This is a genomic window from Streptomyces sp. NRRL F-4489 (assembly GCF_001509485.1).
Lineage (GTDB): Bacteria > Actinomycetota > Actinomycetes > Streptomycetales > Streptomycetaceae > Streptomyces.
Genome location: NZ_LLZI01000068.1, coordinates 54,093 through 95,774 on the forward strand (window position 1 = coordinate 54,093; position 41,682 = coordinate 95,774).

At 74.3% G+C, this 41,682-nt stretch carries 36 protein-coding genes (1 of these 36 cut by a window edge); 18 read left to right on the forward strand and 18 right to left on the reverse strand.

The window, feature by feature from the left end:
• Positions 1–242 carry the 5' portion of a DMT family transporter gene (locus ADL22_RS08150; RefSeq protein ID WP_079063939.1) on the reverse strand. The gene continues 811 nt to the left of window position 1, outside the view, so 242 of the gene's 1,053 nt are visible here — the first part of the coding sequence; it begins with the start codon at positions 240–242; its stop codon lies off the left edge, out of view.
• A 195-nt stretch (positions 243–437) separates the two neighbouring features.
• Here ADL22_RS08150 and ADL22_RS08155 point away from each other — a divergent pair, with 195 nt between their 5' ends.
• The 5 genes from ADL22_RS08155 to ADL22_RS08175 all read left to right on the forward strand — a co-directional run bounded on the left by ADL22_RS08155 (position 438) and on the right by ADL22_RS08175 (position 7,797).
• On the forward strand, positions 438–1,958 hold the full coding sequence (locus ADL22_RS08155; protein WP_066975223.1) for a PLP-dependent aminotransferase family protein: 1,521 nt from the start codon (positions 438–440) through the stop codon (positions 1,956–1,958).
• Between the two features lie 179 nt (positions 1,959–2,137).
• Positions 2,138–3,724, forward strand: a complete 1,587-nt coding sequence (locus ADL22_RS08160; RefSeq protein WP_066975225.1) for an alkaline phosphatase D family protein — start codon at positions 2,138–2,140, stop codon at positions 3,722–3,724.
• Positions 3,725–3,817: 93 nt separating this feature from the next.
• Positions 3,818–5,224, forward strand: coding sequence for a GNAT family N-acetyltransferase (locus ADL22_RS08165; protein WP_066975227.1), 1,407 nt, complete (start codon positions 3,818–3,820; stop codon positions 5,222–5,224).
• Between the two features lie 156 nt (positions 5,225–5,380).
• Positions 5,381–7,075: a DUF885 domain-containing protein gene (locus ADL22_RS08170; RefSeq protein ID WP_066975228.1), complete on the forward strand. Its 1,695-nt coding sequence runs from the start codon at positions 5,381–5,383 to the stop codon at positions 7,073–7,075.
• Between the two features lie 275 nt (positions 7,076–7,350).
• On the forward strand, positions 7,351–7,797 hold the full coding sequence (locus tag ADL22_RS08175) for an Lrp/AsnC family transcriptional regulator (protein ID WP_066975230.1): 447 nt from the start codon (positions 7,351–7,353) through the stop codon (positions 7,795–7,797).
• A gap of 12 nt (positions 7,798–7,809) precedes the next feature.
• Here the strand turns inward: ADL22_RS08175 and ADL22_RS08180 are convergent, their stop codons facing one another.
• Positions 7,810–10,950 carry an AAA family ATPase gene (locus ADL22_RS08180; RefSeq protein WP_066975232.1) on the reverse strand — a complete coding sequence of 1,047 codons (3,141 nt, stop codon included), beginning with the start codon at positions 10,948–10,950 and terminating at the stop codon, positions 7,810–7,812.
• Complete coding sequence (locus tag ADL22_RS08185; protein WP_066975234.1) at positions 10,947–12,113, reverse strand: exonuclease SbcCD subunit D; 1,167 nt, start codon at positions 12,111–12,113, stop codon at positions 10,947–10,949. Before ADL22_RS08185 ends, ADL22_RS08180 begins: the two co-directional genes overlap by 4 nt.
• A 263-nt stretch (positions 12,114–12,376) precedes the next feature.
• On the opposite strand from ADL22_RS08185, the gene ADL22_RS08190 reads away from it, so the two are divergent.
• From ADL22_RS08190 to ADL22_RS08210, 5 genes are all read left to right on the forward strand, one after another.
• A complete protein-coding gene (locus tag ADL22_RS08190) occupies positions 12,377–13,078 on the forward strand; it encodes an SMI1/KNR4 family protein (protein ID WP_066975237.1) in 702 nt (233 codons plus the stop codon).
• Between the two features lie 245 nt (positions 13,079–13,323).
• Complete coding sequence (locus ADL22_RS08195) at positions 13,324–14,490, forward strand: oxygenase MpaB family protein (RefSeq protein ID WP_234430590.1); 1,167 nt, start codon at positions 13,324–13,326, stop codon at positions 14,488–14,490.
• 681 nt (positions 14,491–15,171) lie between these two features.
• On the forward strand, positions 15,172–16,038 hold the full coding sequence (locus tag ADL22_RS08200; RefSeq protein WP_066975239.1) for a universal stress protein: 867 nt from the start codon (positions 15,172–15,174) through the stop codon (positions 16,036–16,038).
• A 143-nt stretch (positions 16,039–16,181) separates the two neighbouring features.
• On the forward strand, positions 16,182–16,481 hold the full coding sequence (locus tag ADL22_RS08205; RefSeq protein WP_066975241.1) for a DUF1876 domain-containing protein: 300 nt from the start codon (positions 16,182–16,184) through the stop codon (positions 16,479–16,481).
• 37 nt (positions 16,482–16,518) lie between these two features.
• The gene (locus ADL22_RS08210) at positions 16,519–17,889 is read left to right on the forward strand and encodes a nicotinate phosphoribosyltransferase (protein WP_066975243.1); all 1,371 of its coding nucleotides are present in this window, start codon (positions 16,519–16,521) and stop codon (positions 17,887–17,889) included.
• 79 nt (positions 17,890–17,968) lie between these two features.
• Here ADL22_RS08210 and ADL22_RS08215 read toward each other — a convergent pair whose 3' ends face one another.
• Positions 17,969–18,847 (reverse strand): universal stress protein, encoded by an 879-nt coding sequence (locus ADL22_RS08215; protein ID WP_066975245.1) that lies wholly within the window; start codon positions 18,845–18,847, stop codon positions 17,969–17,971.
• 246 nt (positions 18,848–19,093) lie between these two features.
• Here ADL22_RS08215 and ADL22_RS08220 point away from each other — a divergent pair, with 246 nt between their 5' ends.
• Entirely contained in the window at positions 19,094–19,858 is a 765-nt protein-coding gene (locus ADL22_RS08220) for an HAD family hydrolase (RefSeq protein ID WP_066975247.1), read from the forward strand.
• Positions 19,855–22,260 carry a glycoside hydrolase family 65 protein gene (locus ADL22_RS08225; RefSeq protein ID WP_066975249.1) on the forward strand — a complete coding sequence of 802 codons (2,406 nt, stop codon included), beginning with the start codon at positions 19,855–19,857 and terminating at the stop codon, positions 22,258–22,260. Before ADL22_RS08220 ends, ADL22_RS08225 begins: the two co-directional genes overlap by 4 nt.
• Positions 22,261–22,275: 15 nt before the next feature.
• On the opposite strand, the gene ADL22_RS08230 is transcribed toward ADL22_RS08225, so the two are convergent.
• On the reverse strand, positions 22,276–23,757 hold the full coding sequence (locus ADL22_RS08230; RefSeq protein WP_066975251.1) for an APC family permease: 1,482 nt from the start codon (positions 23,755–23,757) through the stop codon (positions 22,276–22,278).
• 127 nt (positions 23,758–23,884) lie between these two features.
• Positions 23,885–24,511, reverse strand: coding sequence for a YigZ family protein (locus ADL22_RS08235; protein WP_066975253.1), 627 nt, complete (start codon positions 24,509–24,511; stop codon positions 23,885–23,887).
• A 239-nt stretch (positions 24,512–24,750) separates the two neighbouring features.
• On the opposite strand from ADL22_RS08235, the gene ADL22_RS08240 reads away from it, so the two are divergent.
• From ADL22_RS08240 to ADL22_RS08250, 3 genes are all read left to right on the forward strand, one after another.
• Complete coding sequence (locus ADL22_RS08240) at positions 24,751–25,569, forward strand: type VII secretion system-associated protein (RefSeq protein WP_066975255.1); 819 nt, start codon at positions 24,751–24,753, stop codon at positions 25,567–25,569.
• Between the two features lie 280 nt (positions 25,570–25,849).
• Positions 25,850–26,257, forward strand: a complete 408-nt coding sequence (locus ADL22_RS08245; RefSeq protein WP_066975257.1) for a CoA-binding protein — start codon at positions 25,850–25,852, stop codon at positions 26,255–26,257.
• Between the two features lie 93 nt (positions 26,258–26,350).
• Complete coding sequence (locus tag ADL22_RS08250; protein WP_066975259.1) at positions 26,351–26,923, forward strand: GNAT family N-acetyltransferase; 573 nt, start codon at positions 26,351–26,353, stop codon at positions 26,921–26,923.
• A gap of 83 nt (positions 26,924–27,006) precedes the next feature.
• Here the strand turns inward: ADL22_RS08250 and ADL22_RS08255 are convergent, their stop codons facing one another.
• Together ADL22_RS08255 and ADL22_RS36625 are read right to left on the reverse strand one after the other, a co-directional pair.
• On the reverse strand, positions 27,007–27,567 hold the full coding sequence (locus ADL22_RS08255; protein ID WP_066975261.1) for a YbaK/EbsC family protein: 561 nt from the start codon (positions 27,565–27,567) through the stop codon (positions 27,007–27,009).
• Between the two features lie 147 nt (positions 27,568–27,714).
• A complete protein-coding gene (locus ADL22_RS36625; protein ID WP_066975264.1) occupies positions 27,715–28,464 on the reverse strand; it encodes an acyltransferase in 750 nt (249 codons plus the stop codon).
• A gap of 144 nt (positions 28,465–28,608) precedes the next feature.
• Between ADL22_RS36625 and ADL22_RS08265 the strand changes: the two genes are divergently transcribed.
• A complete protein-coding gene (locus ADL22_RS08265) occupies positions 28,609–29,175 on the forward strand; it encodes a gamma carbonic anhydrase family protein (RefSeq protein WP_066975266.1) in 567 nt (188 codons plus the stop codon).
• A gap of 176 nt (positions 29,176–29,351) precedes the next feature.
• On the opposite strand, the gene ADL22_RS08270 is transcribed toward ADL22_RS08265, so the two are convergent.
• From ADL22_RS08270 to ADL22_RS08305, 8 genes are all read right to left on the reverse strand, one after another.
• Positions 29,352–30,116 carry an enoyl-CoA hydratase/isomerase family protein gene (locus ADL22_RS08270; RefSeq protein ID WP_066975268.1) on the reverse strand — a complete coding sequence of 255 codons (765 nt, stop codon included), beginning with the start codon at positions 30,114–30,116 and terminating at the stop codon, positions 29,352–29,354.
• Positions 30,117–30,165: 49 nt separating this feature from the next.
• Positions 30,166–31,305: a cytochrome P450 gene (locus ADL22_RS08275; protein ID WP_234430591.1), complete on the reverse strand. Its 1,140-nt coding sequence runs from the start codon at positions 31,303–31,305 to the stop codon at positions 30,166–30,168.
• A gap of 222 nt (positions 31,306–31,527) precedes the next feature.
• The gene (locus ADL22_RS08280) at positions 31,528–32,889 is read right to left on the reverse strand and encodes a cytochrome P450 (RefSeq protein WP_066975272.1); all 1,362 of its coding nucleotides are present in this window, start codon (positions 32,887–32,889) and stop codon (positions 31,528–31,530) included.
• Positions 32,890–32,899: 10 nt separating this feature from the next.
• Positions 32,900–33,490 (reverse strand): GTP-binding protein, encoded by a 591-nt coding sequence (locus tag ADL22_RS08285; RefSeq protein ID WP_026248117.1) that lies wholly within the window; start codon positions 33,488–33,490, stop codon positions 32,900–32,902.
• A complete protein-coding gene (locus tag ADL22_RS08290; RefSeq protein WP_066975274.1) occupies positions 33,465–33,845 on the reverse strand; it encodes a DUF742 domain-containing protein in 381 nt (126 codons plus the stop codon). The genes ADL22_RS08285 and ADL22_RS08290 overlap by 26 nt, the downstream gene beginning before the upstream one ends.
• On the reverse strand, positions 33,842–34,255 hold the full coding sequence (locus tag ADL22_RS08295; protein WP_066975276.1) for a roadblock/LC7 domain-containing protein: 414 nt from the start codon (positions 34,253–34,255) through the stop codon (positions 33,842–33,844). Before ADL22_RS08295 ends, ADL22_RS08290 begins: the two co-directional genes overlap by 4 nt.
• Positions 34,252–35,463 carry a sensor histidine kinase gene (locus ADL22_RS08300; RefSeq protein ID WP_066975278.1) on the reverse strand — a complete coding sequence of 404 codons (1,212 nt, stop codon included), beginning with the start codon at positions 35,461–35,463 and terminating at the stop codon, positions 34,252–34,254. Before ADL22_RS08300 ends, ADL22_RS08295 begins: the two co-directional genes overlap by 4 nt.
• 545 nt (positions 35,464–36,008) lie before the next feature.
• Positions 36,009–37,022, reverse strand: a complete 1,014-nt coding sequence (locus tag ADL22_RS08305; protein ID WP_066975280.1) for an alpha/beta hydrolase — start codon at positions 37,020–37,022, stop codon at positions 36,009–36,011.
• Positions 37,023–37,339: 317 nt separating this feature from the next.
• On the opposite strand from ADL22_RS08305, the gene ADL22_RS08310 reads away from it, so the two are divergent.
• Both ADL22_RS08310 and ADL22_RS08315 read left to right on the forward strand, forming a co-directional pair.
• A complete protein-coding gene (locus ADL22_RS08310) occupies positions 37,340–39,265 on the forward strand; it encodes an ATP-binding protein (protein WP_066975282.1) in 1,926 nt (641 codons plus the stop codon).
• Positions 39,266–39,498: 233 nt separating this feature from the next.
• Positions 39,499–39,708 carry a hypothetical protein gene (locus ADL22_RS08315; protein WP_066975302.1) on the forward strand — a complete coding sequence of 70 codons (210 nt, stop codon included), beginning with the start codon at positions 39,499–39,501 and terminating at the stop codon, positions 39,706–39,708.
• Positions 39,709–39,901: 193 nt separating this feature from the next.
• Here ADL22_RS08315 and ADL22_RS08320 read toward each other — a convergent pair whose 3' ends face one another.
• Together ADL22_RS08320 and ADL22_RS08325 are read right to left on the reverse strand one after the other, a co-directional pair.
• Positions 39,902–40,582: a DedA family protein gene (locus ADL22_RS08320; protein ID WP_066975284.1), complete on the reverse strand. Its 681-nt coding sequence runs from the start codon at positions 40,580–40,582 to the stop codon at positions 39,902–39,904.
• Positions 40,583–40,858: 276 nt separating this feature from the next.
• Entirely contained in the window at positions 40,859–41,347 is a 489-nt protein-coding gene (locus ADL22_RS08325) for a DUF4442 domain-containing protein (protein ID WP_066975286.1), read from the reverse strand.
• Between the last annotated feature and the right edge of the window lie 335 nt (positions 41,348–41,682).

The following is a 41,682-nucleotide window of genomic DNA, read 5'->3' on the forward strand; positions in this document are numbered from 1 at the left end:
AGCATCCCGATGGCGGCGAGCAGCGTCAGCCGGGCCCACTGGCGGGCCGTCAGCACACGGAGCGGCGCGGTGCCGCGGCGGCCCAGGAGGGCGAACAGCAGGGCGGCCGCCAGTCCGTAGCGCAGGGCCTGGCCACCGGCGTACGGGTAGGCGCCGAGCAGGCTGTTGGCGGTGAACGAGCCGCCGACGAGGAGGCAGGCGAGGGCGGCGAGCAGCGCGCCGCGCAGGTGGTTCCGATCCATGAGACGGACGCTAGGCAACCGGGTGACCCGGCTTAAGGTCCACTTCGGTGGCACCATCGGGGGCCACTTGGCGAACGGAACGGGACAGCACGGGACTGGACAGCCCGGGACGGGACGGAACGCGGCACGGCGATCCGGGAGGATCCGGGCTTGACTACCTCGCCCTCCCGCCAACGGGGAGACGCGGAGGCGCAGTTGCAGTCAGCCGACAACGAGGACGACGGGGCCACCCGGCACCCCACCTGGTCCTCCGCCTGGGAGCTGCTGCTGCCGACCGCCTCCGCGCCGCCCCGGCAGCGGGGCAGGGTGCTCCAGGGGGCGCTGCGGGACGCGGTCCGCTCGGGGCGGCTGGCGGCCGGGACGCGGCTGCCGTCGGGGCGGGCGCTCGCCGCCGATCTGGGCGTCTCGCGGGGGCTGGTGACCGAGGCGTACGAGCAGTTGACGGCGGAGGGCTATCTGCGCAGCCGGCGCGGCGCGGGCACGTGGGTGAGCGGGGCGACCGGCTCGGGCAGCACGGGAGCGGCGAGCGGGCCGAGCGGTCCGGGGCGGGTCGGTGCGGTGCCGGCCGGCGAGGCCGAGCCCGTATGCCCGGACCGCTCCCCGGGGGCCGCGGTCGCGGACTTCACCCCGGGGACGCCGGACCTCTCGCTCTTCCCGAGGGCCGCGTGGTCGGCCGCGCACCGCAGGGCGGTGGCCCGGCTGCCGCACCGGGCGCTGGGCTACCCCGACCCGCGCGGCATCCCGGAACTCCGTGCCGAACTGGCCCGGTTGCTGGTCCGCCGCCGCGGCGTGGTGGCCGATCCGGCGCGGGTCGTGGTGTGTTCGGGGGTGGCGCAGGCCATGACGCTGCTGGGCGCGGCGGTGTACGGGACGGGGCAGCGGACGGTGGCCCTGGAGGAGCCGGGGAGCCCCGAGCACCGGGAACTGCTCGCGGCGGCCGGGCTCACGGCCGTCCCGGTGCCGCTGGACGACGACGGGCCCGATCCGGTGGCGCTGGCGGCCTCCGGGGCGCGCACCGCGGTGCTGACCCCGTCGCACCAGTTCCCCACCGGGACGGCGGTACCGGCCGCCCGCAGGGAGGAACTGCTGCGCTGGGCGCGGTCGGTGGACGGGCTGCTGGTCGAGGACGACTACGACGGCGATTTCCGGTACGACCGGGCGCCGGTCGGGGCGCTGCAAGGGCTGGACCCGGAGCGGGTGGCGTACACCGGGTCGGTGAGCAAGTCGCTGGCCCCGGGGCTGCGGCTGGGCTGGCTGGTCGTACCGGAGCGGCTGCTCGACGCGGTGGTGGCCCGCAAGCGGCTGCTGGACCTGGGCAATCCGGTGCTGGACCAGGCGCTGCTGGCGGACCTCATCGCGCGCGGGGAGTACGACCGGCAGCTGCGCCGCTGCCAGCGCGCCTACCGGGAGCGCCGGGACGCGCTGGCCGCGGCGCTGGCCGCGCACTGCCCGGGCGCCGCGGTCACCGGGATCGCCGCCGGACTGCACGCCATCGTGGCGCTGCCGGAACGCTACGGCCCGGAGGACGCGTTCCTGGCCCGGGCCCGGCGCGCCGGACTGGCGGTCCGCCCGCTGTCGGCGTACACCTGGGCCGGCGGCCGCGCGTCGGTCCGTACGCCGGACGGGCGGGTGCGGCTGGTGCTGGGGCACGCGCACCTGGCACCGGCGGAGATCGGCCGCGGGGTGGCGGTGCTGGGGCGGCTGGCCGGGGACTGAACGGCGCGCGCGAACCGCCCCCGGGAGCCGGGTGCTGCCCGGGAGCCCCGGTGCCGCCGTGTCCGCCGGCGCCCCGGACAGCCGCCATCCGCCCGGTGTTCACCGGGAGTTCGCCCACCGGGCACCGGGCGGCGATACCAACGGGACGTATGCGGTCGGACGCGGTACGGAGGTGGAAGATGGCGCGGGGTTCCGGTGGCGGCTTCGGGCGGCGCAGACTCCTTCAGGGCGCGGCGGCGGGGTCCGCGGCGCTGGCGCTGCCCGGGGTGGCCGGGGCGGGCCCGGCGGTGGCGGCCCCGGCGCTGGTGCGCGGCGGGCGGCCGCGGGCCGCCTGGGGCGTGCAGACGGGCGATGTGACCGCCTCGTCGGGGCTGGTGTGGGTGCGGTCCGACCGGCCGGCCCGGATAATGGTGCAGACCGCCGCCACGGAGTCGTTCCGGAACGCCCGGACCTGGCAGGGGCCGCTCCTCGGCCCCGGTACGGACTTCACCGGCGTGACCTCGCTGCACGGGCTGCCGTCCGGGGAGCAGATCCACTACCGGGTGCTGCTGGCCGACCCGGAGGACCATCGGCGTACCGGGGACCCGGTGGACGGCACGTTCCGCACCGCGCCCGGTGACCGCCGCGACGTCCGGTTCGTATGGTCCGGCGACCTGGCCGGGCAGGGCTGGGGCATCAGCCCCGAGCACGGCGGCTACCGGATCTACGAGGACATGCGGCGCCGGAACCCGGACTTCTTCCTGTGCAGCGGCGACAACATCTACGCCGACAGCCCGATCCCGGAGCGGGTCACCCTGCCCGACGGGCGGATCTGGCGGAACGTGACCACGGAGGAGAAGTCCAAGGTCGCGGAAACCCTGGCGGAGTTCCGGGGGGCGTTCCGCTACAACCTGCTGGACGCGCATCTGCGCCGGTTCAACGCCCAGGTGCCGACGGTCGTCCAGTGGGACGACCACGAGGTGCACAACAACTGGTATCCGGGGCAGCTGCTGGACGACGACCGGTACCGGGTCAAGGACGTGGACGTGCTCTCGGCCCGTGCGCTGCGGGCGTTCAGCGAGTACTTCCCGGTCCGTACGCTGCGGCCGGACGCCCGCGGCCGGGTGTACCGGGTGCTGCGGCACGGCCCGCTGCTGGACGTGTTCGTGCTGGACATGCGCCGGTACCGCAACGCCAACTCGCCTGACCGGCAGACCGACGACCCGCAGGGCATCCTCGGGGCGGAGCAGCTGCGCTGGCTCAAACGGGAGCTGGCGCGGTCGCGGGCGGTGTGGAAGGTGATCGCCGCGGACATGCCGCTGGGGCTGGTCGTCACGGACGGCCCGGCGAACTTCGAGGCGGTGTCCCAGGGCGACCCGGGGGCGCCGCTGGGGCGGGAGCTCCAGATCGCCGAGCTGCTGCGGTTCATCAAGCACCGGCGGATCACCGGGACGCTCTGGCTGACCGCGGACGTGCACTACACCTCGGCGCAGCACTACGCGCCGGAGCGGGCGGCGTTCAAGGACTTCGAGCCGTTCTGGGAGTTCGTGTCCGGGCCGCTGCACGCGGGCGGTTTTCCGGCCGTGCAACTCGACGGAACATTCGGGCCCGAGCGGCCGTTCATCAAAGCACCGGACCGTGCGAACGTCTCCCCGGCGGAGAGTCCGCAGTACTTCGGCGAGGTCGGGATCGACGGGGGAAGCGGGGAGCTGACGGTGCGGCTGTGCCAGGAGGGTGGAGAGGTCTTGTTCACCAAAACGCTGCAACCAGGACGAGTAGGGCAGTAGAGGCCAATGCGCCGATTGCTGTTCTTACCTGGTTTTACCCGTCGGACACAAGGTGTTGGCGACGAGGCAACACCTGTCCGCGAGGCTGTCCGCATGACTGACGCGACCTCCCGCCGTTCCGCCCGGCGCCACCACTGGCGCCGGGACGCCGTCGAACTCGCCGCCCTGTTCACCGCGGTCGCGGTGGCCCACGCCGCCGCCGGCACGCTCGTCCACGGCCCCTCCGGCCCGGTGCTGCTGTGCGCCGCCGCGGCGGCCCTGCTGGCCACGACCGGCTTCCACCTGTGGTGGGCGCGCCGCCACGATCACGCCCCGCCCCCGACACCCGCCCCGGATACCGGCACCGCCGCACCACCCACCGCACCGGCCCCCCAGGCCGGCGGCCGGGGGACGGCGCTGTGGCGGATGCGCACCACCGTCCGGGACGAGCCGGGCAGCCTCGCCGCCCTGTGCGCGGCGCTGGCCGCCCACCGGGTGGACATCCTCAGCCTCCAGACCCACCCGCTCTCGGACGGCACGGTCGACGAGTTCCTGCTGCGCGCCCCGGCCGGGATACCGCCCGCGGAGCTGACCCGCGCGGTCGCCGGCGCGGGCGGCCGGCACAGCTGGCTGGAGCGGGCCGACGCGCACGACCTGGTCGACGCGCCGACCCGGATGCTGGGCCTGGCCACCCGTACGGCCCTGGATTCCGCCGAACTCCCGCTGGCGCTGCGCCAGTTGCTGGGCCGGTGCACCATCCACTCGGTGCCCGCCCGGTCGCTGTCGGGCCGTCCGCTCGCCGAAGAGGTGCCCGCCGAGGGCGTGCTGGAGGAGCACACCATGACGTTCCGCGACCCGTCCGGGGGTTCGCTCACCATCGAAAGGCCGCAGGTGCCGTTCACGCCCACCGAGTTCGCCCGGGTCCGCGCCCTGGTCGAGCTGGACAGCCGGCTCGGCCAGCGGGTGCCGCCGCGGCGCGACGTGCTGACCCTCCCCGAGGGCAACGAGATCACCGTCCGCCGGGCCGGCCCCGGCGATCTGGCCGCCGCCCGCGCGATGCACCAGCGCTGCTCGACCGGCACCCTGGACCGGCGCTACCACGGCCCGGTGGCGGACGCCGACCGCTATCTGGGGCATCTGCTCAGCCCGCGGTTCGGCCGCACGCTGGCCGCCGAGACCGCCTCCGGGCGGCTGGTCGCGCTGGGCCACCTGCTGTGGGACGGCGACGAGACCGAGGTGGCGCTACTGGTGGAGGACGCCTGGCAGCACCGCGGCATCGGCACGGAACTGCTCCGGCGGCTGGTGGCGATGGCCGAGGAGGCCGGCAGCGAGAGCGTCTACGCCGTCACCCAGGCGTCCAACACCGGCATGGTGGCGGCGATGCGCGGCCTGGGGCTCCCGCTGGACTACCAGATCGAGGAAGGCACCCTCGTGATCACCGCGCGCCCGGGGGGCGTCCCGGCGCACCGGGAGGCCGCTGATGAGGCGCTGCGGGCGCGGGACGGTTCCCGGCGCGGCTGACGGCGGACCGGGCCGGCCGCCGGGGCGTCCGTCCGCGCCCCGGCGGCCCCGTCCGCCCGCGCGCCCGGAGCGGCCCGGCGGCGCCCCGCGGCGCGACAGGCACGTACCCCGGAATGATGGTGACGCGGCGGGCCCATCCGTACGAGGATGGCGGGCATGTCCCTTACCACTACTCCCGCGGGCGGTCCGCTGCCCCGCCAGGTCGCCGACGCCTACGTCGACGCCCTCGTCGAACTGGACCCGATCACCGGCACCTTCCTCGGGATCCCCGAGAGCTCCGGCAGGCTCCCCGACTTCTCGCCCGAGGGGCAGGAGGCGGTGGCGCGGCTCGCCCGCACCACGCTGGACCGGCTCGCGGAGGCCGAGACCCGGCCGGGCGCGGACAGCCCCGCCGAGAAGATCTGCGCCCGGCTGCTGCGCGAACGGCTCACCGCCGAACTCGCCGTGCACGACGCCGGCGAGGGGCTGCGGACGGTCAGCAACCTCAGCTCGCCGCTGCACCACGTCCGGGAAGCCTTCACCCTCACCCCTGCCGAGACCGAGGAGGACTGGGCGGCGATCGCCCAGCGGCTGCGCGCCGTACCGGCCGCCCTGGGCGGCTACCGCGCCGCCCTCCAGGCCGGGCTGGAGAAGGACCTGCCGGCCGGCCCGCTCCAGGTCAGCACCGTCATCGGCCAGCTCGGCGAGTGGATCGGCACCGGCCGGAGCTGGTTCGCCGAGTTCACCGCGCCGGGCCCGGAGGCGCTGCGCGCCGAGCTGGACGAGGCCGCCGAGGCCGCCACCGGCGCCCTGGTGGAGCTGCGCGACTGGTTCCGGGACGTCTACGCCCCGGCGATCGAGGGCGCCCCGGACGTGGTGGGCCGCGAGCGGTACGCCCGGCTCGCCCGCTACTACAACGGCACCGACATCGACCCCGAGGAGGCGTACGCCTACGGCTGGTCGGAGTTCCACCGGCTGCTGGCCGAGATGGAGGCCGAGGCGCAGAAGGTGCTGCCCGGCGCCGCGTCGCCCTGGGAGGCGCTGGCCTGGTGCGATGAGCACGGCGAGGCCGTCGAGGGCGTCGAGGAGACCCGGCAGTGGCTCCAGTCGCTGATGGACGAGGCGATCGACGCGCTGGACGGCACCCACTTCGACCTGGCCGAGCGGGTCCGCCGGGTGGAGTCCCGGATCGCCCCGCCGGGCAGCGCCGCCGCCCCGTACTACACCCAGCCGTCGCTGGACTTCTCCCGCCCGGGCCGCACCTGGCTGCCGACCATGGGCCAGACCCGCTTCCCCGCGTACGACCTGGTGTCCACCTGGTACCACGAGGGCGTGCCCGGCCACCACCTCCAGCTCGCGCAGTGGGCGCACGTCGCCGACCGGCTGTCGCGCTACCAGACCACCGTCGGGATGGTCAGCGCCAACGCCGAGGGCTGGGCCCTGTACGCCGAGCGGCTCATGGACGAGCTGGGCTTCCTGACGACGCCGGAGCGGCGCCTGGGCTATCTCGACGCGCAGATGATGCGCGCGGTCCGGGTCATCATCGACATCGGCATGCACCTGGAGCTGCGGATCCCGGCCGATTCGCCGTTCCACCCGGGTGAGCGCTGGACGCCGCGGCTGGCCCACGAGTTCTTCGCCCGGCACAGCAGCCGCCCCGCGGACTTCGTCGAGAGCGAGATCGTCCGCTACCAGGGCATGCCGGGCCAGGCGATCGGCTACAAGCTCGGCGAGCGGGTCTGGCTCCAGGGCCGGGAGGCCGCCCGGGCCCGGCACGGCGCGGACTTCGACCTGAAGGCGTGGCATATGGCGGCCCTGTCGCAGGGCTCCCTGGGCCTGGACGACCTGCTGACCGAGCTGTCGGCACTCTGACCCACCGGGATGCCACCCCCGGCCGGCCGCCGCGCACACCCCCCGCGCGGCGACCGGCCGCGGCCCCGCCCCGGAACGGCGTTCCTCCTACCTGCCACGCCGCGCGCTCCCCGCACCCCGCATCTCGCACGACGTTTCACGTGAAACATGCCGCCACCCGGCCACGACCGGAAGCGCCCGCACACACTCAGACCACCGCAGCCGCCCCCTCCCTCTCCCCACCAACCTCCCGTGAGCCCTTGCCCCTCCGCCGACACCCCTGCTAGACAGCGGGGATGACCGGATACTCCCCCGATGACGCCGACCGGCGCATCCTCGACGTCCTCCAGCGCGACGGGCGGGTGAACCACGCCCAGCTGGCGCGCGCGGTGAACATGTCGCCGGGCGCGGTTGCCGCGCGGGTGCGGCGGCTGGAGGAGTCCGGTGTGATCTCCGGCTACGCGGCGGTGATCGATCCGGAGCGCCTCGGACTGCCGGTACTGGCGTTCGTACGGCTGCGCCACTCCGGCGGGGACGGCGGACCGTTCCGGGACCTGCTGGCGCACACCCCGGAGATCCTGGAGGCGCACCACGTCACCGGCGAGAACAGCCTGTTCCTGAAGGTCGCGGCCCGCTCGATGAAGCACCTCGAGGAGGTCTCGGGCCGGATCGGCGCCCTCGGCGAGGTCGCCACGAGCGTGGTGTACTCCTCCCCCCTGCCCGGCCGCCCCGCCCGCGCCTGATCCCGCCCCCGCTCACCGCCCGCCCGGCACCCGGTGGCGGACGCGCGAGCCGGTGCGGTCCTTGAGGACCTCCAGCTGGGCGGGGATGCGGGCCTTGAGGTCGGGGACGTGGCTGACGATGCCGACGCTGCGGTCGCGTTCGCGGAGGCCGTCGAGGACGTCGAGGACCTCGTCGAGGGTCTGCTCGTCGAGGCTGCCGAAGCCCTCGTCGATGAAGAGGGTGTCCAGCCGGGTGCCGCCGGCCTCGTCGGTGACGACGTCGGCGAGGCCGAGGGCCAGGGCCAGCGAGGCGAAGAAGGTCTCCCCGCCGGAGAGGCTGGCGGTGTCCCGTTCCTGGCCGGTCCAGGCGTCGATGACGTGCAGGCCGAGACCGGAGCGCCGGGCGCCGCCGGCCCGTTCGTCGGAGTGGACCAGGGTGTAGCGGCCGCCGGACATCCGGTGCAGGCGGGCGCTGGCGGCGGCCGCGACCTGCTCCAGGCGGGCGGCCAGGACATAGGACTCCAGCCGCATCCGGCGGGCGTTCTCGGCGGAGGTGCCGGCGGCGAGCGCGGCGAGGCGGGCGATCCGGTCGTACGCGGCGCGCTGCGGGGCCAGGTCGCGGGCGTCGGCGGCGGCCTCGGCGGAGAGCCGGTCGAGGGCGGCGCAGCGTTCCCGGGCGGCGGCCAGGGCCGCGGCGGCGGTGCGCAGCCGGGCGGCGGCGGCCTGATGGGCGGCGCGGGCGGCGTCCGGGTCGGCGGCGGGCAGGGCCGCGGCGGCGCGGAGTTCGGGCCGGTCCAGTTCGGCGGCGACGGCGGCGGCCTCGGCCCGCCCCGCGTCGTACCGCTGCTGGAGCGCCTGCCGTTCGGCGTCCGGGAGCACGGCGTCGGCGGCGTCGGCGGGGGTGTCGAAGCCGGCGCGGTAGGCCGCGTCGGAGAGCCGGGCGTCGGCGTCCTTCAGGCGCTCGGCGCAGACCGCGGCGGTACGGGCGGCGTCGGCGGCGGCGGCGAGCAGCGCGGCCTGCCGCTCCAGCCGGGCGGCGCGGTCGGCGACGCTGGGGCACTCGCCGCGGGCCTCGGCGAGTTCGGCGTCCAGGGCGGCCTGTTCGCGGTCCAGGGCCTCGCGGTGGGAGGCGCGGGCGGCGGCCCGGCGCTCGGCCCGCTGCTGCTCGGCGCGGCGGCGTTCGTACTCCCGCTCGGCGCGGGCCAGTTCCTCGCGGGCGGCGTGCAGCCCGGCGCCGGCGGTGTGCGCGCGGTCCGCCTCCTGGCGCAGTTCCTCGGCGCGGGCGGCGAGTTCGGCGACCGGGGCGGTGCCGGACGCGGCGGTGGCGGCGGCCAGCGCCTCCTTGACGGACTGGTGGTGCTCCTCGGCGCGCTGCCGGGCCTCCTCGGCGCGGCGGTGGGCGGCCTCGGCGGCCTCCTCGGCGGCCCGGTCGACGTGGCCGGCGCCGGCCCGGGCGGGGGCGGGGTGCGTGGTGGAGCCGCAGACCGCGCACGCCTGCCCGTCCGCGAGGCTGGCGGCGAGTTCGGCGGCGATCCCGCGCAGCCGGCGGTCCTTGAGGTCCAGCCAGTGCTCGCGGGCGGCCGCGGCGTCCTCCCGGGCGGCGAGCGCCCGTTCCGCGGCCGCGGCGAGGTCGGCGGTGAGGCGGTCGCGGCGGCGGGCCGCGGCGAGCCGGTCGGCGGCCGGGCCGAGCTGCTCGGCGAGCCGGCCGGCCCGGGCGGCGGCCTCCTGCGCGTGGTCGATCCGCCGCTGGTGGGCGGCGCGTTCGGTGTCCCAGCCGGCCAGCCACTCGGCGGCGTCCAGCAGCGTCTGCTCGTCGGCGCGGGCCTCGCGGTCCAGGCCGGCGCGCTCCCGGTCCAGTTCGGCGGCGCGCCGCTCGGCCCGCCGGGCCGCCGCGAGGGAGCCGAGGACCGCCCGCGCCTGCTGCTCCTCGGAGGCGAGCCGGTCGGCGGCGGCACCGGCGAGGGCGGGCGGGAGCGGGGCGCGGTGGCGGCGTTCGGCGTCCTGGGCGGCGGTCAGCTCGTGCCAGGCGGCGTCCCGGAGGGCGAGCACCGGGGCGACCTCGGCGGCGGCCCCGGCGCGGGCCAGCCGCTCGCGGATCCGGTCCTGTTCGCCGCTGCGGGCGGCGAGCCGGTCGGCCCGGGCGCGGGCGTCGGCGTAGCGGCGCTGGAGCCCGTCCCGTTCGCGGGCCTCGTCCAGGCGGGCGGCCGCGGCCTGCTCGGCGGCCTCGGCGGCGGCCACCGCGGCCCGGGCGATCTCCAGGCGCTCGCGGGCACCGGCCCGGGCGACCGCGGCGCGGGCCAGCACCGCGTCGGCGAAGCCCGGCTCGCCGGGGCCGGGTGCGCCTGGCGCGGCGTCCGGGTCGGCGGTGCCGCGGGCCGCCGCCGGGCCGCGCCGCCCGCCGCGGCCGCCGGGCCCGGCCTGGGCGGGGACGGTGGCCCGGGGGGCCGGGGCCGGCACCGACGGATCGTCGAGGTCGGGGGTGTCGCCGGCCGCCTGGGCGATCCGGTGGGCCAGGGCGAGCAGCCGTTCGTCGCCGGCCGCGACCCGGTCCGCGGCGGCCCGGCGGCGGGCGGTCAGCTGCTCCTCCAGGGCCGCGAACCGCCGGGTGTCGAAGAGCCGGCCGAGCAGCCGGGCCCGGGCCTCAGCGTCGGCCCGCAGGAACCGCGCGAACTCCCCCTGCGGCAACAGCACCACCTGGCAGAACTGCTCCTTGCTCATCCCGAGCAGCTGCCCGATCTCCTCGCCGATCTCCTGGTGGGAGCGGCTGAGCGCCCGCCACTGCCCGGCGTCCGTGGCGCCGTCCGCGGCGGGTACGAACTCCCGCAGCCGGCTCTGCGCCTTCTCCTTGGTCGTACCGGTGCCGCGCTTCTTGGGGCGGGGCTGCTCGGGCAGCCGGGTGATCTCCAACCGCCGGCCGGCCACGGTCAGTTCGAGGACGACCTCGGTGGGCGTGCCCGGGTCCGCCAGGTCGCTGCGGAGCGCCTGGCCGCTCTGGCGCGCCCCGGGCACCGTGCCGTACAGCGCGAAGCAGACCGCGTCCAGCACCGAGGTCTTCCCCGCCCCGGTGGGGCCGTGCAGCAGGAAGAGGCCGTCCCGGGTGAGCCGGTCGAAGTCGACGGTGTGCGAGCCGGCGAACGGACCGAAGGCGGTCAGGGTCAGCCGGTGCAGCCTCATCGCGCCACCTCCTCGGCGGTGTCGGCGGTCCGCACCTCGTCGATGGCGGACCGGAGTTCGGCGCGTTCGGCGTCGTCGGCGCCGCGTCCGGAGCGGACGTGGGCGACGAAGTCCTCGGCGATCTCCTGGTCGCTGCGGCCGCGCAGCCGCTGGGCGTACGACGCGGAGCTGCGGGCCGGGCCGCCCTCGGGATCGAAGACCAGGCTGAGGACGTGCGGGAAGCGTTTGGTGAGCCGGGCCATCGGCTCGGCCGGGCGGACGCCGTCGGTGAGCGTGGCCTCGACCCAGGAGTCCTCGTGCCGGGCCAGCTCCGGGTCGTCCAGCAGCCGCTGCAGCGGGCCCCGCAGACGGGCCAGCGGCCGCGGCACCGGGCAGTCGATCCGCTCGGCCTCCACGGTGCCGTCCGCGCCGAGGTCGATCAGCCAGGACGACTTGCGGTGCGCGGCCTCGGAGAAGGAGTAGGCGAGCGGCGAACCGGAGTAGCGGACCCGTTCGGTGAGCGTCTGGCAGCCGTGCAGATGGCCGAGCGCGACGTAGTCGACGCCGTCGAAGACCGACGCGGGCACGGACGCGACGCCGCCGACGGTGATGTCCCGTTCGCTGTCGCTGGCGGTGCCGCCGGTGACGAAGGCGTGCGCGAGGACCACCGAACGGGTGCCGGCGGGCCGGTCCGCGAGGTCGGCGCGGACCGCGTCCATGGCGGCCCCGAGCACCGCGGCGTGGTCGGCGCGCGGGGCGCCGAGGGTGTCGCGCACCATGGCCGGTTCGAGGTACGGCAGCCCGTAGCAGGCGACCGGGCCGTGCGCGTCCGCCAGCAGGACGGGGGTGCCGCAGCCTGCCGGGTCGGTACGCAGATGGATGCCGGCCTGCCGCATCAGCCCCGCGCCGACGCCGAGCCGGCGGGCGGAGTCGTGGTTGCCGGAGATCATGACCGTGGGCACGCCGAGCTCGGCCAGCCGGTGCAGCGCGTCATCGAACAGCTCGACGGCCGCCAGCGGCGGCACCGCCCGGTCGTAGACGTCCCCGGCGACCAGGACCGCGTCCACCTCCCGGACGCGGACCGTCTCCACGAGGTGATCAAGGAACGCCCGCTGCGCGGCAAGCAGATTCACCCGGTGGAAGGACCGCCCCAGATGCCAGTCGGACGTGTGCAGAAACCTCACCGCGCCACCGCTCCGACCTGCATCTTCTTCCTCTCCGTATCCACTGCGGGCACCAGCCGGCACCGAATTCCCGAACCCCGCGCCCGGCTCCGGCCGCGGCAGGTGCCCGGCCCGTTACGGCCCTCATTCTCGCACCCACTTCCGCACCCCGAGGAAAATGTCCAATACCTACGGATATCAGCCGCAATCGTCGCCGCTATCCGCCTCGGCACCCGCCCGCCCGCACCGGCGGGATTGTCAGTGGCGGCCTCTATCTTTCCCCCATGACCGATCAGCAATGGGCGGGCGTCCGTGAACGGGTCGAGGCTCTGGCGGCGGCCCCTGCGGGCAACGAGGTATTCGGGGCCTCGGGCCACCAATGGACCCTGGAGCAGCCGCTGAGCGCTACGGAACTCGCCGACCTGGAGGCGCAGTTGCACGTCCGACTACCGGCGGAATTCCGGACATTCCTCCTTCACGTCGGTGCGGGCGGGGCCGGTCCCGCCTATGGCGTGTTCCCGGTACGGCGAGTGCACGATCGCTGGCGGTGGGAGGGCGACGGAGCCGACCCGGCAGTCCTGTCCCGGCTCGCCGAACCCTTTCCCGAACGAGGGCCGGACCCGCGACTCCTGGAAGAACTGGAGGCCCAGCACCCTGAAGAAGAGGACTACGCCGACGCCGAAGATTTCGACGATGCCGTCGAGGCGTGGGACGAACGCTGGACCGCCCTCATGTTCCACCCCGATCGCACCGCCGGCGCCCTCGTCATCTCCCACCGCGGCTGCGCCCTGCGCGACTGGCTGGTCATCAGCGGCGCGCACCGAGGCACGATATGGACCGACGACCGCGCGGACGGCGTTGACCTCGCCCCGCTCCGCAACGAGGACGGGACACCGGTGACGTTCGCTCGCTGGTACACCAACTGGCTACGCAACGCCGAGCGCACCGCACTGGGTTCGCGCCAGGTCTGGCACGGTTCACGCTAAATCCGGCACGCTGCACGCCCGCCCCGGCGACGAGAAAGACGCCCTGGCGCCAAGGACGAATCCCCGCCCCCGCGACTCTGCTTCTTCGTCTCAAATCCGCAGTAACGGTTACGCACTCTGCGCCCCCAATGCGCACCGGCGTATGCGCCGGTCTCACCCGTTCGAGCCACCCTGCCCACGCAGCGCAGTGGGCAAGATCGCCCTGGCGAAATCGTGCGCAGAAAGCAGAGAAAAGGAGTGGCGCCGTGCCTTTGACCGCAGAAACCGCGGAAGCCGAGCTGGAGGCCGCGAACCACGAAGGCGATCCGGCCGCGGACGCGCTGGTGTCCGACCTCATCGACAACAGGGAGGTCGATGGCGTCAACGGCCTGTTCCGCACCATCGGCACCCTGAAGCCTCATATGGCCATGTCCGAGCTGTCCAATCTGCCCGAGCGGCTGGCGCAGTTCCTGCACGACGCCTCCGCGGAGCCGCCGGGCTGGAGCGAGGCCGACGTCAAGGCGGCGGAAGGGTTCTTCGCGCACCACCACGGCGTGGCCTCCATGCTGCAGGGCACCGTGGGCCTGATCGGCACGTATCTCTCCCCCACCGGCGCCTTCACCCTGCGCTCGACCGGGCGCCTGGGCGGCGTGGACGGGCCGGGCCGGCGCCTGTCGCAGTCCTCGCGCCTGTTCATCGGCATGGGCGACAAGGACGCCCTGCGCAACGGCACCCTGGCGGCGACCGTGACCAAGGTGCGCCTGGTCCACGCCTCCGTCCGCCAGCTGCACAAGAAGAGCGGGCAGTGGGACTACGCGAAGTGGGGCGAACCGGTCTCGCAGAAGTACACCACCGGCGCCATCTGCGTCTTCAGCGTGCAGATCCTCCAGGCGATGAAGAACCTCGGCGTGCACGTCACGGCGGACGACGCCCAGGGCTTCGTATCCGCCTGGCACTACGTCAACCACTTCCTCGGCACGCCCGACAAGTGGCTGGTGCCCAAGGACGTCGGCCTGGTCGACCGGATGTGGACCCAGGAGCGGGAGCGGGAGTGGCGGCCGAGCGAGGACTGCACCGCCATGACCGCACAGGCCCTGAAGTTCTACAAGGAGCAGATGCTCCCGCCGGGGTTCTACGAGCCGTTCATCGCCCTGGTCCGCACGGCCCTCACGGATGAATACGCGGATATGGCCGGCATCCCGAAGAGCGCCGTCGACCTGGCCGCCAAGCCCGCCGCGGCCATGCACAGCATCTTCAGCAGCACCGTCGGCGGACTCGGCGGCGACACCGTGAAGCAGGCGGCCGGGGTCAACCCGTACGACGAGATCCTCGGCGTGGCGTCGAAGGCGTTCAACAAGGTCGAGCTCTACGCCCTCACCCACGACAAGGACGACCAGCCCCAGATGCACCAGGAACTCCACGACGACCGCTGAGAACGCCAGCCGACGCCGCCGGTCCCTTGAGCGGTGACTAGCCGTTCTCCCGGCCGGGCAGGGGTGCCCCCTGGAGAAAAGCCCGGTAGGGCTCGGCGGCGTCGTTCTCCACGGTCGGTGCGTCCGCTCCGTAGCGGGTGTCGCTCCGGTCGCGTTTCGGGCCGGAGATCCAGAAATCCTCGTGGGTCGCGACGTCGTGGAAATTCGCGTCGGACAGGCCGAGACCTGTGGCGCGCCGGAGAGTCCGCCCTTGGAAGGAGGCCGATTTCCAGGTCGCGGGTTTTGGAATTCGCTCCGAAAGGCGGGCGCCCGCCTACGCGTTGGCGTCCGGCTTCCGGTCCCGGGCGGGGAGCGTCGCGGCGTTGCCGGCGAGCGTGCAGGTCTTCCTCGTGCCGAGCCGTGGGCCCGATCTTGCCGCGGCTCAGCATGCGCAGTTCCCGTCCGACCGGTCCGGTCGGTCCGGTCGGTCCGGTCGGTCCGGTCGGTCCGGTCGGTCCGGTCGGTCCGGTCGGTCCGGTCGGCGGCGCACCAATGAGGCAGTCCCATGAGCAGATCCCGGTGCCGGTGCCCGTCCGTTCGGCCAGGGGCGCCCGGTCGGCGGAGACTGGAAGGGCGGTGTGCCACCGGGCGCCGGGGCCTCGGGTCCGGTGGCGGTGCGCGGATCGGGAGCGAGGTGAGGTCATGCAGGACGTGGTCACCGTGGGCGTCGACGGGACGCCGGAGGCGACGGCCGCGGTGCTCTGGGCGGCGCACGAGGCGGAGCTGCGGCGGGCCCGGCTGCGGCTGCTGCACGCCTGGGTGCTGCTGGCGCCGGAACCGGAGCCCGAGGTGCCGCCGGAGGACGACCGGAACTACTGGCCGCACCGGATCGTCGGCGAGGCCCGGGCGGCCGTCCGGGACCGCCACCCGGCCCTCCCGGTGGACGAGGCCCTGGTCGCCAAGGACCCGCTGGTCGCCCTGGAGGAGGCGGCGGAGCAGTCGTGCCTGCTGGTCCTGGGCTCGCGCGACCTGGGCGGGGTGGCGCGCTATGTGATGGGCGAGACCGGGCTCCAGGTGGTGGCGCACACCGGGACGCCGACGGTGCTCGTACGGGCCCGGCAGGGCGCCGCGCGGGCCCCGGACGCCCCGGTGGCGGCGGCGCTGAGCCTGCACGAGCCGTGCCAGGCGCTGCTGTCGTTCGCGTTCGGCAGTGCGGCCCGGCGCGGGGCGCCGCTGCGGGTGGTGCACGGCCGGCACCTGCCGTCGTACGCGTACAACCGGGGCGGCGGGGTGGAGCCCGTCGCCGCGCGGGAGGCGGTCGCGGCGGCCCGGGAGGAGCTGGCGGCGGCGCTGCGGCCCTGGCGGGAGAAGTACCCGGAGGTGGTGGTGGACCCCCGGGTGGAGCTGGAGAGCCCGGCGCGGGCGCTGCTGCGGGACGCCGCGGACGCCGCCCTGCTGGTCGTCGGCCGCCGCCATAAGCTGCGCTTCCCGGCGCCGCGGATCGGTCATGTGGTCCAGGCGGCGGTGCACCACGCGCCGTGCCCGGTCGCGATCGTGCCGCATGAGTGAGCGTGCCGTAGGCGTCCCTGGTGCACGGGAGTAGGGCCGGCCCCGGGGGCCGCGCCCCTGCCCCCGTTGGCCACCGGCAGGCGACCCAGGGGCTTTGTCCCACAATGGGTGGGAGGGGTGACCGCTGACCGCGGAGGTGAGCCATGGGGAAGAGCACCGAGTGGCGGGTCCGGCTGGTTCTGACCGAGGAGGACGGGACGACCCGGGCGCGGGTGGAGCTGGACACCGGGAGCCGGGCGCTCACCGGGCGCGGGCGGGCGCGCCGCGATCCCGACGACCCGGACGTCCCGGTGATCGGCGACGAGCTGGCGGCCGGCCGGGCGCTGAAGGACCTCGCCGGGCAGCTGATCCGGCTGGCCGACCGCGACCTGGCGGGCGCCGGCGTCGCGCCCCCGCCGCGCGAGCGGCCCACGGTCTACGGCTGGGCGAACGAGCCGGCCTGAGCCGTCCGGAAGAGGGGGCGGCGGGAAGGAGCCGGCGATGCCGGAGGCCACGACGGGGGCGGTGGTCGGGCCGACCACGACCGACCTGTACGAGGTGAGCATGGCCCTGGCGTATCTGCGTGAGGGCATGACCCGGCCGGCCACGTTCAGCTGCTTCGTGCGGGATCTGCCGCCCGGCCGCGGGTTCCTGGTCGCCGCGGGGGTGGAGCCGGTGCTGGACTTCCTCGCCCGTTACCGGCTCGGGCCGGCGGAGATCGAGGTGTTCGCCGAGGCGCTGCGCCGGCCGGCGCGCGAGCTGGCGCCGCTGCTGGGGCTGCGGTTCACCGGGGAGGTGCGGGCGGTCCCGGAGGGCCGGGTGGTGCTCCCCGGGGAGCCGCTGCTGGAGATCACCGCGCCGCTGCCGCAGGCGCAACTGGCCGAAACGTTCGTCCTGAACCAGCTCAGCCACCAGACCGCGATCGCCTCCAAGGCCGTGCGCTGCGTCCTGGCGGCGCGCGGGCGCCCGGTGGTGGACTTCTCGCTGCGGCGCACCCACGGGACGGAGGCCGGCTACCAGGCGGCGCGGCTGACCGCGCTGGCCGGTTTCGCCGGGACCAGCAACGTCGCGGCGGCGCACGCCGAGCGGCTGCCCGCGGTCGGCACCATGGCGCACTCCTACGTCGAGGCGTTCGAGGACGAGGAGGCGGCGTTCCTGGCGTTCGCGCGGGCGCATCCGGGGCCGGTGACGTTCCTGGTGGACACGTACGACACCGATTCCGGGGTGGCGGCCGCGGCCCGGGTGCTGCACACCCTGGGCCGGGCGGCGGGGTCGGCGATCCGGCTCGACAGCGGGGATCTGGCGGCGCAGGCGTTCCGGGCGCGGGCGATGCTGGACCGGGCCGGGCTGCCCGAGGTGCGGATCGTCGCCAGCGGCGGGCTGGACGAGTTCGCGGTGGACGACCTGGTGCGGTCCGGGGCGCCGGTCGATGTGTTCGCGGTGGGGACCCGGGTCGGGGTGAGCGCCGACGCGCCGTATCTGGACTCGGCGTACAAGCTGGTCGCGTACGACGGGCGGCCGGTGATGAAGCTGTCGGCGGCGAAGGTGTCCGCACCCGGCCGGAAGCAGGTGTTCCGGGGGCCGGGGTGCCGCGATGTGATCGGGCTGGCGGAGGAGGCGGCGCCGGCCGGCACCGTGCCGCTGCTGGAGACGCTGATGCGGGACGGGGTGCGCTGCGCGCCGCGGGCCCCGTTGGCGGACGCCCGGGCCCGGCTGGCTGCGGACCTCGCGGAGCTGCCGGCGGCGGCCCGCGCCCTGCGGTCGCCGGTCCCGGTCCGGCCGTCGGTCTCACCGCGGCTGGCCGCCCTCACGGCACGGGTGCGGCGCCGGATCGAACGGGCGGTGCTGGCGCCGTACGGGCATCCTGCGTGAGCGCGCGGCACGGGCGTCCGGCCGGAGCGCGAGGCCGGACGCCGGGGCCGCACGTCCGACGACCGCCCCTCGCCCCGGCTCACCCCAGCTGCTCACCCCGCGGCACCACCGCCACCGGGCACGCCGCGTGGTGCAGCGCCGCGTGCCCCGTCCGGCCCAGCTGGAGCCCGAAGTGGGTATGGCGCCGGCGGGCGCCGAGGACCAGGAGGTCGGCGGCGGCCGAGCGGCGGACCAGTACCCGGTGCGGCGGGCCCGCCACCGTGGTGCGGCGGACGTGGACCGCGGGGTGCGCCGCGGCCTCCTCCGCCACCGCCGCGTCGATCAGCTCGGACGCCTGCTGCTCGTAGTGGTGCGGGGGGCCGGCGACCCGTTCGGCGCGGTCGGCGGGCCCGTATCCGGGGGCGTGCCAGGCGCGTACGGCGTCCAGGACGCAGCCGCGGGCCTCCGCCTCCCGGAAGGCGAAGCGGACCGCGGCGGCCCCCTTGGCGGGGTCCCCGACGCCGAGCAGGACCCGGCCGTGGGTGCCCTCCAGGCCGGCCCGGTCGCCGCGGACCACCACCACCGGGTGGTGCGCGCGGGCCGCCACCGACAGGCTCACCGAGCCCAGCAGCAGATCGGCGAACTCCCCGTGGCCCTTGGAGCCGAGCACCACCGCCGTGGCATAGGGGGCCTCCCGCAGCAGCGCGTCCACTGGGTCGTCGGCCAGGACCTGGACGGTGACCTCCACCTCGGGGTTGCGGCGGGCGGCCCGTTCGGCGGCGGTCGCCACGATCCCGTCGGCGATGACCTGCTCGGCGTCGGCCGGCCCCTCGGGAGCCACGCCCTCGTAGCGCTCCCAACGGGACGCGTGGACCACCCGCAGGGGCAGCCCGTGGCGCGCCGCCGCGTCCACCGCCCAGTCCAGGGCGCGCAGGGCGGCGTCCGTTCCGTCCACGCCTACGACCAGGGGGAGTTCCATGGTCCCCACCGCCTTCCGCCGCCGTGCCGCGGCCGTACCGGTCCTTCCATCGTGGGCCCCGGCACCGGGCGCGCGCCAGGGGCGGACGCACCCGGTACCGGGCGCGCGCCCAGGCCGCCCGGCTTCCACCCGCCCGGCGCGCCCGCCCGGTGGCAGGAGCGGCCCCCGTCCGGATGTCGTGGTGCCATGGAAGGACGAGTCCGCTGGAGGACTGGAGGAGCCGATCTGCCGAAGGGATATCCGGTCATGTCCGCCGCATCGCCGCCGGCCGCGGGTCCGTGCCGGGTGCGGGCCGTGGTCTTCGACACCGACGGTGTGCTCATCGACTCCGCGGGGCTGCACGCGGCCGCCTGGCAGGAGGCGTTCGACGCGTGTCTGGCGGCGGTGGGCGGGCAGCGGCCGTTCGACCCGGTGGACGACTACCTGCGGTTCGTCGACGGCCGGTCCCGGATGGACGGCGCGGCCGCGTTCCTGGCCTCCCGGGGGCTGCGGCTGCCACCGGGCGGGCCGGGTGACCCGCCGGGTACCGGGACGGTCGCGGCGGTCGCGGCCCGTAAGGACGAGGCGTTCACCGCGCGGCTCCGGGAGCGCGGCGCGCCGGCCTGGCCGGGCAGTGTGCGGCTGCTGCGGGCGCTGGGCGCGGCGGGTGTGCGGTGCGCGGCGGTCTCCGCGTCCCGGCACGCCACCGAGCTGCTGTCGGGGGCGGGGCTGCTGCCGCTCCTGGAGGTGGTGGTGGACGGGAAGGAGGCGGCGCGGCTGGGGCTGCCGGGCAAACCGGATCCGGCGCTCTTCACGGAGGCGGCGCGGCGGCTGGGCGTCCCGCCGCGGGACGCCGCGGTGGTGGAGGACGCGGCGGCCGGGGTGGAGGCGGGCCGCCGCGGCGGCTTCGGGCTGGTCGTCGGCGTGGCCCGGGGCGGCGGCCCGGAGCACGCCGCCGAACTCCGCCGCCGGGGCGCCGATGTGGTGGTCGGCGATCCCGGCGACCTGCCGGCGCCCGGGGCGGCCCGATGACGGCGCGCGCCTGGACCTGGACGTACGAGGGGTACGACCCGGAGGCCGAGCGGCTGCGGGAGGCGCTGTGCACACTCGGCAACGGCCGTTTCGCCACCCGCGGCGCCGCCCCGGAGACCCGCTGCGGCCCTGCGCACTATCCGGGCACGTACGCGGCCGGTGTCTACAACCGGCTGACCTCGACCGTCGCCGGCCGCCCGGTGGAGAACGAGGACCTGGTCAACCTCCCCGACTGGCTGCCGCTGCGCTACCGCATCCGCCCGGCTGGCGACCCCGCGCCCGGCCCGTGGCTGTTCCCCGACCACCCGCAGCTGACCGGCCACCGCCGGACCCTGGACCTGCGGCGCGCCACGCTGACCCGCTGGTCGTCCTACGAGGACGGCGCCGGGCGGCGGCTGACGGTGACCGAGCGGCGGCTGGTGCACATGGCGGAGCCGGACCTGGCCGTCCAGCGCACGGTGTTCACGGCCGAGGGCTGGTCCGGCGAGGTGGAGGTGGCGGCCGGCCTGGACGGCGACGTGCGCAACAGCGGCGTGGCCCGCTACCGGGAGCTGGACGGCGCCCACCTCACCGGGTGGGAGACCGGCTCCGGGGACGACGGGGTGATCTGGCTGCGCTGCCGCACCCGCACCTCCGGCACCGGTATCGCGCTGGCCGCCCGGACCCGTACCGCACCGCGCGGCGGGACCGCCCGCACCGACCTCACCGGGCGCCGGGCCTGGCGGGTGCTGACCGTCCCGCTCGCCCCCGGGGCCCCGGCGACCGTCGACAAGACGGTGGCGCTGCACACCTCCCTGGACCGGGCCCGCGCCGAGCCGCTGACCGCCGCCCTGGAGGCGGTCCGGCGGGCCCCGGCGGTGCCCCGGCTGCTGGCCTCGCACCACCGGGCCTGGCAGCACCTGTGGGGGCAGGTGCGGCTGGACGTCCCCGGGGACGCCGGGCGGATCCTGCGGCTGCACCTGTTCCACCTGCTGCAGACCGTCTCCCCGCACACCGCGCGGCTGGACGTCGGGGTGCCGGCCCGGGGGCTGCACGGCGAGGCGTACCGGGGGCACGTCTTCTGGGACGAGCTGTTCGTGCTGCCGTTTCTGAACCTGCACTTCCCGGAGGTGTCCCGGGCGCTGCTGTCGTACCGCCACCGGCGGCTGCCGGCCGCCCGGGAGGCCGCCCGCGAGGCCGGCCGGGCGGGGGCGATGTATCCGTGGCAGAGCGGCAGCGACGGGCGCGAGGAGACCCAGCGGGTGCACCTCAACCCGCGCTCGGGCCGCTGGGTGCCGGACCACTCCCGGCTCCAGCACCACGTCGGTTCGGCGATCGCGTACAACGTCTGGCAGTACTGGCAGGCCAGCGGCGACACCGGCTTCCTGCACACCAAGGGCGCGGAGATGCTGCTGGAGATCGCCCGCTTCTGGGCGTCGTCGGCCAACTGGGACCCGGCGCTGGCCCGCTACCGCATCCGCGGGGTGGTCGGCCCGGACGAGTACCACGACGCCTATCCGGGCGCCGGGCGGCCCGGCCTGGATGACAACGCCTACACCAACGTCACCGCCGCCTGGGCGCTGAGCCGGGCGCTGGAGCTGTGCCGGACGCTCCCGGAGGCCCGCCGCCGGCCGCTCTTCGAACGGCTGGACCTCTCGCACGACGAGCGCCAGTACTGGGACGACGTGGCGCACCGCCTGCACGTGCCCTACCACCGCGGGCTGATCAGCCAGTTCGCGGGCTACGGGGAGCTGGCCGAGCTGGACTGGGCCGGCTACCGCGCCCGTTACGGCGACATCCGGCGGCTGGACCGGATCCTGGAGTCCGAGGGCGACACCGTCAACCGCTACCAGGCGTCCAAACAGGCCGATGTGCTGATGCTCGGCTACCTCTTCTCGCCGTCCGAACTCGCCGGTGTCTTCGGGCAGTTGGGCTACCGGCTCGATGACGACGTATGGCGGGCGACGGTCGACCACTACCTGCGCCGCACCTGCCACGGTTCGACGCTGAGCGCCGTCGTGCACGCCTGGGTGCTGGCCCGGGTGCGGCGCGACGACGCCTGGACGTACGGCGAGGAGGCGCTCACCGGGGACATCGCGGACGTCCAAGGGGGCACCACGGCGGAGGGCATCCACCTGGGCGCGATGGCCGGCACGCTGGATTTCGTCCAGCGGGGGATGACCGGGCTGGAGACCCGGGACCGCGTGCTGTGGCTGGATCCGGCGCCGATCCCCCAGCTGTCGAAGTTCGGGGTGCGGTTCCGCTACCGCCGGCACCGGGGCATCGAACTGCGCATCCGGGCCGACCGGGTGCGGCTCACCGTCCCGGATTCCGAACACGCCGCGGTGCGCGCCCGGTTGCGCGGCCGGCCGTTCACCGTGGCACCGGGGACGGCGCGGGAGCTGGAGCTGCCGGAGGTGTGAGGGGGGCTCGTGCGCCTACCCCTCCCCCGTGACCGGCTCGGCGCCGTCCGGGACGGCCCCGCCCGGTTCCGTCCCGCGCTCCAGGTACGGCTCGCTGATCCGCTTCGGGCCGAACGGCCACTCGCGTTCGTGCCGGGCCCATACCAGGAACGCGGCCAGCCCGGCCGCCACCCAGGCCAGCGACCATTCGATGGGGTGCCGGCCGGGCGCGTTGCGGTCCGCGTAGCCGTAGATCACCAGCCAGCCGGCCAGCGCGACCAGGCTGGGCAGCGGGTAGAGCCACATCCGGTAGGGGCGGCGCAGCGCCGGCTGCCGGCGGCGCAGCACGGTGACCGCGGCCACCTGGGCCAGCGACTGAACGATCACCATCACCGTGGTCAGCAGCTGGATCACGGTCGTCAGATCGGTGTGCCGGCCCAGCAGGAAGCCGGCGGCCGTGGTGCCGCCCATGGTGAGCAGGCCCAGGACGGGGAAGCGGTGACGCGGGTGCAGCGTCCCGTAGGGGCGGAAGAAGACCCGGTCCCGGGCGGCGTCGCAGGGCACCCGGGAGCCGCCGAGCAGCCCGGTCAGGACGGAGGCGACGGCGGTGACCAGGATGAGGACGGTGACCGCGCCGGCGGCGGTCCGGCCCCAGGTGCGCTCCAGGACGGCGGAGGCGACCGAGGATCCCGCGGTGCTGTGCGGGTCGAGCATCTCCCGCCAGTCGACGACGCCCAGGGTGCCGATCTGGAGCAGCAGGTAGATCGCCATGATGCCCAGGATGGAGAGGAGGATGGCGCGCGGGAGGGTGCGGCCGGGGCGGCGGATCTCGGCGCCCATGTAGGCGGTGGTGTTGTAGCCGAGGTAGTCGTAGACGCCGATGGTGAGCCCGCCGGCGAATCCGGCCCAGAACTGAGCGGATGTCAGGTCCACCGCGTGCGCGGGGTAGGTGAAGGCCCGCTCGGGGCTGAAGTGGGTGAACGCCGCGACGATGACCAGCCCGACCGCGGCGATCATCACCGTCCACAGGACGACGGTGAGCCGGGCGATCCACTCCACCCGGCGCCACAGCAGCACCACGATGCCCACTGTCACCGCCAGCCCCACCGCGTCGCCCTGCCCCGGGCTCATCCCCGGCCACAGGTAACCCAGGTACTGCACGAAGCCGATGACACCGGTGGACATGCCCAGCGGGATGAACAGCATCGCCGTCCACACGAACAGAAACGGCATCAGCTTCCCGGTGCGGTACTGGAACGCCTGCCGCAGATAGACGTAGCTGCCGCCGGCCCCGGGGAGCGAGGCGCCCAGCTCCGCCCAGACCAGGCCGTCGGCGAGCGCCAGCACCGCGCCGGCCAGGAAGCCGATGACGGCCTGCGGTCCGCCGAACGCGGTCACCATCAGCGGGATGGTGACGAACGGGCCGATCCCGCACATCTGGCTCATGTTGATGGCGGTGGCCTGGAACAGTCCGATCCGGCGGACGAAGCCCACCCGTTCCCCGAGGAGGTCCGGCATGCCTCACGCCCCTTCCCCTGCCGGCGCGTACGCCGGTCGCGGCCCGTTCCGCCGCCCCAGGCTGGCACGTCCCGGTCCGCCGCGCACCGGTGCGGCCCCGAACCCGTCCGGCGAGCCGCTCGGCCCGCTACACCTCCGCGTACGCCTCCCCGCCCAGCTCCAGCCGCGCGGTGCCGGCCGTGGTGTCCGCCAGCCAGGCGCGGAACGCCGGGAGCTCCGCCTCCGGGAGCGCGACCTCGATGCGCACCTCGGCCCCGTAGGACACCTCGCGGACCGCGCGCCCGGTGGTGCGCAGGTCGTTCTCCAGGCGGCCCGCGCGCTGGTGGTCCACGGTGACCGCCGCCAGCCGGAACCGCTGCCGGGTCACCGTCCCGATCGCGTCCAGCGCCTCGCCCACCACGCCCCCGTAGGCCCGGATCAGCCCGCCCGCGCCCAGTTTGACGCCGCCGAAGTAGCGGGTGACCACGGCGACGGTGTAGCGCACCTCGCGCCGCACCAGCATCTGGAGCATCGGCACCCCGGCCGTACCGCCGGGCTCCCCGTCGTCGCTGGCCTTCTGGACGGCGCCATCGGCCCCGAGGACGTACGCGAAGCAGTGGTGCCGGGCGGTCGGGTGCTCCTTGCGGACCCGCGCGATGACGGCCTGGGCCTCCGCCTCCGTCGCGGCCGGCGCCAGCGCGCACAGGAAGCGGGACTTGCTGATCTCGATCTCGTGGACGCCCGCACGGGCCACGGTCCGGTACTGCTCCTGCATCCGACCAGCCTAAGCGGCGCGCGGCGGGGGCCGGCCGGGGCGTCCGGGGGCCGCGCCGCGCTGCGGCATCCGCCGTACGGGCGCAGGGCGCACCGCCGGGCGGCGTACCCGGGGCGTCCGCACGGTGCGTCGGGGAGACGTCCGGGGCGCCCGTGGGCACTGTGGCGGGAGGCGGGACCCGGCGTCCCCGGACGGTCCGGCGCCCCGCGGAACGGAACGGCGGCTCGGCGGAGGACGGGATGGACGACAGCACACAGGCGGCGATGACGGCCGGCGTTCCGGTGACCGGCGAGGAGATGCCGGTGCCGCCCCCCGAGGTCGTCGAGGCGGCCCGCGAGGCACCGGATCACTGGCTGGCCATGGTGGACCTGACCTGGTCGGGCGAGGGCGCGCCACCGCTGTGGGCGGTGATCGGGCAGTGGCGCTCCGGCCCGGACGGCGCGATCGAGGAGTGGCGGGACAACCCGGAGTACCGGCCGTCGCCGCAGATGCTGGACTGGGCGGACCCCACCGACCCGGTGGACCGCGCGGTGCAGCTCGCCGCCACCGGGTACGGCCCGGAGCGGGCGGTGTGGGAGGAGCTGGCGCGGGCGGAGGTGTCCGTCCTGGTGACCGCCGGCGGGGCGCCGCTGTCCGCGGCCTCCCCCGAGGGCGCTCCGGTCGTACCCGTCTACACGGCGGCGGCCCAGCTGGAACCGGTGGGCCGGCTGCTCTACGACCGGCGGCCGGTGGCCGGCCTGCTGGGGCAGCTGCCACCGGGCCACGCCCTCTACGTCAACCCGGCCGGGGCGGTGAGCATGGTCGTGGAGCCGGCGCGGCTGCAGGCGGCGCTCAGCGCGGCGGGCGGTACGACGGGCGGTACGTCGGGCGGCGCCGGGGCCGGGAGCGGGGCCGGGGACCGCGGCCGCGAGCCGGCCGCCGCGGCGGCGGCGCTGCGGCCGGGCACCGGCGCGGGCGCCCCGGAACCGGTGGCCGCCGGCCGGGCCATCGGCAAACCGGCCCGCTCCGCGGCCACCACCCGCGTCCCCGCCGCCGGCGCGCCCCGCGCCACCGGCTGACCGCCGCCCGCTGCGGCCTGCGGCAGGCGACGAAGCCGCCGCCCTTGAACCGCCCCGGTGCGTTCCGCGGCAGGCGACGAAGCCGCCGCCCTTGAACCGCCCCGCCCGTCTTCCCCTTCGGGCGGGGCGTTCCCCTGCCGTCTCCCGGTGCGGCGTCGGCGGCGCCACCACCGCCGCACCGGGGCCGTCACCGTCCGTGAGAATTTCCTCGTCGGGGCGGGAATCTTCGGGCCCGCGCGGCCGTTGGCTCAGTCAGAAACGACCAGCGCAGGAGGCAGTGGTGTACGGCGACCCCAAGACGATCCGCACGATCCTCACCGAACTCGGCGACACCTGGGCCGTGGTGGGACTGTCGAACAACGACCGGCGTCCCGCGTACGGCGTCGCCAAGGTGCTCCAGGAGTACGGCAAGCGGATCGTGCCGGTGCACCCCAAGGCCGAGACGGTGCACGGCGAGCCGGGCTACGCGTCGCTGGAGGAGATCCCCTTCCCCGTCGACGTGGTCGATGTGTTCGTCCGCAGCGAGCTGGCCGGGGCGGTCGCCGACGACGCGGTGGCGGCCGGTGCCAAGGCCGTCTGGTTCCAGCTCGGGGTCGTCGACGAGCACGCCTGGGACCGCGTACGCGACGCCGGGCTGGAGATGGTGATGGACCGCTGCCCGGCGATCGAGATACCCCGGCTCGGCTGAGCCCGGCGGCGGGCCAGTGGACAGGGGGACCGTACGGCCGCACGTTCCGGACCGGCCGCGAGGACCGGCGGAGGTCTGCCCTAGCATCCCGCCATGACCACGCCACGTGCCGCCCGTCCCGAGGATGCCGCAGAGTTGGTCCGGCTGCGCCGGCTGATGTTCCTGGCCATGAACGGGCGGGCCGAGCCCGGCCGCTGGGAGCGGAACGCCGAGGCGGTGGCCCGCCGTCAGCTGGCGGGACCGGACGCCCCGCTGACCGCCTTCGTGGTGGACGGCGAGGCGGACGGGCCCGGCGCGGACGGGCCGCATCTCGCGGCGTGCGCGCTCGGCCGGATCGACGAGCGGCTGCCGTCCCCGGTCAACCCCACGGGCCGGGTCGGCTTCGTCTTCAACGTCTGCACCGATCCCCGCTATCGGGGCCGGGGTTACGCCCGGGCCGCGACGCAGGCGCTGGTGGCGTGGTTCGCGCGGCAGGGCGTCGGCCGGATCGATCTGCACGCCACGGACGCGGCCGAAGGGCTCTACCGCAGCCTCGGCTTCACCGAGCACGCCATCCCGCTGTCGCTGAAGCTGGGCCCGCGCCCGGACGGCGCGGACGCAGCAATGGGCGCGGCCCCGGCAACCGACGCGCACGCGGCGAGCGGAGCGGACGCGGCGGCCGGCTGAGCAACGGACCGAGCGCAGACCCCTCCGGCAGGCGGGAAACGGCCCCGCCCGCCGGGAGCGCCTCCGTCAGCCGGGAACGCCCGTCAGGCGTGAACGCCCAGCCCTTCCAGGACGGTCGCGCCGGGCAGGCCGGCCAGCGCCTTGCCGGGGACGATCAGCTTGCCGCGGCGGCTGCCGCTGCCGATCAGCAGGTACGGGGCGTCGGCGACCGCGGCGTCGACCAGCAGCGGCCAGGCGGCGGGCAGGCCGATCGGGGTGATGCCGCCGTACTCCATACCGCTGTCGCCGACCGCGGTGTCCATCGGCGCGAACGACGCCTTGCGCGCGCCCAGATGGCGGCGGACGACGCCGTTGACGTCGACGCGGGTGGTGGACAGGACCACGCAGGCGGCCAGATGGGTCTCACCGGCGCGCTTGCCGGCCACCACCACGCAGTTCGCCGACTGCTCCAGCAGCCAGGGACCGTAGTGGCCGACGAGGAGTTCGGTGTCCGCGATGGCCGGGTCGGTGTCGACGTAGCGGATCTCGTCCACGGGCACGGGGCCGCGCCAGTCGCGGAGGGCGGCGGCCACCGGGCCGGGCAGCAGGTCCAGGCACGCGGTGGCGGGCCGGACGTCGTCGAAGGCATCCATCGGCACGGGCATACCCGCAACTTAGCAGCCGTCCCGGGGCCCGCGGACCGGATCAATGATCATCGCCATGGACGCCCGGCCGCCCGGCGCCCCGGCCGCGTGCGGGCCACCGCGCCGCGAACCGCCGTACCCGGACGGCCGCTTCCGGCCGCCCCTCAACTACCCGTCCGCCTCCGCCTTCTCCCACTCCCCCAGCGCCAGCAGCTGCTCCGGGGTGACGCCGTCCGGGATCGGCACCGGCGCGGGCGTCCGCAGCGGCGGCTGCCAGCCCGCGTCCGGCTCCCAGCGGCGGACGACGCGGGCGGGCGCCCCGGCCACCACCGCGTGGTCGGGCACCTCGCCCCGCACCACCGACCCGGCCGCCACCACCACGTTCCGCCCCAGCCGCGCGCCGGGGAGGATGACCGCCCCGGTGCCGACCCAGCCGCCCGGCCCGATGGCGACCGGATCGGTGCGCGGCCACTGCTTCCCGACCGGCGTCCGCGGGTCGTCGTAACTGTGGTTGGTGGTGGTCACATAGACCCCGGGCCCGAAGAAGCAGTCGTCCCCTATCGTCAGCCGGACGTCGGCGATGACATGGCTGCCGCGGCCCAGCACCACCCCGTTGCCCAGCGTCAGGATCGGGTCCGGGCCGAGGTCCAGATCGGGCATCATGCCCGCGGTCAGCGTCACGTCCTGGCCGATGATGCAGTGGTCGCCCAGCTCGATCCACGGGTCGCCGAAGACCGTGCCCTGCGGGAACGCCAGCCGGGTGCCGTGGCCGATCCGGCGGAAGCGGTACGGGCCCGGGCGCTCGGCGGTGACGGCCGCGCTCTCCCGCACCCAGCGCGCCCCGCGGTGGACGGCGCGGGACACCGCCCGGCGCCGCCAGGCCGTCAGGGATGAGAACACGTTCTGGTTTATCGGCACCCGGACACCGTACTCAGCCCGCCCGGCACCCGGCCGCGCGCCGGCCTGTGATCTTCGCCCCACCCCCGCCCGGCCCCGCCGTCCCCGGCCCGGGTCGTCTACGGTGCTGCTGGCGCGGCACGAGACCGGCGAGGAGAAGCGCAGATGACAGCACGGCCAGTGATTTCCGCGGTGGGCGAGGACCGGCCCCGGATCGACCCCGGGGCGTACACCGCTCCGACCTCCGTCGTCGTCGGCGACGTGACCCTGGCCGCCGGCGCGAGCGTCTGGTACCACGCGGTGCTGCGCGGTGACTGCGGCCCGATCGCCCTGGGCGCGGACAGCAACATCCAGGACAACTGCACGGTGCACGTGGACCCGGGCTTCCCGGTGACGGTCGGCGAGCGGGTCTCGGTCGGCCACAACGCCGTACTGCACGGCTGCACGGTGGAGGACGACGTCCTGGTCGGCATGGGTGCCACGGTCCTCAACGGCGCGCACATCGGGGCGGGTTCGCTGATCGCGGCGCAGGCGCTGGTGCCGCAGGGGATGCGGGTGCCGCCGGGCTCCCTGGTCGCCGGCGTCCCGGCCCGGGTCAAGCGCGAACTGACCCCGGAGGAGCGGGAGTCCATCAAGCTGAACGCGGCGATGTATCGGGAACTGGCCGCCCGCCACCGGACGTCGGTCCCGGACGGCACGGACGGTGCGGACACCGCGGACACCGCGGACTGATCACGCGGCGGCATCGCGGGCCCGGCGGCGCGGGCCCGATGGCGCGGGGCACGGTGGTGCGGCCTGGTCAGGGCCGCACCGGCGGTTCCGCGTCCCCCGTTACGCAAGGGATCGTCCCCTGTTGCGTACGGGACCGATCCCCGTTACGCCCGGGATCGTCCCCGTTCCGTACGGGTTCAGCCCCGCCGGGCGTAGCGGTCCACGCTGAGCGCCGACGACAGCAGCTCCGCGTCGAAGAGCGAGGCGTCCGCGAGCCGGTTGGCGCCGCCGTACGCGTTGATCATCAGCTTCGCGGTGCGCAGCGCCGACGGCGACCGCCGGACCAGCGGCTTGGTCCACCGCGCGATCACCGCGTCCAGCTCGTCCTCGGGGACGGCCTTGTGGAGGAGGGACAGCTCCCGCGCGGTCGCGGCGTCGAAGGTGTCGGCGGTCAGGATCAGTTCGCGGACCTTGGCGGCGCCGATCTCGTGCAGCAGGCGGGGCATGATGCCGCCCCAGGCGGGCGGTACGCCGAGGCCGAGCTCCGGCAGCCGGAAGCGGCAGGTGTCGGCGCCGGCCCGCAGATCGCAGAAGAGCGCCAGGCCCACCCCGGCCCCGATCACGCCGCCGTGCAGCCGGGCGATGGTCACCACGTCGGTGGTGGCGAGCGCGTCGCACACCCGGCGGGCCTTGTTGCCCAGGGCGCGCAGCGCCAGCCCGCGCGGATCCTCGTCGAGCAGGGCGGGGAATTCGGCGCGGTCGCCGCCCAGGCAGAAGTCGTCGCCGGCGCCGGAGAGGACCAGTACCCGTATGCCGGTCTCGTCGTCCAGTGCCCCGAGGACGGTGAGGAGGTCGTCCAGGACGGGGCCGGAGATCGCGTTGCCGGTCTCGGGGACGTTGAGCTGTACGCGCAGGACGGGGCCGTCCTGGGCGACGAGCAGGGTCTTGAAGTCGTGCGTCATGGTGTTCCTTGGGTCGTAGAGCCGGTGTGCCGGGGGGACGGGGCTCCCGTCAGGCACGGGCGACGGGGAGTTCGCCGAGCCGCCGGAAGGCCACCCGCGGCGCCCAGACGGGCGGGCCGGCGACCCGCAGCCGCTGGCCGGGCAGCCGCCGCAGCAGCGAGGTGAGGACGCAGGTCGCTTCCATCCGGGCGAGCGCGTTGCCGAGGCAGTAGTGGATACCGCCGCCGAAGCTGAGGTGCGGGGCCTTGCGGCGGATGTCGAAGACCTCGGGGTCGGTGTACTGCGCCGGGTCGTGGTGCGCGGCTCCCACCATGAGCTGCACCATCTCGCCCTTGCGGACGGGGACGCCGGCGAGGTCGGTGTCCTCCGGGGCGATCCGGCTGATCATGTGGATCGGGGCGTCGTAGCGCAGGGTCTCGTCGAGCGCGCCGGGGATGTGCTCGGGGTGCAGGCGCAGCCAGTCCAGCTGGCGGGGGTGCTCCAGGAGGAGCCAGACCATGGTGGTCAGCAGGTGCGAGGTGGTTTCCAGGGCCGCCAGGACCATGAACATCGCCAGGGCGTGGACGGCCTCGTCGGCGGCGTCCCGGTCGGCCTCGAAGCCGTCCCACATCGCCAGCCAGCCGGACACCGGGTCGTCCCCCGGCGATTTTCGGCGTTCCCGTATCAGATCGGTGAAGTACGAACGCAAACGGGCGGTGGCCGCGTCGGATATGTCGAGCTGGCTCGGCGAGGGGAACAATTCCTGGGTGTGGACCTGGTCGTGGGTGAGAGTGCGGAGCAGCGGGAAATCCGCCGGAGGCAGTCCGAGCCATTCACCGATGGTGATGACGGGGAGTTCGTCGCCGACCAGGGCGCAGAAGTCCGCCGTACCGTCGTGGAGTCTTTCGGTGAAGGTGTCGAGCAGCCGCTCGGTATTCCGCTCTATGGAATGCCGCATTTCTTCCAGCGCGGTGCGGTCGAAGACGTTGCCCAGCGGCCGCCGCACCTGGGTGTGGTGGGGCGGGTTGAGCATCGGCATCGTGGCGCCCATCTGGCGTGATGCCGGCCGGTGCCAGCGGGCCGCGTCGGGCTGGGCGGCCCGCCAGGCGCTGTCCGGCACCCGCCAGTCCCGGCTGCGCAGCACCTGGTGGCAGAGCTGGTAGGACGTCGCGAGATGTCCGCCCCAGGGTGCCGGGACGACTTCTCCCATTGCACGGAGTTTCGTGTAGAACGGCAATGGATTGGACTGGCCTCGGGTCGAGCGCAGTCGGGAGAAAAGTGCGACGACGCTGCGCCGGTCGACAGGTGCGGCAGCCAGGGCGGGCTCCACGGGCGACTCCTTTTCCAGAAGATCACACAGTAATCGCCAGCGCTGCATACCCCTCCGTGGGAACGTTCATGCGAGCAAATTGCGTCTACGCTGTCGCAAAGATCACACCTTCCACCAATTAAGGAATCCGCTCCACCAGCCGCCCCGCCTCCGCTTGCCCTCGTCGGGGCCGGGCGCGGCCTCGGCCGCCTGCTGCGGCGGGAGCGGGCCGGCCGACCGCCGTTCGGTACGGACCGGGGTGAACCGGGCGGGGAGCGCGTTGAGCGCCCGGTGGAACGGTCCCGGCCGCCAGGTCAGGGAATCCGCCGGCACCCCCAGCTCGATGTCGGGCAGGGTGTTGAGCAGCTTCTCGATCGCCCGTACCGAGATCAGCAGCGCCGGGTCCTTGGCCGGGCAGGCGTGCGGTCCGGCGCCCCAGGCGAGGTGGGCGCGCTTGCTGAACGTCTGCCGGCTGGCGGACAGGCTCGGATCGGCGTTGGCCGCGGCGAAACTGATCAGCACCGGGGAGCCCGCCGGCAGGGTGCACCCGTGGACGTCCACATCCCGGACGGGGTAGTGGGTGGCGTAGTTGGCGATCGGCGGGCTGTTCCACAGCACCTCGTTGATCGCGTCCTCGACCAGGACGCCGGCACCGTGCTGCCCGCCGGCGATGTGCTCCTCGGAGAGCAGCAGCCGCAGCGCGCTGGCGATGACGTTCTGCACCGGTTCCGTACCGGCGCCTATGAGGAGCGCGAGCTGATGGACCATCTCCTCGTCGGTCAGCCCGGCCGGATGCTGCATCATCCAGGTCGTCATGTCGTCACCGGGCTGCCGCCGCTTGAGCGCGACCAGTTCGAACAGCGCGCCGGCCATCTCCTCGTTGGCCCGCTCCACGTCGATGCCGTCGAACAGGCTGGAGATGGCGACGATCAGCCGGTCGCCGAGCTCCGGGGGGCAGCCGAACAGGTCGTTGAACACCAGCAGCGGCAGGACCTGCGCGAAGTCGCTGATCAGGTCGGCCTTGCCGCGGATGCTGAACTGGTCGATGAGGTACGCGGCGACGCGGTCGACGTGCCGGCTGACCCGGTGCATGTCGACCTTGGCCAGGCTGTCGGTGACGACCTGGCGGAGCCGCAGATGCGTCGCCCCGTCCGAGAACATGGTGTTCGGGCGGTACATCATCATCGGCAGCACCGGGCTGTCCAGCGGCACCCGGCCCTCGTTGAGCGCCCGCCAACGGCGCGGATCGCGCGCGAACGTGTCCGGATTCTGCAGGATCTGCAGCGCGGTGGCGTAGTCCGTGACGAGCTCCGCCTCGACGCCGGGGGCGAGTTCGACCGGTGCGGTCGGGCCGTACTTCCGCAGCCGCTCGTAGACGGCGTGCGGGGCGGTGGCGAATTCCGGGCCGTGCAGGGACTCACGGTTGCCATCGGCATGTGCCGGGCAACCTGGCGGCGGAGTCTGGAATTCCGAAGAGGATTGCATGGATCAACTCCTAGTTGAGGCGGGACTGGAGATAGCGGACCAGAGTGATCAGGGAATCCGCCGAGGACTTCTGGTCGCGTGCGTCGCAATTGACGACCGGGGTCTCCGGGAGCAGATCGAGCGCCTCCCGGATCTCGTCGAGCGAGTGCTCCGGGGTCCCGTCGAAGCGGTTCACGGCGATCGCGTAGGGGATGCCGTAGTGCTCCACGAGGTCCATGACCGGGAAGGACTCCTCCAGGCGCTGCGGGTCGACCAGGATCAGCGCCCCGAGCGCCCCGCGCGTCATGTCCTCCCACACCTGAACGAAGCGCTGCTGCCCGGGAGTTCCGAAGAGATAGAGCACCAGCCGCTCGCTGAGGGTGAGCCGGCCGAAGTCCATGGCGACCGTGGTGGTGGTCTTCCCCGGTACCGCCCGGAGGTCGTCAATTCCCGCGCTCGCCTGCGTCATTACCTCTTCGGTACGCAGCGGGGGAATTTCCGACATCGTTCCGATGAACGTGGTCTTGCCGACGGCGAAGTGCCCGACGACCAGGATCTTCGCCGCGGTCTGCACGGAATTCCGCAGGTACACGCCGTCATCCAAAGCGAGCCTGGAGCCCATTCAGCACCTCCTCGAGGATTTGCCGGTCGACATGCTGAGCGCTGGGGATGGGCGCGCGCACATAAAGATGGCCCTCCTCCGTGAGATCGAACACCAGAATTTTGACGACGCCCACCGGCAGACCGGTGTGCCCGGCTATCTCGGCGATCGACAGAAAGCCTCCGGAGCACAGTTCCAGCAGACGGAGCTTCTCCGGGTCGAGCGGCATGGTCCGGGGCGGGTCCTGAGCGACGGTGACCAGTGTCAGCAGCGAGAAAGCGCTGTCCTCGACAAGGTCCCGGCCGTTGGTGATGACGTACGGCCGTACTAATTCCGCTGCCTCGTGTACCAGCTCCGGCTCGTCATCGGTCGTCATGGTTGGACATCGGCCCTCTCACGCGGTGGACTGGTCAGCGCCTTGCCGAGCTGCCCGACCAGCTGCTGCATACGGAAGGTGATCTCCGCCATGTCGACATCGGGCGAGGCCGACACCGCGAGATAGGCGCCCTCCCCGGCCGAGATCAGGAATACCCAGCCGTGGTCGAATTCCACCAGCGTCTGCCGCCACTGCGGGCGCATCTGGGGTCCGGTCGCATTGCAGAAATCGGCGACGGTGCGGCTCAGCGACTGCATTCCGCTCATCGCGGCGGCGACGGTATCGGCATGGTCCCGGCCGACTTCCTTCGAGCGGGCCATGAGCAGCCCGTCGGCGGAGACGAGAATGGCATGCTGCGCTTCAGGCAATTCCAGAGCACTGTCAAGCATCCACGACAGATCGTAGTTCACGGAACCTCATGCCCTTCACTGCTTGCTTGGGTGGAACGACGGCCCGATTGCGTACCGCGCTGGAAAGCGCCCATGACGGACGCGGTCCGGGCGCTGTCCCGAGCCGGGGTGGTGGGGGTGGGCTCGGCCGCCGGCGGCACGATCGATATCGCGCCGCGGCGGCGCCGCTTCGGCAGTCCGCCGGAGGTCGTCTCGGTCACCGCCGGACGGCCGGCGCCCGGTCCGCCGGCGGCCGGCGGAGCCGGCGCCCGGTGCCGCCCCGCGGTCTCACTCCCCTGCTGACCAGGAGGGTTCTCGGGCGGCAGCGGGGTGGAAGCAGCCACGGCGGGACCCTCCTCGGGCTGGTGCAGGGACGTGAGCAGCTCGTCGGGGAGCAGGACGACCGCGCGCACACCGCCGTACGGCGAGGTGGAGTCGACCGACACCGTGAAGCCGTAGCGGGCGGCGAGCACACCGATGACGGTGAATCCGAACTGGGGCGGGTTGCCGAGGCTGGAGACACTGGCCGAATTGCCGCCGGAAAGCAGCTCGGCGGCCCGCGCCTTCTCCTCCTCGTTCATGCCGACACCGGCGTCGTCGACGATGATGCAGACGCCCTTGGGCACCGATCGGATATTGATCTCGATGACCGTGTCCGGTGCGGAATAGCTGGTGGCGTTGTCCAGGAGTTCCGCCAGGACCAGCGCGACCGGTTCGACGGCACGGCTCACGATGGCGAAATTACTCTGCGATCGGATCTCGACGCGAGTGAAGTGGCGGATACGGCCCTTGGCGCTGCGGACCACATCGTAGAGCGACGCGTCGTGCCGGCGCCGGCCGAGCCAGCCGTCGCAGAGCACGGCGATGGACTGGGCCCGCCGCGCGAACTGCGAGTTCATATGGTCGATATCGAGCAGATCTTGCAGGATTTTGTGCTCGCCGTACGCCTCCTGGAGTTTGGAGATCGCCAGCTGCTGCTCGCTCGCCAGACCCTGAAGGGTGCGCATGGCGGTCTTCAGAGTGTTCTTGGTGGCCTCTTCGGCGCGGTCCTTGGCCTCCTCCACGGCCTCCGCGTAGTGCTCTTCGAGCGTGGCGTAGTGCTGTTTCAGCTCAAGCTTTTCTTTTCTCAGCTCCGAGATTTTTTTCCGGCTGCGAACGATCGCGGTAGCGGCGACAGGTGTACCAGCGACCAAAGCCCACAGCGCTGGATCCTGGAAGTATTGCGTCATAGGTCTCTCTTCGGACGACGAAGCCACCAGGTGCCGTATGCCCGGCTGCCGTACGGATGTTCACGCGCGGCCCCAGGCAATAGACGAACGGCCGCGCACGGTCGCCTGCCAGAAAGCCTCATAAGGCCCGGATAATGGCATAGCTCTCCCCGGGGTGGCGTTTTTCTCAGGTCAATGCGCGGAATTCCTTTTTGCCATAGCAGGTGACTACCCGGTTGGCAAGTGCGATGATCTTAGCATCACGCCATCGACGGAAGTCCAACAGCGATCTGTAACGTTCTGGCACCTGACGGAGATTCAACACGCTCCCCCTTTGGGCCCATTGGCCCCTGGCACCGCCCCGGGGCGCAACCCTCCCGGCCGCTTCCTGACGACCCGCTGACGCCCCGCCCACCCGGTAGCGAACGCAATGTGAACGGAGCGCCGGCGCCGGCGCCGACCGGACGGCTTCCACGCAGGTCAGCGGTACGAGCCGGCGGCGTCCGCGACCCCGCGCACCCGCACCGGCCCGTACCGCCGTACGCCAAGCCGACCTTGACGCGGCGTCAGACCGTCGGCGCCGCCACCGGCCCCTGCATCTGCTCGCTGATCCAGTGCAGCGAATCGGCCATCTTCTTGATGTAGGTGTGCCCGCTGTGCACACCGTCCGGTATCTCGAAGAGCGTGGAGTGGACCGGTCCGCGGGCCCCGCCGGTCCAGCCGCTGATGAACCGCTTCACATCGGGCACCGCGTCCTCCTTGCTGCCGAGCTCGAAGGCCAGATAGACCTGCGGCCCGCCGCGCGCGGCCAGCTGCCGCGCCAGATGCCGCGGGTCGTTGGCCAGCTTCTCGGCCGGGTGCCCGTTCCACAGCGGCGAATCGGGCGCGGTGTCCGGCCCGTTGACGATCGCCGCCTTGAACCGCCGCGGCTCCTTGAGCACCGCCTTCAGCGCCGCGAACCCGCCCGAGGAGGACCCCATGAACGCCCAGCCGTCCCGCGTCGCGTACGTACGGAAGTTGGCCCGGGCGAAGTCCGGCACGTCCCGCGTCAGCCAGCTGCCCATCTTCGGCTGCCCGGGGATGTCGCTGCCGTCGTAGTACGTCTTGCGCGGGTTGAGCACCGGCATGACCAGGATGAACGGCAGTGTCTTGCCCTCCTTCGACCACTCCGCGAGCCGCTCCTCCAGTGCGAACGGCGCGTCCGCCCAGTAGTTGGACGGGTACCCCCAGGCGCCGGGCAGCGCGATCAGCACCGGGAAGCCGCTGTGCGCGTACCGGGGCTGGTCGTACTGCGGCGGCACCCAGGCCCAGATGTCGCCGGTGTAGCCGGACGCGCGGCCGTGCCACCGGGTGCGCACCACCCGGGTCCCGTCGTCGCCGGTCGTGCGGTACGTGGTGAACTCCGAACGCGGGCCCTGCGGCGGCACCGTGCGCGGCCGGCCGTTGAGGGCGTCGGCGGCCCGCGCGCTCAGCCGCGGCACGTCCGAGGCGTCGACGGCGTCCTGCCCCGGTCCGCCGCAACCGGCCAGCAGCCCCAGGGCCACCACACTCACCGCAGCTCGGACGCGCAGGGACTTCATCGGGACGTTCTCCTCAAGGCACTTGGGGCCGGCCGGGGCACCACGCTTCCGCCGCGAAGCCGGTCGAAAGGCACCACGATAGGAGCGGCCGTTCCGCGGCCCGACGCCGCCCCGCCCTTCGTGACCTGGGGTTTATCTTTCTGTTTCCACACCAGGACGAACGGCTTCGGCACCAGGGCGAACGCCCGCGTCAAGCGGCCCGCACACGTTTCCCCCTAACGGTGAACGCCCTCGCCTGTGTACCCGGCGGTCGGTTCTGGCATCGTGGGTCGCTCGTAGGCAAGTGCGCGGCGCTGTGCCGCGGTGGGGGATGACCGATGACCGCGTGGGCCGATCACGGGCCGCTGCCCGGCGTAGTGGGGCGGGCGGCCGAGCACGAGCTGGTGGCCGGACTGCTGGACCGGGCCGCGCCGGTCACGCTCACCGGGCCGGCCGGGGTGGGCAAGAGCCTGCTGGCCCGCGCCGTCCTGGAGGAGCGCCGTCCCGGCCCGGACGCCGTCCTCCGGATCCCCTGCTGGGACGGGCTGACCGCGGCGGAGCCGGCCGGCGCGCTGCGCGCCGCCGCCGGCCTGCCGCCCGAGACGCCGCTCACCGCCCTCGCCGCACACTGCCGCGCCCGCCGCCTGGTCATTCTGCTCGACGACTGCGACCCCCTCCTGGAGCCGTGCGCGCAGCTGGTCCGGCGGCTGCTGCGGGCCGAGCCGGCCCTGCGGATCGTGGCGACCGCCCGCCGCCCCCTCGGCCTGGCCACGGAACGGGTCGTCCGGCTCGCCCCGCTGGCGGTGACGCTCGGCGAGGGCGTCGCGGGACCGGCCGTCGAACTCCTCGCGGCGCGCACCGGACCCGCCGCCCCGGAACTCCTCGTCGCGGTCTGCCGGGCGCTGGAGGGCTGCCCGCTCGCCATCGGGCTGGCCGCCCACCAGCTGGACCGGATGCCGCTGGCCGCACTCGCCGCCCATCTGGACGCGGAGGGCCCGCTGCACTGCACCGGCCCCTCCCGCACCGCCCGCCACACCTCACTCCACGCCGCGCACGCCGCCGGCTACGCCCTCTGCTCCCCGCTCGACCGCCGGGTCTGGGCCCGCCTGTCGGTCCTGCCCGGCGACTTCGACCCGTGGCTGGCGGAGTGCGTCTGCGCCAGCAGTGACGTTCCTGCAGCCGCCGTCGGCGCCGCCCTGGAACGCCTCCGCACCGCCTCCGTCCTCGAACGCGTACGGGACCCCGCACCCGGCCCCGGTCCCGAACTGCCGCCCCGCTACCGGCTTCCGCGCGCCGCCCGGGACTTCGGCCGTGCGCGGCTGCGCGAGGCCGGCGACGAGGCGGGCGCGCTGCGCCGCTTCCGGCAGGCGTGCGCGGCCCTCGCCGCCGAGGCGCAGATCACCTGGCAGGGCGCCGGCCAGCAGCTCGCGGTCCGGCTCGTCGAGGACGAACAGCACCATCTGGACGCGGCGCTCACCCGGCCCCCCTTGGACGCCGATGACGCGCAGAGCGCCCTGGAGATCGCGGTGTCGCTGTGGTTCCAGTGGGCGGCCTGCGGCTACCGGCGCGAGGGCCGCGCCCACCTGGACCGGCTGCTGCCGCGCTCCCCCGAGGACACCGCCGTACGCGCCCGCGCCCTGTGGCTGGCCGGCTACCTCGCCGCCCAGGAGAACGCCCCCGCCGCCGCGGAACCCCTCCTCGACCGGGCATGGGCGTCCGCCGTGATGCACGCGGACGCCGACGGCCTGGCCCGTATCGCGCACGCCCACGCGGTCCTCGCCCTCTACCGCGAGGACGCCACGGCCGCCGTCACCTGCCTGGAGGAGGCCGTCCGGCACTCCTCCCGCGACCCGTGGTTCGGCCCGGGTCCCGCGCACAGCTGGGCGCTGCTCGCCATCGCCCTGGCCCCGCTCGACGCCGCCCGCGCCCGGGCCGCGGCCCGCCGCGCCTGGGATTCCCGCCACTCCGACGGCGACTTCTGGCTGCATTCGACGATCCTCTACGCCCGCGCCCTCATCGAACGCGCCCACGGCGACCCGGCCGCCGCCCTCCGCGCCTGCCGCACGGCCCTGGTCGCCAAGAAGCTGATCGGCGACCCGCTCTTCATCGCGGGCGCCCGCACCATGCTGGCCGGCCTGCGCCGCGGCGTCCGCACCGGCGCCCCGTCCGCCGTACCCGGCGCCGCCGAAACCCGCTGGTGGCACCGGCCGAGGTCCGGTGGCGGCCATCGGGGGTTCTTCTCGCGGGCGCGGATGGGGCGTTGAGGGGTGGGGGTGGGGCGTTGAGGTGATGGGGCTGGCTGGACCGCCGGTCGGTGAGGGCGGCGGGGCCTCGGGGCGGCGGGGGCTGGTAGGGGCCGTGGGCCGGACACGAGGGTCTCAGGTCCGCAGGGCCCCCGGGTCGGCCCCTTCGGCACCTCGGGTCCTTCGGCACTACCAGTGACGCGACACTCGCACTCCGGATGCGGACCGCCCCCTTCCGGCGCATCCTGGAACGCATGAAGCGTGCCCCCGTCATCGTGCACCCGCCGTCCACCGGCGGCCGCCGCGTCACGCTCCACGGCCATGACCTGGGCCGCGCGCTGCGCCCCGGCGACGTGGCCGCGATCCTCCGCCGGGCCGGTTTCACCACCTCCCGCTTCGTCTGGGACGACAGCGGCGTCATCGAGTGGCGCGCCGGCGGCCCGGACACGTGGTTGATGCCGTAGGGGCGAACGGGCCCGGGCGGGAGCCGCCGGGAGCGGCGGACGCGGACCGGGCGGGCGGACGGCTGCCGAACGCGACCTGGCCGGCGGTCCCCGCACAGCCGAAAGGCCGGCCGACATCGCCGTCGGCCGGCCTTCTCCAGCGAATCGCCGGTGGTTCGCCTGTGACGCCCGGCTGGTTCGGCCGGGCCGGTCATCAGTCCTTCGTGAGCGTCGCGGCGACCGGGGACCCGGCCTCCGCGTCCGCGTCCGCCTGAGCCGCCTCGCGCGCCGCGGCGGCCTTCTTCGCCCGGTTCTTCATGACCAGGAACGACCCGATGCCGAAGAGCACCGCGGCGACCAGGCCCAGCCACGAGAAGCGCTTGAGCCAGGACTCGGCGACCACTCCGAGGGTGTAGATCAGCGCGGTCGTACCGCCGGCCCAGATGATCCCGCCGAGGACGTTGGCGATCAGGAACTTCCAGTACGGCATCTTCAGCACACCGGCGAGCGGACCGGCGAAGATCCGCAGCAGCGCGATGAACCGGCCGAAGAAGACCGCCCACATCCCCCACTTGTCGAACTTCGCCTCGGCCATGGCCACATGATCGGGACCGAAGTGCTTGGGGAACTTCCGGCCGGCCCAGGCCAGCAGCGGCCTACCGCCCTTGCGTCCGATCAGGTAGCCGATGGAGTCGCCGATGATCGCGCCGGCGGAGGCGCAGGCGCCGAGCACGTAGGGGTTGATGTGATCCTGCGTCGCGGCCAGGATCGACGCGCTGACCAGCACGATCTCACCGGGGAGCGGAATGCCGAGGCTCTCCAGTCCGATGACCAACCCCACGAGGAGGTAAACGCTCACGGCGGGTACCGTCGCCAGCCATTCCTGGATGTGCAAGGCCGCTTCCTCCGCTGATGTAAGGCCCCCGTGGGCCGCTGCCCGGTGCCGCACGCACCGATCGGTCGTTCCCTGGCGCGCCATAGCGGCACGCCCGGGAAGCGTACTCGATCGGGCGCCACGGACCGCGATTCCCCTACGCGGGCAGGCACATCTGCGTCCTCTACGTCACGCACCATCTCGCGACGCCGCGCCTCAGCCGGTTTCCCCTCACCGGCCCCCTCTCACCAGCTCCGCACCCACCCGCGGACGCCGATCAGCCCCGTATTCCCACGCCTACTCGGCTTTCCCCTTGCCCCCGCCCTTGGCGTCGTTCGGGCGCAGCGTCCACACGATCGTCATCTCACCCGTGACCGCGCCGTCGCTGTCGCGCGTGATCTTGACGTTCACCGGGAACTCCGGGCGCTCGCCGGCGTCCAGCTCGGCGATCACGTCGGATATCGGGCGGCCCAGCTCGGCGATGGCGGTGACCCCGCCCATGGCGAGCTTCTTGTAGCCGATCTCCGCGCCCACCGCCAGCGGGACCGCGCGACCGAGCTGATCGCCGAAGGCGGTCATCACGATCGCACCGCTCGCCGACTCCGCGAGCGTGAACATCGCGCCGGCGTGCGGGCCGCCGACGTGGTTGTGGAAGTCGGGCTGGTCGGGCATGCGGACCACGGCGCGCTCGGCCGTGGTCTCGGTGAACTCGAGGTTCAGCGTGCGGACCATCGGCACGGATGCCGCCATCATTTCGCCGATCGACGGCAGGGTCTCGGAGGTCATGCCCTCATGTTACCTAGCAGTAGCTTAGCTGTGAAGGCCCGCGCTGCTCCTTCCGCGACCGCCCGCGAAACCGGCCCCCTCCGATGAAGATCCGCCCCGAAGCCACGTAGTGCCGGCACCGCCGACACCACCTGCACAGACTCCCGCCATCAACCACCACCCCCACCCGCCACCCCCAACTGCCCGCCGAAAACTCGGTGTTGCCGCCCCTCCCCTCCTCCTATCGTGAACCCTCATGACGCGACGGGGGCCCACGCACCAACGACACCGAACCCGACCCCGGACCCGGCCACACGCCTCCCCACACCACCCCGCCCCCACCCCCGGCCCCGGCC

What these genes read in the sequence shown, in the direction of transcription:
- ADL22_RS08280 (WP_066975272.1), bottom strand. Translation starts at nt 32,889, where the DNA reads ATGCAATCCTCTTCGGAATTCCAGACTCCGCCGCCAGGTTGCCCGGCA.
- ADL22_RS08240 (WP_066975255.1), top strand. Translation starts at nt 24,751, where the DNA reads ATGGACGACAGCACACAGGCGGCGATGACGGCCGGCGTTCCGGTGACC.
- ADL22_RS08175 (WP_066975230.1), top strand. Translation starts at nt 7,351, where the DNA reads ATGACCGGATACTCCCCCGATGACGCCGACCGGCGCATCCTCGACGTC.
- ADL22_RS08265 (WP_066975266.1), top strand. Translation starts at nt 28,609, where the DNA reads ATGACAGCACGGCCAGTGATTTCCGCGGTGGGCGAGGACCGGCCCCGG.
- ADL22_RS08315 (WP_066975302.1), top strand. Translation starts at nt 39,499, where the DNA reads ATGAAGCGTGCCCCCGTCATCGTGCACCCGCCGTCCACCGGCGGCCGC.
- ADL22_RS08220 (WP_066975247.1), top strand. Translation starts at nt 19,094, where the DNA reads ATGTCCGCCGCATCGCCGCCGGCCGCGGGTCCGTGCCGGGTGCGGGCC.
- ADL22_RS08255 (WP_066975261.1), bottom strand. Translation starts at nt 27,567, where the DNA reads ATGCCCGTGCCGATGGATGCCTTCGACGACGTCCGGCCCGCCACCGCG.
- ADL22_RS08170 (WP_066975228.1), top strand. Translation starts at nt 5,381, where the DNA reads ATGTCCCTTACCACTACTCCCGCGGGCGGTCCGCTGCCCCGCCAGGTC.
- ADL22_RS08275 (WP_234430591.1), bottom strand. Translation starts at nt 31,305, where the DNA reads ATGGGAGAAGTCGTCCCGGCACCCTGGGGCGGACATCTCGCGACGTCC.
- ADL22_RS08225 (WP_066975249.1), top strand. Translation starts at nt 19,855, where the DNA reads ATGACGGCGCGCGCCTGGACCTGGACGTACGAGGGGTACGACCCGGAG.
- ADL22_RS08180 (WP_066975232.1), bottom strand. Translation starts at nt 10,950, where the DNA reads ATGAGGCTGCACCGGCTGACCCTGACCGCCTTCGGTCCGTTCGCCGGC.
- ADL22_RS08285 (WP_026248117.1), bottom strand. Translation starts at nt 33,490, where the DNA reads ATGGGCTCCAGGCTCGCTTTGGATGACGGCGTGTACCTGCGGAATTCC.
- ADL22_RS08200 (WP_066975239.1), top strand. Translation starts at nt 15,172, where the DNA reads ATGCAGGACGTGGTCACCGTGGGCGTCGACGGGACGCCGGAGGCGACG.
- ADL22_RS08235 (WP_066975253.1), bottom strand. Translation starts at nt 24,511, where the DNA reads ATGCAGGAGCAGTACCGGACCGTGGCCCGTGCGGGCGTCCACGAGATC.
- ADL22_RS08165 (WP_066975227.1), top strand. Translation starts at nt 3,818, where the DNA reads ATGACTGACGCGACCTCCCGCCGTTCCGCCCGGCGCCACCACTGGCGC.
- ADL22_RS08325 (WP_066975286.1), bottom strand. Translation starts at nt 41,347, where the DNA reads ATGACCTCCGAGACCCTGCCGTCGATCGGCGAAATGATGGCGGCATCC.
- ADL22_RS08190 (WP_066975237.1), top strand. Translation starts at nt 12,377, where the DNA reads ATGACCGATCAGCAATGGGCGGGCGTCCGTGAACGGGTCGAGGCTCTG.
- ADL22_RS08210 (WP_066975243.1), top strand. Translation starts at nt 16,519, where the DNA reads ATGCCGGAGGCCACGACGGGGGCGGTGGTCGGGCCGACCACGACCGAC.
- ADL22_RS08160 (WP_066975225.1), top strand. Translation starts at nt 2,138, where the DNA reads ATGGCGCGGGGTTCCGGTGGCGGCTTCGGGCGGCGCAGACTCCTTCAG.
- ADL22_RS08300 (WP_066975278.1), bottom strand. Translation starts at nt 35,463, where the DNA reads ATGACGCAATACTTCCAGGATCCAGCGCTGTGGGCTTTGGTCGCTGGT.
- ADL22_RS08230 (WP_066975251.1), bottom strand. Translation starts at nt 23,757, where the DNA reads ATGCCGGACCTCCTCGGGGAACGGGTGGGCTTCGTCCGCCGGATCGGA.
- ADL22_RS08270 (WP_066975268.1), bottom strand. Translation starts at nt 30,116, where the DNA reads ATGACGCACGACTTCAAGACCCTGCTCGTCGCCCAGGACGGCCCCGTC.
- ADL22_RS08250 (WP_066975259.1), top strand. Translation starts at nt 26,351, where the DNA reads ATGACCACGCCACGTGCCGCCCGTCCCGAGGATGCCGCAGAGTTGGTC.
- ADL22_RS08215 (WP_066975245.1), bottom strand. Translation starts at nt 18,847, where the DNA reads ATGGAACTCCCCCTGGTCGTAGGCGTGGACGGAACGGACGCCGCCCTG.
- ADL22_RS08305 (WP_066975280.1), bottom strand. Translation starts at nt 37,022, where the DNA reads ATGAAGTCCCTGCGCGTCCGAGCTGCGGTGAGTGTGGTGGCCCTGGGG.
- ADL22_RS08205 (WP_066975241.1), top strand. Translation starts at nt 16,182, where the DNA reads ATGGGGAAGAGCACCGAGTGGCGGGTCCGGCTGGTTCTGACCGAGGAG.
- ADL22_RS08310 (WP_066975282.1), top strand. Translation starts at nt 37,340, where the DNA reads ATGACCGCGTGGGCCGATCACGGGCCGCTGCCCGGCGTAGTGGGGCGG.
- ADL22_RS08290 (WP_066975274.1), bottom strand. Translation starts at nt 33,845, where the DNA reads ATGACGACCGATGACGAGCCGGAGCTGGTACACGAGGCAGCGGAATTA.